At 75.8% G+C, this 57,671-nt stretch carries 46 protein-coding genes and 4 pseudogenes (2 of these 50 cut by a window edge); 13 read left to right on the top strand and 37 right to left on the bottom strand.

What is annotated here, in order from left to right; genetic code table 11:
- The 16 genes and pseudogenes from pyk to GC089_RS08015 form a co-directional block, all read right to left on the bottom strand.
- Positions 1-972 (bottom strand): annotated as a pseudogene (gene pyk / locus GC089_RS08090) (pyruvate kinase); it reaches 464 nt to the left of the window's first position.
- A 131-nt stretch (positions 973-1,103) separates the two neighbouring features.
- The gene (locus GC089_RS08085) at positions 1,104-2,570 is read right to left on the bottom strand and encodes a glutamate synthase subunit beta (RefSeq protein ID WP_155377262.1); all 1,467 of its coding nucleotides are present in this window, start codon (positions 2,568-2,570) and stop codon (positions 1,104-1,106) included.
- Positions 2,563-7,128: a glutamate synthase large subunit gene (gltB, locus tag GC089_RS08080; RefSeq protein WP_155377261.1), complete on the bottom strand. Its 4,566-nt coding sequence runs from the start codon at positions 7,126-7,128 to the stop codon at positions 2,563-2,565. Before gltB ends, GC089_RS08085 begins: the two co-directional genes overlap by 8 nt.
- Before the next feature lie 155 nt (positions 7,129-7,283).
- A complete protein-coding gene (gene lgt, locus GC089_RS08075; protein ID WP_155377260.1) occupies positions 7,284-8,174 on the bottom strand; it encodes a prolipoprotein diacylglyceryl transferase in 891 nt (296 codons plus the stop codon).
- Positions 8,171-9,007 carry a tryptophan synthase subunit alpha gene (gene trpA / locus GC089_RS08070; protein WP_155377259.1) on the bottom strand — a complete coding sequence of 279 codons (837 nt, stop codon included), beginning with the start codon at positions 9,005-9,007 and terminating at the stop codon, positions 8,171-8,173. The genes lgt and trpA overlap by 4 nt, the downstream gene beginning before the upstream one ends.
- Positions 9,004-10,281, bottom strand: a complete 1,278-nt coding sequence (gene trpB, locus GC089_RS08065) for a tryptophan synthase subunit beta (RefSeq protein ID WP_155379040.1) — start codon at positions 10,279-10,281, stop codon at positions 9,004-9,006. The genes trpA and trpB overlap by 4 nt, the downstream gene beginning before the upstream one ends.
- A 32-nt stretch (positions 10,282-10,313) precedes the next feature.
- On the bottom strand, positions 10,314-11,126 hold the full coding sequence (gene trpC, locus GC089_RS08060; protein WP_155377258.1) for an indole-3-glycerol phosphate synthase TrpC: 813 nt from the start codon (positions 11,124-11,126) through the stop codon (positions 10,314-10,316).
- A 141-nt stretch (positions 11,127-11,267) separates the two neighbouring features.
- Positions 11,268-11,993: a DUF4190 domain-containing protein gene (locus GC089_RS08055; protein WP_155377257.1), complete on the bottom strand. Its 726-nt coding sequence runs from the start codon at positions 11,991-11,993 to the stop codon at positions 11,268-11,270.
- A gap of 20 nt (positions 11,994-12,013) precedes the next feature.
- Positions 12,014-12,460, bottom strand: a complete 447-nt coding sequence (locus tag GC089_RS08050; RefSeq protein WP_155377256.1) for a DUF2752 domain-containing protein — start codon at positions 12,458-12,460, stop codon at positions 12,014-12,016.
- Between the two features lie 5 nt (positions 12,461-12,465).
- Positions 12,466-13,143: a DUF4190 domain-containing protein gene (locus GC089_RS19730; RefSeq protein ID WP_155377255.1), complete on the bottom strand. Its 678-nt coding sequence runs from the start codon at positions 13,141-13,143 to the stop codon at positions 12,466-12,468.
- A 76-nt stretch (positions 13,144-13,219) separates the two neighbouring features.
- On the bottom strand, positions 13,220-13,525 hold the full coding sequence (locus tag GC089_RS08040; protein ID WP_155377254.1) for an HGxxPAAW family protein: 306 nt from the start codon (positions 13,523-13,525) through the stop codon (positions 13,220-13,222).
- A 117-nt stretch (positions 13,526-13,642) separates the two neighbouring features.
- On the bottom strand, positions 13,643-14,275 hold the full coding sequence (locus GC089_RS08035) for a Trp biosynthesis-associated membrane protein (RefSeq protein WP_230685144.1): 633 nt from the start codon (positions 14,273-14,275) through the stop codon (positions 13,643-13,645).
- Complete coding sequence (locus GC089_RS08030; RefSeq protein ID WP_155377253.1) at positions 14,272-15,849, bottom strand: anthranilate synthase component I; 1,578 nt, start codon at positions 15,847-15,849, stop codon at positions 14,272-14,274. Before GC089_RS08030 ends, GC089_RS08035 begins: the two co-directional genes overlap by 4 nt.
- On the bottom strand, positions 15,846-16,286 hold the full coding sequence (gene hisI, locus GC089_RS08025; RefSeq protein ID WP_230685143.1) for a phosphoribosyl-AMP cyclohydrolase: 441 nt from the start codon (positions 16,284-16,286) through the stop codon (positions 15,846-15,848). The genes GC089_RS08030 and hisI overlap by 4 nt, the downstream gene beginning before the upstream one ends.
- Positions 16,287-16,338: 52 nt before the next feature.
- Entirely contained in the window at positions 16,339-18,159 is a 1,821-nt protein-coding gene (locus tag GC089_RS08020) for an ABC transporter ATP-binding protein (protein WP_155377252.1), read from the bottom strand.
- A pseudogene (locus tag GC089_RS08015) lies at positions 18,156-20,038 on the bottom strand (ABC transporter ATP-binding protein). Before GC089_RS08015 ends, GC089_RS08020 begins: the two are co-directional and overlap by 4 nt.
- 175 nt (positions 20,039-20,213) lie before the next feature.
- On the opposite strand from GC089_RS08015, the gene GC089_RS08010 reads away from it, so the two are divergent.
- Positions 20,214-20,861, top strand: coding sequence for a TIGR03085 family metal-binding protein (locus GC089_RS08010; protein ID WP_155377251.1), 648 nt, complete (start codon positions 20,214-20,216; stop codon positions 20,859-20,861).
- Positions 20,862-20,885: 24 nt separating this feature from the next.
- On the opposite strand, the gene hisF is transcribed toward GC089_RS08010, so the two are convergent.
- The 6 genes from hisF to GC089_RS07980 form a co-directional block, all read right to left on the bottom strand.
- On the bottom strand, positions 20,886-21,656 hold the full coding sequence (gene hisF, locus GC089_RS08005; protein ID WP_155377250.1) for an imidazole glycerol phosphate synthase subunit HisF: 771 nt from the start codon (positions 21,654-21,656) through the stop codon (positions 20,886-20,888).
- Positions 21,653-22,534 (bottom strand): FKBP-type peptidyl-prolyl cis-trans isomerase, encoded by an 882-nt coding sequence (locus tag GC089_RS08000; protein ID WP_155377249.1) that lies wholly within the window; start codon positions 22,532-22,534, stop codon positions 21,653-21,655. The genes hisF and GC089_RS08000 overlap by 4 nt, the downstream gene beginning before the upstream one ends.
- 128 nt (positions 22,535-22,662) lie before the next feature.
- The gene (gene pafA, locus GC089_RS07995) at positions 22,663-24,024 is read right to left on the bottom strand and encodes a Pup--protein ligase (RefSeq protein ID WP_155377248.1); all 1,362 of its coding nucleotides are present in this window, start codon (positions 24,022-24,024) and stop codon (positions 22,663-22,665) included.
- 58 nt (positions 24,025-24,082) lie between these two features.
- A complete protein-coding gene (gene prcA / locus GC089_RS07990) occupies positions 24,083-24,787 on the bottom strand; it encodes a proteasome subunit alpha (RefSeq protein ID WP_155377247.1) in 705 nt (234 codons plus the stop codon).
- Positions 24,784-25,626 (bottom strand): proteasome subunit beta, encoded by an 843-nt coding sequence (gene prcB / locus GC089_RS07985; protein ID WP_155377246.1) that lies wholly within the window; start codon positions 25,624-25,626, stop codon positions 24,784-24,786. The genes prcA and prcB overlap by 4 nt, the downstream gene beginning before the upstream one ends.
- A 6-nt stretch (positions 25,627-25,632) precedes the next feature.
- On the bottom strand, positions 25,633-25,824 hold the full coding sequence (locus GC089_RS07980) for a ubiquitin-like protein Pup (RefSeq protein ID WP_155377245.1): 192 nt from the start codon (positions 25,822-25,824) through the stop codon (positions 25,633-25,635).
- A gap of 734 nt (positions 25,825-26,558) precedes the next feature.
- On the opposite strand from GC089_RS07980, the gene GC089_RS07975 reads away from it, so the two are divergent.
- Both GC089_RS07975 and GC089_RS18420 read left to right on the top strand, forming a co-directional pair.
- The gene (locus GC089_RS07975) at positions 26,559-30,263 is read left to right on the top strand and encodes a hypothetical protein (RefSeq protein ID WP_155377244.1); all 3,705 of its coding nucleotides are present in this window, start codon (positions 26,559-26,561) and stop codon (positions 30,261-30,263) included.
- Positions 30,260-30,724 (top strand): SCO7613 C-terminal domain-containing membrane protein, encoded by a 465-nt coding sequence (locus GC089_RS18420; protein ID WP_196250867.1) that lies wholly within the window; start codon positions 30,260-30,262, stop codon positions 30,722-30,724. The genes GC089_RS07975 and GC089_RS18420 overlap by 4 nt, the downstream gene beginning before the upstream one ends.
- Before the next feature lie 19 nt (positions 30,725-30,743).
- Here GC089_RS18420 and dop read toward each other — a convergent pair whose 3' ends face one another.
- From dop to GC089_RS20015, 4 genes and pseudogenes are all read right to left on the bottom strand, one after another.
- Positions 30,744-32,351: a depupylase/deamidase Dop gene (dop, locus tag GC089_RS07970; protein WP_155377243.1), complete on the bottom strand. Its 1,608-nt coding sequence runs from the start codon at positions 32,349-32,351 to the stop codon at positions 30,744-30,746.
- A 133-nt stretch (positions 32,352-32,484) separates the two neighbouring features.
- Positions 32,485-34,119 (bottom strand): proteasome ATPase, encoded by a 1,635-nt coding sequence (arc, locus tag GC089_RS07965; protein WP_155377242.1) that lies wholly within the window; start codon positions 34,117-34,119, stop codon positions 32,485-32,487.
- 171 nt (positions 34,120-34,290) lie between these two features.
- Positions 34,291-35,346: a tRNA (adenine-N1)-methyltransferase gene (locus tag GC089_RS07960; protein WP_155379037.1), complete on the bottom strand. Its 1,056-nt coding sequence runs from the start codon at positions 35,344-35,346 to the stop codon at positions 34,291-34,293.
- A 726-nt stretch (positions 35,347-36,072) separates the two neighbouring features.
- Positions 36,073-36,357: pseudogene (locus GC089_RS20015) on the bottom strand (peptidase M50); the annotation flags it as partial.
- 345 nt (positions 36,358-36,702) lie between these two features.
- Between GC089_RS20015 and GC089_RS07955 the strand changes: the two are divergent.
- On the top strand, positions 36,703-37,572 hold the full coding sequence (locus tag GC089_RS07955; protein ID WP_155379035.1) for a PD-(D/E)XK nuclease family protein: 870 nt from the start codon (positions 36,703-36,705) through the stop codon (positions 37,570-37,572).
- A 97-nt stretch (positions 37,573-37,669) separates the two neighbouring features.
- Here the strand turns inward: GC089_RS07955 and GC089_RS07950 are convergent, their stop codons facing one another.
- Complete coding sequence (locus GC089_RS07950) at positions 37,670-38,437, bottom strand: HAD family phosphatase (RefSeq protein ID WP_255449052.1); 768 nt, start codon at positions 38,435-38,437, stop codon at positions 37,670-37,672.
- Between the two features lie 135 nt (positions 38,438-38,572).
- Positions 38,573-39,358 (bottom strand): hypothetical protein, encoded by a 786-nt coding sequence (locus tag GC089_RS07945; RefSeq protein WP_155377241.1) that lies wholly within the window; start codon positions 39,356-39,358, stop codon positions 38,573-38,575.
- A 252-nt stretch (positions 39,359-39,610) separates the two neighbouring features.
- Between GC089_RS07945 and GC089_RS07940 the strand changes: the two genes are divergently transcribed.
- Positions 39,611-40,468 carry a PAC2 family protein gene (locus GC089_RS07940; protein WP_155377240.1) on the top strand — a complete coding sequence of 286 codons (858 nt, stop codon included), beginning with the start codon at positions 39,611-39,613 and terminating at the stop codon, positions 40,466-40,468.
- 52 nt (positions 40,469-40,520) lie between these two features.
- Here GC089_RS07940 and mshC read toward each other — a convergent pair whose 3' ends face one another.
- On the bottom strand, positions 40,521-41,768 hold the full coding sequence (mshC, locus tag GC089_RS07935; RefSeq protein WP_155377239.1) for a cysteine--1-D-myo-inosityl 2-amino-2-deoxy-alpha-D-glucopyranoside ligase: 1,248 nt from the start codon (positions 41,766-41,768) through the stop codon (positions 40,521-40,523).
- 40 nt (positions 41,769-41,808) lie between these two features.
- A complete protein-coding gene (locus GC089_RS07930) occupies positions 41,809-42,711 on the bottom strand; it encodes an undecaprenyl-diphosphate phosphatase (RefSeq protein ID WP_155377238.1) in 903 nt (300 codons plus the stop codon).
- 180 nt (positions 42,712-42,891) lie between these two features.
- Between GC089_RS07930 and GC089_RS07925 the strand changes: the two genes are divergently transcribed.
- Entirely contained in the window at positions 42,892-43,860 is a 969-nt protein-coding gene (locus tag GC089_RS07925; RefSeq protein ID WP_155377237.1) for an aldo/keto reductase, read from the top strand.
- A gap of 28 nt (positions 43,861-43,888) precedes the next feature.
- Here the strand turns inward: GC089_RS07925 and GC089_RS07920 are convergent, their stop codons facing one another.
- Entirely contained in the window at positions 43,889-44,182 is a 294-nt protein-coding gene (locus GC089_RS07920; RefSeq protein ID WP_155377236.1) for a primosomal protein, read from the bottom strand.
- 101 nt (positions 44,183-44,283) lie between these two features.
- On the opposite strand from GC089_RS07920, the gene GC089_RS07915 reads away from it, so the two are divergent.
- Positions 44,284-44,532 carry a DUF5703 family protein gene (locus GC089_RS07915; RefSeq protein ID WP_155377235.1) on the top strand — a complete coding sequence of 83 codons (249 nt, stop codon included), beginning with the start codon at positions 44,284-44,286 and terminating at the stop codon, positions 44,530-44,532.
- 73 nt (positions 44,533-44,605) lie between these two features.
- On the opposite strand, the gene GC089_RS07910 is transcribed toward GC089_RS07915, so the two are convergent.
- Genes GC089_RS07910 through ald form a run of 3 tightly spaced genes read right to left on the bottom strand, consistent with a single transcriptional unit; the run spans position 44,606 to position 49,181 of the window.
- On the bottom strand, positions 44,606-45,940 hold the full coding sequence (locus GC089_RS07910; protein WP_155377234.1) for a M20/M25/M40 family metallo-hydrolase: 1,335 nt from the start codon (positions 45,938-45,940) through the stop codon (positions 44,606-44,608).
- Positions 45,937-48,030 (bottom strand): M3 family metallopeptidase, encoded by a 2,094-nt coding sequence (locus GC089_RS07905; protein WP_155377233.1) that lies wholly within the window; start codon positions 48,028-48,030, stop codon positions 45,937-45,939. The genes GC089_RS07910 and GC089_RS07905 overlap by 4 nt, the downstream gene beginning before the upstream one ends.
- A complete protein-coding gene (ald, locus tag GC089_RS07900; protein WP_155377232.1) occupies positions 48,027-49,181 on the bottom strand; it encodes an alanine dehydrogenase in 1,155 nt (384 codons plus the stop codon). The genes GC089_RS07905 and ald overlap by 4 nt, the downstream gene beginning before the upstream one ends.
- A gap of 137 nt (positions 49,182-49,318) precedes the next feature.
- On the opposite strand from ald, the gene GC089_RS07895 reads away from it, so the two are divergent.
- From GC089_RS07895 to GC089_RS07885, 3 genes and pseudogenes are all read left to right on the top strand, one after another.
- The gene (locus GC089_RS07895; protein WP_155377231.1) at positions 49,319-50,116 is read left to right on the top strand and encodes a fructosamine kinase family protein; all 798 of its coding nucleotides are present in this window, start codon (positions 49,319-49,321) and stop codon (positions 50,114-50,116) included.
- A gap of 122 nt (positions 50,117-50,238) precedes the next feature.
- A pseudogene (locus tag GC089_RS20010) lies at positions 50,239-50,884 on the top strand (alpha/beta fold hydrolase).
- Between the two features lie 60 nt (positions 50,885-50,944).
- Positions 50,945-51,709, top strand: a complete 765-nt coding sequence (locus GC089_RS07885) for a metallophosphoesterase (protein WP_155379031.1) — start codon at positions 50,945-50,947, stop codon at positions 51,707-51,709.
- Between the two features lie 21 nt (positions 51,710-51,730).
- Here the strand turns inward: GC089_RS07885 and GC089_RS07880 are convergent, their stop codons facing one another.
- Entirely contained in the window at positions 51,731-52,537 is an 807-nt protein-coding gene (locus tag GC089_RS07880) for an alpha/beta fold hydrolase (RefSeq protein ID WP_230685141.1), read from the bottom strand.
- A gap of 88 nt (positions 52,538-52,625) precedes the next feature.
- Here GC089_RS07880 and GC089_RS07875 point away from each other — a divergent pair, with 88 nt between their 5' ends.
- Both GC089_RS07875 and GC089_RS07870 read left to right on the top strand, forming a co-directional pair.
- Entirely contained in the window at positions 52,626-53,237 is a 612-nt protein-coding gene (locus GC089_RS07875) for a ClpP family protease (RefSeq protein WP_155377230.1), read from the top strand.
- Complete coding sequence (locus GC089_RS07870; RefSeq protein ID WP_136519809.1) at positions 53,234-53,824, top strand: ClpP family protease; 591 nt, start codon at positions 53,234-53,236, stop codon at positions 53,822-53,824. Before GC089_RS07875 ends, GC089_RS07870 begins: the two co-directional genes overlap by 4 nt.
- 53 nt (positions 53,825-53,877) lie before the next feature.
- Here GC089_RS07870 and GC089_RS07865 read toward each other — a convergent pair whose 3' ends face one another.
- The gene (locus GC089_RS07865) at positions 53,878-54,267 is read right to left on the bottom strand and encodes a helix-turn-helix domain-containing protein (RefSeq protein WP_155377229.1); all 390 of its coding nucleotides are present in this window, start codon (positions 54,265-54,267) and stop codon (positions 53,878-53,880) included.
- A 205-nt stretch (positions 54,268-54,472) separates the two neighbouring features.
- Between GC089_RS07865 and GC089_RS07860 the strand changes: the two genes are divergently transcribed.
- A complete protein-coding gene (locus GC089_RS07860; protein ID WP_196250863.1) occupies positions 54,473-56,293 on the top strand; it encodes a glycoside hydrolase family 6 protein in 1,821 nt (606 codons plus the stop codon).
- A 31-nt stretch (positions 56,294-56,324) separates the two neighbouring features.
- On the opposite strand, the gene GC089_RS07855 is transcribed toward GC089_RS07860, so the two are convergent.
- Positions 56,325-57,671 carry the 3' portion of an ATP-binding protein gene (locus tag GC089_RS07855; RefSeq protein ID WP_155377227.1) on the bottom strand. 2,031 nt of this gene lie beyond the right edge of the window, so the window shows 1,347 of its 3,378 coding nt (coding positions 2,032-3,378); its start codon lies off the right edge, out of view — the gene reads right to left on this strand; the stop codon is at positions 56,325-56,327.

Here is a 57,671-nt window from a genome sequence, read left to right as displayed (position 1 = left end):
TCGTGCGGACCGCCTCGATCGGGTAGTCGCCGACGCTCGTCTCGCCCGAGAGCATGACCGCGTCCGCGCCGTCGAGCACCGCGTTGGCGCAGTCGGACGCCTCCGCACGCGTGGGCGGGGGTTCGTGATCATCGACTCGAGCACCTGGGTCGCGACGATGACCGGCTTGGCGTTGCGGCGGGCGAGCTCGACCGCGCGCTTCTGCACGAGCGGCACCTGCTCGAGCGGCAGCTCCACGCCGAGGTCGCCGCGGGCGACCATGATGCCGTCGAAGGCCTGGACGATCTCGGTGAGGTTCTCGACCGCCTGCGGCTTCTCGATCTTGGCGACGACCGGGACGACCCGGCCCTCCTCCTCCATGATCCGGCGCACGTCGTCGTAGTCGGCCGCGGTGCGGACGAAGGACAGCGCGATGATGTCCGCGCCGACGTTGAGGGCCCAGCGCAGGTCCTCCTCGTCCTTCTCGCTCATCGCCGGCACCGACACCGCCACGCCCGGCAGGTTCAGGCCCTTGTTGTTCGAGACCGGGCCCGGCACCTCGACGCGGGTGATGACGTCGTTGCCCTCGACGGCGGTGACGCGGACGAGCACCTTGCCGTCGTCGATGAGGATCGGGTCGCCCGGCTTCACGTCGCCCGGCAGGCCCTTGAACGTCGTCGAGACGCGCTCCTTGGTGCCCTCGATGTCGTCCGTGGTGATGGTGAAGGTGTCGCCCACGGCGAGGGTGTGCTTGCCCTCGACGAAACGGCCGAGGCGGATCTTGGGGCCCTGCAGGTCCACGAGGACGGCGACGGAGCGGCCCGAGGCCTTCGCCGCGGCGCGCACGTTGTCGTACACGCGCTTGTGCACCTCGGTGTCGCCGTGGCTGCGGTTCAGACGGGCGACGTCCATCCCCGCGTCGACGAGGGCCTGGACCTGCTCGGCCGACTCCGTGGCGGGGCCGATGGTGCAGACGATCTTGGCTCTACGCATGGTTCGAGACTAAGCCTTCCTGGGGGCCGGCCACAGGCCGGACGTCCCGACGCGGGCCGCGCACCAGCAGGTACGCGGCCCGGGTCGGAGCGAGGGGGTGGGATCGAAGGGGACGGACGGGGACGACCCGGTCAGGGGCGCAGCGCCACGGTGCTGGCGGTGACCGGGACCGGGAGCTCGGAGGAGCCGGACAGGTAGGCGTCGACCGCCGCGGCGGCCGCGCGCCCCTCGGCGATGGCCCAGACGACGAGCGACTGGCCACGACCGGCGTCACCCGCCACGAACACGCCGGGGACGTCGGTCGCGAAGTCGTCGCTGCGTGCGACCAGGCCGCGGTCGGTGAGCGCGACGCCGAGCTGGTCGGCGATGCCCTCGGTCTCGGGACCGGTGAAGCCCATCGCGATGAGCACGAGGTCCGCGGGGATCTCGCGCTCGGTGCCGGGCTGCGGCACACGGCGGCCGTCGGGCAGGTACTCGGTCGTGGCGAGGCGCAGTCGCCGGACGCGGCCGCTCTCGTCACCCACGAACGCGACGGTGGAGGCGAGGTACTCGCGCTCCCCGCCCTCCTCGTGCGACGAGGAGACCTCGAAGACGACCGGGTCGGTCGGCCACGGCTGGTGCTCGGGTCGCTCCAGCGGCGGGCGCTTGCCGATGGCCAGCGTCGTCACGGACGCGGCGCCCTGGCGCAGCGCCGTGCCCAGGCAGTCCGAGCCGGTGTCGCCGCCGCCGATGATGACGACGTGCTTGCCCTCGGCCGTGATCTGGCCGGGCACGTCCTTGCCGGCGACGACCGCGTTGGCCTGGTGCAGGTAGTCCATCGCGACGTGGACGCCGTCCAGGTCGAGACCCGCCACCGACGGCTGACGCGGGACCGTGGCGCCCGTCGCGACGACGATCGCGTCGTAGCGCGCCTGCAGCTGCGACCACGTGACGTCGCGGCCGACCTCGACGCCGGCGCGGAAGCGGGTGCCCTCGGCGCGCATCTGCTCGAGGCGGCGGTCGATGTGGACCTTCTCGAGCTTGAAGTCCGGCACGCCGTAGCGCAGCAGGCCGCCGATCTCGTCGTCCCGCTCGTACACCGCGACGGTGTGACCGGCGCGGGTCAGCTGCTGCGCGGCGGCGAGACCCGCGGGTCCCGAGCCGACGACCGCGACCGTGTGCCCGGTGAGGCGCTGCGGCACCTGCGGCGTCACGAGCCCGCGTGCGAACGCCTCGTCGATGATCGAGACCTCGACGTTCTTGATCGTCACCGGCGGCTGGTTGATGCCCAGCACGCAGCTGGACTCGCACGGCGCCGGGCAGATGCGCCCCGTGAACTCCGGGAAGTTGTTCGTCGCGTGCAGGCGGTCGATGGCGTCCGCCCACTGGCCGCGCCACACCAGGTCGTTCCACTCGGGGATGAGGTTCCCGAGGGGGCAGCCGTTGTGGCAGAACGGGATGCCGCAGTCCATGCAGCGGCCGGCCTGCTCCTTGAGGAACGGCTGACCCGCCACGAGGTTCGCGTGCACGTCCTTCCAGTCGCGCAGGCGCACCTCGACGGGGCGGTTGGGCGGGAGCTCGCGCTCGCGCACCTTCAGGAAGCCGCGGGGGTCAGCCACGGGCCACCTCCAGGATCTGGTCCCACACGCCGGGCGCCGCGGGGTCGAGGCCCTCGGCCTCGGCCTTCGCGAGGGCGCTCCGCACGCGGGCGTACTCGGTGGGCAGCAGGCGCGTGAACCGCGCCCGGGTGCCCTGGGGGTCCTCGAGCAGCTGGGCCGCGACCGGCGAGCCCGTCTCCTCGGCGTGGACGCGCAGCAGGTGCTCGACCAGCGCCGCGTCCTCGTCGTCGAGCGGCGCGAGCGACAGCTCACCGGCGCGCACCGCCTCGATGTTCACCAGCTCGGGTCGCAGGTCGAGCACGTACGCCGTGCCCCCGGACATGCCGGCGCCGAAGTTGCGGCCCGTGCTGCCCAGCACGACGACCGTGCCGCCCGTCATGTACTCGCAGGCGTGGTCACCGACGCCCTCGACGACGAGCGTGGCGCCCGAGTTGCGCACGCCGAAGCGCTCGCCGACGAGCCCGCGCAGGAGGATCTGCCCGCTCGTCGCGCCGTAGCCGATCACGTTGCCCGCGATGACGTTGTGCTGGCTCGACAGCACCGAGCGCCGGTCGGGACGGACGATGATGCGCCCGCCGGACAGGCCCTTGCCGACGTAGTCGTTCGCGTCGCCGAACAGGCGCAGCGTGATGCCCCGCGGCACGAACGCGCCGAACGACTGGCCCGCCGACCCGGTCAGGGTGACGTCGATCGTGTCGTCCGGCAGTCCCGCACCGCCGTACCGCTTGGTCACGTGGTGGCCCAGCATCGTGCCGACCGTGCGGTTGACGTTGCGGATCGGCAGGTCGATGCGGACCGGCTCGGCCCGCTCGAGCGCGTCCGCCGCCATCGCGATGAGCTGGTTGTCCAGCGCGCGCGACAGGCCGTGGTCCTGCTCCTTCACGTGGTGCAGCGCCGACCCCGGCTTGGGCTGCGGCACCGCGAGCACCGGCGCGAGGTCCAGACCCGCGGCCTTCCAGTGGTCCACCGCGTCGCGGGTGTCGAGCACCTCGACGTGACCCACCGCCTCCTGGAGCGTGCGGAAGCCGAGCTGCGCGAGCAGCTCGCGCACCTCCTGCGCGATGAACTCGAAGAACGTGACGACGAACTCGGGCTTGCCGGTGAACCGCGCGCGCAGCTCCGGGTTCTGCGTCGCGACGCCCACCGGGCACGTGTCGAGGTGGCAGACCCGCATCATGACGCAGCCCGACACGACCAGCGGAGCGGTCGCGAAGCCGAACTCCTCCGCGCCCAGCAGCGCGCCGACGACCACGTCGCGGCCGGTCTTCAGCTGGCCGTCCACCTGCACGACGACGCGGTCGCGCAGGTCGTTGAGCACGAGCGTCTGCTGCGTCTCGGCGAGGCCGATCTCCCACGGCGTGCCGGCGTGCTTGAGCGACGTCAGCGGCGAGGCGCCCGTGCCGCCGTCGTGGCCCGAGATGAGCACGACGTCCGAGTGCGCCTTCGCCACGCCGGCCGCGATCGTCCCGACGCCGAACTCCGACACGAGCTTCGTGTGGATGCGCGCCGACGGGTTCGCGTTCTTGGCGTCGTGGATGAGCTGCGCCAGGTCCTCGATCGAGTAGATGTCGTGGTGCGGCGGCGGCGAGATGAGGCCCACGCCCGGCGTCGAGTGCCGCGTCCTCGCCACCCACGGGTACACCTTGTGCCCCGGCAGCTGCCCGCCCTCACCGGGCTTGGCGCCCTGGGCGAGCTTGATCTGGATGTCGTCCGCGTGGGTCAGGTACTCGCTCGTCACCCCGAAGCGACCCGACGCGATCTGCTTGATCGCCGAGCGACGCTCGGGGTCGTACAGGCGCTCCGGGTCCTCGCCGCCCTCGCCGGTGTTGGACTTGCCGCCGAGGCGGTTCATCGCGATCGCGAGCGTCTCGTGCGCCTCGGCCGAGATGGAGCCGTAGGACATGGCGCCCGTCTGGAAGCGCTTGACGATCTCGCTGACCGGCTCGACCTCGTCGACCGGCACGGGCGGGCGCACGCCGTCCTTGAACCGCAGCAGGCCGCGCAGCGTCATCAGCCGCTCCGACTGCTCGTCGACGCGCTGCGTGTACTGGCGGAACACGTCCATCTGCCGCGTGCGCGTCGAGTGCTGCAGCCGGAACACCGTCTCCGGGTCGAACAGGTGCTCCTCGCCGCCCCGGCGCCACTGGTACTCGCCGCCCACGGCGAGGCGCTGGTGCGCCTGCCGGTTGCCGCTCGCCGGGTACGCGTCCGCGTGCCGGGCCGCGACCTCGGCCGCGATGACGTCGAGGCCGATGCCGCCCAGGCGGCTCGTCGTGCCCGTGAAGTACTTGTCCACCAGCGCGTGCGACAGGCCGATGGCCTCGAACACCTGCGCCCCGCGGTAGGACGCGATCGTCGAGATGCCCATCTTCGACATGACCTTCAGCACGCCCTTGCCGAGCGCCTTGATGAGGTTCGCGACCGCCTTCTCGGGGGTGACGCCGGGCAGGAAGCCGCTGCGCGCGAGGTCCTCGACGGACTCCATCGCCAGGTACGGGTTCACCGCGGCGGCGCCGTAGCCGACGAGGAGCGCCACGTGGTGCACCTCGCGGACGTCGCCGGCCTCGACGACGAGCGAGATCTGCGTGCGCGTGTGCCGGCGCAGCGTGTGGTGGTGCACCGCCGAGAGCAGCAGCAGCGACGGGATCGGCGCGAGGTCCGCGTCGGAGTTGCGGTCCGACAGGACGAGGAAGCTCACGCCGTCGGCGATGGCGCGGTCGACCTCGGCGAAGATCTCCTCGAGCCGCTTCTCGAGCGCCGCTCCCCCGCCGTCGACCTTGTACAGGCCGCGGATGGTGGTCGAGCGGAACCCGTGCGCGGGCGACTTCGCCACGTGCACGATCTTCGCGAGCTGGTCGTTGTCGATGACCGGGAAGGGCAGCGCGAGCTTGCGCGCGTGCTCCGGCCCGTCCGCGAGCAGGTTCGGCTCGGGGCCGATGGCACCGCCGATCGACGTGACGAGCTCCTCGCGGATCGCGTCGAGCGGCGGGTTCGTCACCTGGGCGAACATCTGCGTGAAGTAGTCGAACAGCAGACGCGGACGCTGCGAGAGCACCGCGACGGGCGTGTCCGACCCCATGGCGCCGAGCGGCTCCGCACCGGCCGCCGCCATCGGGGCGAGGAGGACCTTGAGCTCCTCCTCCGTGTAGCCGAACGCGCGCTGGCGCCGGCGGACGGAGGCGCTCGAGTGCGACACGTGGTCGCGCTCGGGCAGCTGCTCGAGGCGGACGAGGTTCTCCTCGAGCCACTGGGCGTACGGCCGCTGCGCAGCCAGCTGCGCCATGACCTCCGCGTCCGCGACGATCCGGCCCTGGCCGGTGTCGACGAGGAAGAACAGACCGGGCTCGAGCCTGCCCTTGGCGACGACCGACGCCGGGTCGAGGTCGAGGACGCCGGCCTCGGACGCGCAGACCACCAGACCGTCCTCGGTCACCCAGTACCGGCCCGGACGCAGCCCGTTGCGGTCCTGCATGGAGCCGATGACCGTGCCGTCGGTGAACGTCATCGCGGCCGGGCCGTCCCACGGCTCCATGAGCGTGGAGTGGTACTCGAAGAACGCGCGCGTGGCCGGATCCATCTGCGCGTGGTTCTCCCACGGCTCGGGGATCATCATCATCATCGCGTGCGGCAGCGAGCGGCCCGCGAGGTGCAGCAGCTCGAGCACCTCGTCGAAGCTGCCCGAGTCGGACCCGCCGGGGGTGCACACCGGCAGCAGCGGCGCGAGGTCGCCCAGCGCCTCGGAGGCGAGCATGCCCTCGCGCGCCGCCATCCAGTTGCGGTTGCCGCGGACCGTGTTGATCTCGCCGTTGTGCGCGATCATCCGGAACGGCTGCGCGAGGGGCCACGACGGGAACGTGTTGGTCGAGAAGCGCGAGTGCACGAGCGCGATCTCGGACGCGTACCGCGGGTCCGACAGGTCCGCGAAGAACGGCTCCAGCTGGCCGGGCGTCAGCATGCCCTTGTAGACGATGGTGCGCGCCGACAGCGACGCGAAGTAGACGCCGGCCTCACGCTCGGCGCGCTTGCGCAGCCGGTACGTGCGTCGGTCGAGCTCGATGCCCGCGAGCTCCCGCGACGGGTCGGCGACGACGAGCTGGCGGAACGCCGGCATCGAGGCCCGCGCCGTGGGACCCACGAGGTCGGCCGTCACGACGACCTCGCGCCACGCGAGCACGTCGAGCTTCTCCTCCGCGGCGATCGCCTCGACCGCACGCACGGCCCGCTGCAGGTCCGCCTCCTCGACCGGCAGGAACGCCATGCCGATCGCGTAGTGCCCGGGCGGCGGCAGCTCGGCGTCGACGACGTCGCGCAGGAACGCGTCGGGGATCTGCGTGAGGATGCCGGCGCCGTCACCGCTGTCCTCCTCGGCCCCGACCGCACCGCGGTGGTCCAGGTTGAGCAGCGCCGTCAGACCGGCGTCGACGATGTCGCGACCCGGTGTGCCGCGCAGCGTGGCCACCCAGGCGAACCCGCACGCGTCGTGCTCGGCGGCGGGGTCGTAGAGGGTGTGCGCGGAGGGCGCCGCGGCGGCGTCGGGGCTCACGGGCGACGTGGACATCAGCACCGTCCTCACAGTCCCCGGGGCCGGGGCATCGCAACAACAGGGGGGGTACAGGGACGTCGTCGGCCCGGTGTGGAGGCGACTATACGGCCCGCGCGCAGGCATGCGGGGCGCCGCCTCGGATGGTGGCCGGGTCGTTCCGACCGCCCGGGTCACCGGGCGGGTGTGGAGGCCTCCGCCTCGTCGTCCTGCGTGCTGGGGGGTGTGCGCAGGAGGGTCGCGTCACGTCCTGGATGCCGACGGCCGACCACGACGAACGCTACCAGCGCACCGACACCGACGATGACGGACGTCCAGACGTTCAGGCGCAGACCCAGCACCGTCTCCGCGGGGTCGATCCGCAGGAGCTCGATCCACAGCCGTCCCGCGGTGTACAGGGCGACGTAGAGCCAGAACACGCGGCCGTGCCCGAGGCGGTAGCGGCGGTCCAGCCAGAGCAGCAGCGCGGCGGCGGCGAGGTTCCACACCAGCTCGTACAGGAAGGTCGGGTGGAACAGCGTGCCGGGCTCGAAGCCGGTCGGCAGGTGCTGCTCGTCGATCCGCAGCCCCCACGGCAGCGTCGTCGGACCGCCGAACAGCTCCTGGTTGAACCAGTTCCCGAGACGGCCGATGGCCTGCGCGACGAGCAGCCCCGGCGCGAGCGCGTCGGCGAACGGCGCGAGCCGCACGCCGTGGCGCCGGCAGCCGATCCACGCGCCGACCGCGCCGAACGCGACGGCGCCCCAGATGCCGAGCCCGCCCTCCCAGATGTAGAGCGCCCGCACGGGGTCGCCGCCGGGGCCGAAGTAGGCGTCGGGCGAGCTCAGGACGTGGTAGATCCGACCGCCGACGATGCCGAACGGCACCGCCCAGTACGTGATGTCGAGGACCGTCTCCGGGTCGCCGCCGCGCTCGGCCCACCGCCGCCGCGTCATGATCGCGGCGACGACGATGCCGAGCAGGATCGCGAACGCGTACGCGCGCAGCGGGAACGGCCCCAGGTGCCACACACCCTGCGAGGGGCTGGGGATCCCCGCGGCGGCGAGCGTCCCGGTGAACGTCATCGGCCCGACCGGTCGGCGAACCGGACACCCTCGGCGAGCCCCGCGACGACCCGCGTGAGCGCGTCGATCCCGGCGCCCTCGTCCACGGCCTCCACCAGGGGGCGCACGAGCGCCGAGCCGACGATGACGCCGTCGGCGTAGCCCGCCACCTGCGCGGCCTGCTCGGGGCGCGACACGCCCAGCCCGACGCACACGCGCTCGGCACCGGCCGCACGCGTGTCGGCGACGAGCTGCTCGGCCCGGGCGCCGACCGTGGCCCGCTCCCCCGTGACCCCCATGGTCGACGCCGCGTAGACGAACCCACGGCTCGCGGCGCTCGTCGACGCCAGCCGCTCGGGCGTGGACGACGGCGCCACGAGGAACACACGATCCAGACCGTGCGCGTCCGACGCCTGCAGCCACTCCTCGGCCTCGTCCGGGATCAGGTCGGGCGTGATGAGCCCGGCGCCGCCCGCGGCCGCGAGGTCGCGCGCGTACGCGTCCACCCCGTACCGCAGCACGAGGTTCCAGTAGGTCATGACCAGGACGGGCGCCCCGGCGTCCGCGACCTGCTCGACCGCGACGAGGGTGTCCTTGACGCGGGTGCCGTTCGCGAGGGCGGCGTCCGCCGCGCGCTGGATGACCGGCCCGTCCATCACGGGGTCCGTGTACGGCATGCCGAGCTCGACGACGTCGACGCCCGCCTCGACCATCGCCCGCACGGCCCGCACGGACCCGGGCACGGAGGGGAAGCCCACGGGCAGGTAGCCGATCAGCGCCGCACGCGGCGAGGGGCCGGAGGCGAGCGCGTCGAGACGCTCGGCGGTCACCGAGCGGACCTGCGTCGTGCTCACAGCTGCTCCCCCTCGTCCGCCTTGACCACCGGCTCGTCCTCGATCAGGCCGAACCACGCCGCCGCCGTCGCGACGTCCTTGTCGCCGCGCCCCGACAGGTTGACGAGGACCACCGCCTCGCGGCCGTCCCGCCCCCACTGCCGAGCCTCGGCGCCCAGCGCGATCGCCCCGGCGAGGGCGTGCGCCGACTCGATCGCGGGGATGATCCCCTCGGTCCGGCACAGCAACTCGAACGCCTGCATGGCCTCCACGTCCGTCACCGGGCGGTACTGCGCCCGGCCGATGTCGTGCAGCCACGCGTGCTCCGGGCCCACGCTGGGGTAGTCGAGCCCCGCCGAGACCGAGTGGCTCGGCAGCGTCTGCCCGTCCTCGTCCTGGAGGAGGTAGCTGCGGGCGCCGTGCAGCACGCCCGGCACGCCGCCCGAGAACCGCGCGGAGTGGCGGCCGGACGCGACGCCCTCGCCGCCGGCCTCGAAGCCGAACAGCCGCACGTCGGGGTCGTCGAGGAACGCGTTGAAGATCCCCATGGCGTTCGAGCCGCCGCCCACGCACGCCGCCACCGCGTCGGGCAGCCGGCCGATCTCCTCGAGCAGCTGCGCACGGGCCTCGTCGCCGATGACCTTGTGGAAGTCGCGGACCATCTCCGGGAACGGGTGCGGACCCGTGACGGTGCCGAGCAGGTAGTGCGTCGACTCGACGTTGGCCACCCAGTCGCGCAGCGCCTCGTTGATCGCGTCCTTGAGCGTCCGCGACCCGATGGTGACCGGGACGACCTCGGCCCCGAGCAGCCGCATGCGGGCGACGTTGAGCGCCTGGCGCTGCGTGTCCTCCTCGCCCATGTAGACGGTGCACTCGAGGTCGAGCAGCGCGCACGCCGTGGCGGTCGCGACGCCGTGCTGGCCGGCGCCGGTCTCCGCGATCACGCGCGTCTTGCCCATGCGCTTCACCAGCAGCGCCTGGCCGAGCACGTTGTTGATCTTGTGCGAGCCCGTGTGGTTCAGGTCCTCGCGCTTGAGGAACACGCGCACGCCCTCGCCGACGTGCCGCGCGAAGCGGGGCACCTCGGTCAGCGGGCTCGGCCGGCCCGTGTACGTGCGGTGCAGCCGCTCCAGCTCGTCCGCGAACGTCGGGTCGGCCAGGGCCTTGTGGTACTCGGTGTCGAGCTCGTCGAGGGCGGCGATCAGCGCCTCCGGGACGAACCGCCCGCCGAAGTCGCCGAAGTACGGCCCGGCCTGCGTGCCCAGCGCGCCGCCCGAGGCGAGGACGTCGCGCATGCTGCGGCTCACCGAGGACCGGCCCGTCGCGCTCACTGCCGCACCGCCCGCAGCGAGGGGTGGGCACCGGCCGCGACCAGGTCGGCGACGGACTGCCGCGGGGCGTCGTCCGTCACGAGCGCCTCGCCGACGAGCACGACGTCGGCACCGGCCCGTGCGTAGTCCATGACGTCGTGCGGACCGCGCACGCCCGACTCGGCGACCTTGACCACGTCGGAGGGGATCGCGGGGGCGACCCGGGCGAACGTCGTCCGGTCGACGTCGAGGGTCTTGAGGTCGCGGGCGTTGACGCCGATGACCCGAGCGCCCGCGTCGACGGCGCGCGCCACCTCCTCGGTGTCGTGCACCTCGACGAGCGCCGTCATGCCGAGCGAGTGGACGCGCTCCACGAGCGACTCCAGCACGGTCTGCTCGAGCGCCGCGACGATCAGCAGGACGAGGTCCGCCCCGTGCGCGCGCGCCTCCCACACCTGGTACGGCGAGACCACGAAGTCCTTGCGCAGCACCGGGATGTCGACTCGCGCCCGCACGGCGTCCAGGTCGTCCAGCGAGCCGTTGAAGCGTCGCCGCTCGGTCAGCACGGAGATCGCGACGGCGCCTCCCGTCTCGTACTCGGCGGCCAGCGCCGCCGGGTCGCTGATCGTCGCCAGCGCGCCCTTGCTCGGGCTGGAGCGCTTCACCTCGGCGATGACGGTGACGGCGTCGTCCACCTTCAGGCGCCCGAGGCAGTGGATCGCCGACTCACGGCGTGCGGCGCGCTCCTTCAGCTCGGCCAGCGGCGTCGCCGCCTCGCGTGCCGCGAGGTCCTCCCGGACCCCCGCGACGATGTCGTCCAGCACGGTCATCGGCGGCTCATCCCCTTCGCCCCGTCGGTACGGCGGCCCGTCGTTCGCCCGTCCGGCGCGCGGTCTGCCACCCGGTCATGCTAGACGTGCGCTGCACCACAGCCGTCCACGGCCCGGTCCGTGGGACCGCGCCGCCCGCCCTCACCAGCTGCTGCCCGACATCTCGGTCGCCCAGGGCAGCGTCACGCCGAGGAACACGAGCGGCACGAGGAACGACAGCACCAGGGCGGCGACCATGAGCACGCCCAGGCCGATCGCGACCCAGCCGAGGATCACCCCCGCGAGGGCGACGCCGTCGTTGTTCGCCTCGCCGCGTGCGACGGCGCGGCGGGCGTTCTGCCCGACGATGACCGCCGGGATGCCCGTGACGAAGCCGCAGGCGAGCACGATGCCGGCGAGCGCGAGCACCAGGGACCAGACGCCGAGGTCGTTGCGGGGCCAGTAGCCCGGCGCCGGGTAGGGCGCGCCGCCCGCGGGGTACGCGCCGCCGGCCGGGTAGGTCCCGCCCGGCCCCTGGGCGCCGCCCGTGGCGTACGCAGCGCCCTGCTGCCCCGGAGCGCTCTGCTGGTACGGAGCGCTCTGCTGGTACGGAGCGCTCTGCTGGTACGGAGCGCTCTGCTGGTACGGGGCGCCCGGCTGGGCGTCGCCCGGCGTCGTCCACGCCGCACCGCCGGTCGGCGCGGTGCTCTCGGGTGCCCCGGACCCTGCCCGCCCCGCCGGCCCGTCGGGGCCCCCGCCGGGCGCGCCACCACCGGGTGCCCCACCACCGCGCGCGTCCGCGCCGGGCGGACCGTACGGCGCCTCCTGGCCGTAGGGACGCACGTCGTGGGCGCGACGCGCCGGGTCGTCGGCACGGGACTCGGACACGGGGGCCTCCGGGGGCAGGGTCAGGTGAGGGGGGCGGGGCCGAGGAACGGTGCCAGCGCCGGCACGTTCCGCAGCACGCCGAAGAGCACGACGACGACGAGCAGCGTCCAGGCGACCCAGGCCGGGGGCGTCCCGGCGGGCACGCCCCGCCAGCGGCGCCACGTCCACAGCGCCCACGCGGCGACGAGCAGGGGCGCGACGACGACCCACAGCGGGTTCGCGGCCCAGGCGCCGGCGACGTCGCCCGTCAGGAGGTCGTGGGTCGCACGCAGCCCGCCGCAACCGGGGCAGTCCACCCCGAGCAGCAGGACCGAGGGGCAGATGCCGTACGACAGCGGCTCGTACGGCGAGCGGACCATGAGCAGCGCCGCCGCCCCCGCGCCGACCGCCGCCACCGCCAGGGGCAGCAGCACGCCCCGGCGACCCGCGCGGTGGCGGGTCGCCGGGGCGTGCGCGACGGAGCTCATGCGGGTCAGGGCGTCTGCAGCTGCTGCTGACGCTCGATCTCGTCCTGCAGGTACTCGGTGAAGCCGTTCCAGCCGCCGTACTCCGCCATCGTCGCGACGAAGCTGATGAGCCAGTACAGGCCGATGACGAGGCCGATCGCACCGAGGATGATGCCCGCCAGGGCGATGCCGCGGTTCGTCGCCTCACCACGGGACGCCGCGCTGCGGCCCAGGAACCCGAGGATCACGGCGGGGATGCCGGGCAGCCACCCGACGCAGCACAGCACGATCGACAGGATGCCGAGCACGAGCGACCAGATGCCGAGGGCGTTGCGGCGCGTCGACCCCGCGGCCGGCTGGTCCCCCCAGCCCTGCTGCGCGGCGTCCTGCCCCGCCTGCCCGTACGCGGGCGCGTCGCCGTAGCTCGGTGCCTGACCGTAGCCGGGCGCCTGGCCGTACGCGGGTGCCTGCGGGTAGGCCGGGGGCTGACCGCCGGACGCGTCGCCGGGCTGCCCGTACGCGGGGGGCTGTCCCTGCGCGGGGGCCGCCGGTGCGTCCGGGCTCGTGCCCGCCGGGTACCGCGGGGCCTCGCCGCCGGACGGCGTCTCGCCGACGCCGGGGGTGGGCTGGGCGTCACCCGCACCGCTGGCACGGGGCTCGTCGTCCGGGGCGTACGGGTCGCGCGGCTCGTTCGGGCTCGACATGCAGCTCTCCCTGCGTCAGGAGGCGTGCTGGCGCACGCCTGCGTCGGACCGGGCGGGCGCGTGCCCGCCGGTCGGGTCAGTGACCGCCGCGGCGCTGCTCGCGAGCGCGCGTGGCGGCGCCGCCCTGGCCGTGGCCCAGCACCTGCAGGACCTTGCCGAGGACGAGGCCGAGCACGATGACGGCCGCACCCACCCAGAAGAGCCAGCCGAGGGCGAGCGCCACACCGACCGCGGCGACGACCGCACCGAGGACGACCGTCCACGTCGTCGTCCAGGCGGCGAGCGTCTTGCCGTGGTTGGTCGGCGGTGTGCGCGGGGGCAGGTGCACCGTCTCGGTCGTCGTGGGGTGCTGCGCGCGATGGGCCAGGGAGTGGTCGGCCATGGGTACGTCCTTCATGCTCGGTTCGCGTCCACCCTAGCCGAGTCGACGGGGGTGCACGCGCTGGTCACAGGGGGTGGGGAAGGGCGGGGCGGCACGGGCCGCCGTGGGGCGGCGCGATCAGGAGGGGTCGTCCCCGCGGCTCAGCGCGTCCCAGTCGGAGCGCCCGTCGTCCTCGGTGCCCGCCCGGTCGCCGGCCGCACCGGGCGCCTCGTGCCGCCGCGAGGCGGACGACCACGCGCCCGGCGCGCGCGCGAGCCCGAGCCCCAGCAGGACGACGAGCACGCCCAGCGCGGCGGACGCGGCGGGCATCGCGCCGGCCTGTGCGTCGAGCGCGGCGGGCTCGACGCCGGTGCGCGCGGCGACCTCGGCGGCCGCGGCGGCCCCCGGGCCCCGCAGCACCGCCACGCCGGCGGCGGCCACGAGCGCACCGCAGGCGGCGACGACGACGCCGACCACCGTGCGCCCCACCCGGCCGACGAGCGCGAGCGCGGCGGCCGACGCGAGCAGGACGAGCGCGCCGGCGACCACCTGCGGCGCGACCTGCGAGCCCGGCACCGCGACCGCGACGTCGCCCTCGATGGCGGTCCTCACGTGCGCCGTCACCCACGTGGGGGCGGCGACCGCACCCGTCGCGGCGGCCGCGACGAGGACCAGCACGGCCCAGCGACCGCGCCGGGCCCGGCGCGCCGGCGCCCCGTCCCGGCCCGACGGGGCGCCGCGGTCGTCGGGCGGCACGGGACCGGACGTCACGGTGCGACGCGGCGCAGACGCGCGGCGACCTGCACCGCACGCACCGCGGCCGCCGCCTTGTTCCGCGACTCGGCGTACTCGTCGGCGGGGACGGAGTCCGCGACGATCCCGCCGCCGGCCTGGACGCTCGCCCGGCCGTCGCGCAGCAGCGCCGTGCGGATCGCGATCGCCATGTCCATGTCCCCCGCGAAGTCGAAGTAGCCGACCGTGCCGCCGTACACGCCGCGCCGGGCCGGCTCGATCTCGTCGATCAGCGCGATCGCCCGCGGCTTCGGCGCACCGGACAGCGTCCCGGCCGGGAACGTCGCCACGAGCGTCTCCAGGGCGGTGGCACCCTGCCGCAGCCGGCCCACCACGGTCGAGCAGATGTGCATGATGTGCGAGAACCGCTTGACCGCCATGAACTCGACGACCTCGACGCTCGTCGGCTCGCAGACCTTCACGAGGTCGTTGCGCGAGAGGTCGACGAGCATGATGTGCTCGGCGCGCTCCTTGGGGTCGGCGAGGACCTCGTCCTGCAGGGCGCGGTCCTCCTCCGGGGTCGCCCCGCGGGGGCGGGAGCCCGCGATCGGGAACGTCGTCACGTGCCCGTCGCTCACCTTCACGAGCGTCTCCGGGCTCGACCCGACGACGGCGAAGTCCCGCCCGTCGGTGTCCTGGAGCGCCAGCAGGTACATGTAGGGGCTCGGGTTGATCGTGCGCAGGACGCGGTAGACGTCCACCGGCTCGGCCGGGCAGTCCAGGTCGAGCCGCTGCGAGAGGACGACCTGGAACACCTCGCCGTCGCGGATGGCCTCCTGCCCGCGACGCACGGCGTCCTCGAACTCCGCCCGGGTGCTGCGGAACTCCAGCTCCGGTTCGGGCAGCGCGGGGTCCAGCACCGAGGTCGCCGGGGGCGCGGGACGGCGCAGGGCGTCCTGCATCGCGTCCAGGCGCGCGACCGCGTCCGCCCACGCCTCGTCGACGCGCTCGTCCGTCGCGTCGAAGTTGATGGCGTTGGCCACCAGCCACACCGACCCCGAGGCGTGGTCGACCGCCGCCAGGTCCGTGGCCAGCAGGAGCGCGACCTCCGGGACGCCGAGCTCCTCGGGGGCCCGGGCCGGCAGGGTCGGCTCCCACTGCCGCACGACGTCCCAGCCGAGCATCCCCACGAGCCCGCCGGTGAGCGGCGGCAGACCCGGGACCGACGGCGTGCGCAGCACGTCGAGCGTGCGGCTCAGGACGTCCAGCACCGGTCCCTCCGTCGGCACCCCGACCGGCACGTCGCCCGTCCAGGCCGCCCGGCCCTCCCGCACGGACAGTGCGGCACGCGAGGCGACGCCCACGAAGGACCAGCGCCCCCACGTCCCGTCGGACTCGGCGGACTCGAGCACGAACGTCCCGGGCCGGCCACCGGCGAGCGTGCGGTAGAGACCGACCGGCGTGACGTCGTCGGCCAGCAGACGGCGCACGACCGGCACGACGCGCCGCGTCGCGGCCAGCTCGCGGAAGTCCTCGAGCGACGGCCACGTGGCACCCCAGGGCAGGTCCGTGGCGGTCGCACGCGGTGCGGCGGTGACGGACGGCTGGGTCACGGGGCGTCTCCTTCGACGGGCTCTGCCGGTGCCTGCGCACCGGCCTCGGTCGGGACGGTGACGGGCAACGGGCCGCCCGCCTCGAAGCACGTGCGGGTGCCGGTGTGGCACGCGGCGCCGACCTGGTCGACGGTGACGAGCAGGGCGTCGCCGTCGCAGTCGAGCGCGACGGACCGCACGTGCTGCACGTGGCCGGACGTGTCGCCCTTGCGCCAGTACTCCTGGCGGGACCGGCTCCAGAACGTGACACGACCGGTCGTCAGGGTGCGGTGCAGCGCCTCGTCGTCCATCCAGCCGAGCATGAGCACGTCACGGGTGTCGTGCTGCTGCACGATCGCGGCGACCAGGCCGGACGCGTCGCGGCGCAGGCGCGCGGCGATCGCGGGGTCGAGGCCGCTGGGGCGGGGGCTCGGGACGGACGGGGAGGCGTCGGGCACCCGACGATCCTGCCACGAGCCCGCGCGCGGCCCGTGCCGCGTCCGGCGCCGCTCAGCGGGTCTGCGCGACCCACGCCGCGTGCATCGCGGCGTAGTGGCCCCCGGCGTCGACGAGCGTCGCGTGGTCCCCGACCTCGACGACCTCGCCGGCGTGCACCACGACGACGAGGTCGGCCGCCTCGGCCGTCGACAGCCGGTGCGCGATCGTCAGCGTCGTCCGCCCGCGGGCGAGCTCGCGCAGCGCCCGTGCGATGCGCACCTCGGCGACCGGGTCGACGGCCGAGGTCGCCTCGTCCAGCAGCAGCAGGTCGCCGTCCGCGAGCCTGGCGCGCGCGAGCGCCACGAGCTGGCGCTCCCCCGCGGACAGCAGCTCGCCGCGCTGGCCCACCGGGGTGTCCAGCCCGTACGGCAGCTCGTCCACCCACGCGTCGAGGCCGAGCTCGACGACGGCCTCCCGCACGCGCTCGGCGGCGTCCGGCCCCGGGGTCCGCAGCCCGTAGGCGACGTTCTCGGCGATGGTCCCGTCGAAGAGGAACCCCTCCTGCGGGACGAGCACGACACGCCGGCGCAGGTCCGCGCCCCGCACGTCCCGCAGGTCCACGCCGTCCAGGCGCACCGTGCCGGTCGTCGGGTCCATGAACCTGGCCACCAGCTTGGCGAGCGTGGTCTTCCCGGAGCCGGTCGCGCCGACCACGGCCACGCCGGTGCCGGCCGGGACGTCGAGCGTCACGTCCCGCAGCACGGGCGGCCCGTCCGGGTAGGCGTACCCCACGCCCTCGAACGTCAGCGCCGCCGGACCGCGCGGGCTGGGCCGGCCCTCCTCGCCGGGGTCGGCGACGTCCACCGGCGTCTCGAGGACCCCGAGCACGCGCCGCCAGCCGGCGACGGCGTTCTGCAGCTCGTTCAGGATCTCCGTGGCCATCTGCACCGGTCCCGTGAACAGCTGCACGAGGAAGAGGAAGGCCAGGACGCGACCGACGGTGAGCTCGCCGAGCACGCCGAGCCACGTGCCGGCGACCACGACGGCGGCCAGCACGAGGTTCGCCGTGAGCACCCCCGAGGAGAACACCACGGCGACGAGGTTCTGCGCGCGCACCATCGCGTCGCGGGTCCCCCGCACGGCCGCGTCGATGCGGCGCTGGGTCCGCGCCGCCACGCCGTACGCCCGGATGGTCTCGGCGCCGACGACGGCCTCCGACACGGCGCCCAGCATCGCGCCGTACCGCTCGCGCACCCGGCCGTAACGGGCGTTGACGCCCTTCTGCATGCGCGGCAGGAGCACGAGCAGCGGCACGAAGCACAGCCACACCAGCAGCGTGAGCTGCCACGAGTACACGGCCATGAGCACGGTCGCGACGAGGATCTGCAGCAGCGAGACGAGCAGCATGATGCCGCCCCACTGCACGAACATCGAGATCGTGTCGACGTCGGACGTGACGCGGGACACGAGGGAGCCGCGGCGCTCGCTGCCCTGCGTGAGCACCGACAGGTCGTGGACGTGCCGGAACGCCCGCGTGCGCAGCGTGAGCAGGCCGCTCTCGCTCGACCGGAAGAGCCGCACGTTGACCGCGGCCGAGCAGGCGGCGCCGACGAGCAGACCCGCCGCGGCGAGGCCGACCAGGAGGGCGACGCGCCCGACGTCGGGTCCGGCCGCGCCGAGGATGCCGGTGTCGACCGTCTGCTGGACCGTCGCCGGCACGAGCACGCGCGCGAGGGCGGCGAGCAGCGCCAGCCCGAGGGTGCCGACGAGCCCGTGCAGCAGCTCGGGCGAGACCTGGACGCCGCGCCGCAGCGTCGCGAGGACGCCGAGCGTGCTCGCGGGCGCCATGCGCGCGTCCGTGCGGGCCTGGGGCCCGGGTGCCGTCCCGCTCATCGTCGACCTCCCCCGGTCCGCGCGTCGTCGACGCGGTCGGTGCCGGCGGCCTGCTGCGCCGTCCCGGCACCGGGCGCGTCGTCGTCGGTGCCGTCGTCCGCCTCCTCCACCGCGCGGGCGTCGGCCCGCTCCCGCAGGCGCCGCGCGGTCTCCTGCTCGTACGCCGTCGCGAGCGCGGCGTACCCCGGGTCGCGGGCGAGGAGCTCCGCGTGCGTCCCGCGGTCGACGACGCGCCCGCCGTCCAGGTGCAGCACCTCGTCGGCCAGCAGCACCGACGACATCCGGTACGCCACGAGCAGCACGGTCGGCACCTGGCCGTCGCCGTCGCCGCGCAGACCCGTGAGGATCGCGCGCTCGACCCGCGGGTCGACCGCCGACGTGGCGTCGTCCAGCACGAGCACGCGGGGCGGCGCACGAGCGCCCGCGCCAGGGCCAGCCGCTGGCGCTGACCGCCGGACAGGTTGGCACCGCGCTCGCCGAGCGGGGCGTCGAGGCCGCCGGGCAGCGCGCGCACGACGTCGTCGACGTGCGCGGTGCGCAGCGCCGCCCAGACCTCCTCGTCGGAGGGGGCCGCGGGGTCGTCCGCGTCCGCGAGCGTGACGTTGCCGCGCACCGTGTCCTCGAAGACGAACGTCGACTGGCTGACGTACGCGACCTGCGCGGCCAGGTCCGCGGCCGCGAGCGTGCGCACGTCGCGGCCGTCGACCTCGACCGCCCCGGCCGAGGGGTCCGCCAGGCGCGGCACGAGCCCGACCAGCGTCGACTTCCCGGAGCCGGTCGGCCCGACCACCGCGAGCGTCCGGCCGGCCGGCACGTGCAGGTCGACGTCGTGCAGCAGCGCCGCCTCCCCGTCCGCGGTGGGCACGTGCAGCGTCACGCTGCGCAGGCGCACGTCCGCACCGCCGGCCCCGCGCGGCAGGTGCACGCCGTCGTCGGCCGGGGCGCCCCGCGCGTCGAGCACGCGGGCGATCCGGTCGTGGCCGACGAGGCCGCGCGGCAGCTCCCCCAGCACCCAGCCGAACGCGCGCACCGGCACCGCCAGCAGCGTGAGCAGGTAGGCGGCCCCGACGACGTCGCCCGTGCCGATGGCGCCGGAGGCGACACGCTGCGTGCCGACGAGCAGCACGAGCAGCGTGCCGAGGTTCGGCAGCAGGTCGATCACCGGGTCGAAGACCGCACGCACCACGCCGACCCGCACGTTGGCGTCCCGCAGCCGGCGGGCGCGCTCGCCGAAGCGCGCCTCCTCCCGGTCCTCGGTGCCGAGGGACTTGACGAGCGAGGCCGCCTCGAAGCTCTCGTGCGCGATGTCGGCGACCTCCGCGCGCAGCTGCTGCGCGCGGGTGATGGCGGGCGTCATGCGGCGCTGGAAGACGAGGTTCGCGACCACCGCGAGCGGCAGGACCACCAGCGCGGCCAGCGCGAGCCACACGTCGGTGCGCAGCAGGGCCACGGCGGCGACGACGATCATCACGACGACGCCCAGGGCGAACGGCAGCGGGTTGAACACGCCGGTCGCGGCCTCGACGTCCGAGCCCGCGTTGGACAGCAGCTGCCCCGTGGGGTGGCGCCGGTGCCACGACATCGGCAGGCGCAGGTACTGGCGCGTCACGGCGCGACGGTGGTCGGCCTGCAGGTCCGCGACGCCGATGCCGGCGAAGATGCGACGCCCCGCGACCGCGACGGCCAGCGTCAGCGCGACCAGGACCATGACGAGACCGGCGAGACCGATGCGCTCGCGCGCCTGCTCCGAGCCGGCGACGGCGGGGACGACGACGTCGTCGGTGGCCCATGCGAGCACGCGGCTCACGCCGACCGTGGCGGCGCCGAACACCGCCGAGGTCGCCACCGCGAGGACGTACGTGCGCGGCTGGGACCGCATGCCGCGCCACACGAGGGCCGCGGACCGCCGGACGGTCGAGCCCTGGAGCGCCGCGGGTGTCGACTGGGCGCGCGTGGGCACGGGGATCTCACACTCCTGCAGGACGGGGGCCTCGCCATCCTCTCACGGGGTCGCGGGTGCGCCCGGAGCCGGCGCGCGTGGCACGATCCGTGCCATGACCTGGCACGAGACCGAGCGCGCATGGCTGGCCGACACGCTGCGCGCCACCCCCTTCGACGCACCCACCCTGTGCGCGGGGTGGCAGGCCCGCCACCTCGCCGCGCACCTCGTGCTGCGCGAGAGGGCGCCGCGTGCGGGCGTCGGCGCGGTCGGGACCGCCGCCACCCGCGGGCCCGAGGCCGCGGTGCAGCGGCTCGCCGAGGACGTCGACGGCCCCGCGGCGTACGCGGCGCTCGTCGACGCGTTCGCGGCCCCGCCGGCGCGCTGGAGCCCGCTGTCGTGGGCCGGTGACGCGGTCAACGCGTCCGAGTACTTCATCCACACCGAGGACCTGCGCCGCGGCGCGGGCCCGGTGCCCCCGCGCGACCTGCCCGACGGCCTGCGCGACCTGCTCTGGCGTCAGCTGCTGCGCATGGCGCCGGTCCGCCTGCGCCGGCTCGGTCCCGGCCTCGTGCTGGTGCGTCCCGACGACGTCCGCTCGGCGGTGCACCGCGCGCGTGCCGGGCACGGCACCGTCGTCGCGCGCGGCGACGTCGGTGAGCTGGTGCTCGCCGTGTCGGGCCGTCTGCAGGCGGCCGACGTGCGGCTCGAGGGTGCGCCGGCCGACGTCGCGGCGGTGCGCGAGCTGCTCACCGGGCCCTGACGCCCCACCGCCCGACCCGTCGCGTCAGCGGACCTCGACGCCCGCGCCCCGCAACGCGTCCTTGACCTCGCCGACCGTCAGGGTGCCGAAGTGGAAGACGCTGGCCGCGAGGACCGCGTCGACGCCCGTGCGGGCGACCTCGACGAAGTGCTCCACCGTGCCCGCACCGCCCGACGCGATGAGCGGCACCGGCACGACGGCGCGCACGTCCCGGATCATCTCGAGGTCGAACCCGGCGGTGGTCCCGTCCGCGTCCATCGAGTTGAGCAGGACCTCGCCGACGCCGAGCTCGACCGCGCGCCGCGCCCACGCGACCGCGTCGATGCCGGTGCCGCGCCGGCCGCCGTGCGTGGTGACCTCGTAGCCCGAGTCCGTCGCCGTCCCGTCCGTCACGCGACGCGCGTCGACCGACAGCACCAGCACCTGCGAGCCGAACCGTCCTGCGATCTCGGTGATCAGCTCGGGCCGTGCGATGGCGGCGGTGTTCACGCCGACCTTGTCCGCGCCGGCGCGCAGCAGCCGGTCGACGTCGTCCGCCGAGCGGACGCCACCCCCGACCGTGAGCGGGACGAACACCTCCTCCGCCGTCCGGCGCACCACGTCGTACGTCGTCGAGCGGTCCGACGAGGACGCCGACACGTCGAGGAACGTGATCTCGTCCGCGCCCTCCGCGTCGTAGCGCCGTGCGAGCTCGACGGGGTCGCCCGCGTCGCGCAGGTTCGCGAAGTTCACGCCCTTGACGACGCGTCCCGCGTCGACGTCGAGGCACGGGATCACCCGCAGGGCCAGGCTCATCGGGTCACCTCCGCCGGCGCACCCGTCGCCAGGATGTCGATCACGAACACGACCGTCTGCCCCGCCAGCTCCTCGGCGTCGGTCACGCCGAGCGGGTAGGTGGGCGGGACCACGAGCATCACCTGGCTGCCCGCGGGCTGGTCCACGAGCCCCTCCGCCCAGGCCTGCACGTCGGACAGCAGGAACGAGACCGGCAGCACCCGCTCCCACGACGCGTCGAACAGGTCGCCCGTGTCCCACGCGAAGCCGCTGTAGTGCACGGTGATGACGTCGCCCGAGGCGACCTGGGGGCCGGTCCCGCGCACGAGCGGCTGCACGACGAGGTCCGCGGGCGGCGGGGTGCCGGTCGGCGTGATGCTCGGCGAGCCGTCCTCCGCGAGCGTGACCGCGGGCAGCGCCGGGTTCGGCGTCACGGGCTCGCCCACGGCGCGCGTGGGCAGGACGTCGAGGACGGTGACGGTCGGGTAGTCGGCACCCTGCCCCGCCGGGGCGACCTGCAGCAGGCGCGCGCCGACGCGCTGGCCGCGCAGCGTCTCGTACAGGTCCGTGCCGAGGTCCTCCTCGGTGAGGGGCCGCGGCGTCGGGCTCGTCGAGTAGCTCTCCTTGACCAGGCTCGCGTCCGTCGCGTTCTCGAGCCAGAAGTCGATGAGGACCGGCGCACCCTCGACGAGCTCGGCACCCGTGCCCGGCCAGACGGTCTCGCGGTACGTCTCGTCGACCGTCAGGGGCGTCAGGTAGGTGACCGTGGGGGCGGCACCGGGCTGGCCCGTCACCGTCACCTCGGGGTCGGTGGTCGTCGGCGTGCTGCCGCAGGCCGCGAGCAGCAGCGTCAGGACGGCCAGGAGCGCCACCCGGCGGTGTGCCGGCACTCGCGCCACGTCGTGTCCTCTCGGTCCGGTCCTCTCCCCCGGCGCGCAGGCGTCGGGGCGCACACGCCGGGGCGGGTGCGCGGGTCACTGTACGTGCCGGTGGACGTGCGACGAGCGCGCCGGTCACCGGTGCCCGGTCACATCGACTCGATGAGCCGGTCGACGCGCTCGTCGACGCTGCGGAACGGGTCCTTGCAGAGCACTGTCCGCTGCGCCTGGTCGTTGAGCTTGAGGTGGACCCAGTCGACCGTGTAGTCGCGCCGCGCGTCCTGCGCGGCCCGCACGAAGTCGCCGCGCAGCTTGGCACGTGTCGTCTGCGGCGGGACCGCGGTGGCCTCGAAGACGTCGAGGTCCGTGGTCACGCGCTCGACGAGGCCGCGCGCGGCGAGGAGGTTGTACAGCCCCTCGGTGCGGGAGATGTCGTGGTACGCCAGGTCGAGCCGCTGCACGCGCACGTCGCCGAGCGGCAGGTCGTGCTTGGCGCGGTACCGCTCGATCATCGACCACTTGATCGCCCAGTCGAGCTCCCGGTCGACCAGGGACAGGTCACCCGTGCGCAGCGCACGCAGCCCGCGCTCCCACAGGTCGAGGACCTGCTTGGTCTCCGGCGACGGCCCGACCTCCGCGTCGACCAGGTCCGACACGCGGGCCAGGTACTCCTCCTGCAGGTCGATCGCCGTCACGGTGCGACCCGAGGCGAGCGTCACCGGCTGCTGCCCGCTCATGTCGTGGCTGATCTCGCGGATCGCGCGGATCGGGTTCTCGAGCGTCATGTCGCGCAGCGGGACGCCGGACTCGACGAGACGCAGCACGAGGTCGGTGGACGCCACCTTGAGCAGCGTCGTCGTCTCGGCCATGGAGGAGTCGCCGACGATCACGTGCAGCCGGCGGTAGTGCTCGGCGTCGGCGTGCGGCTCGTCGCGGGTGTTGATGATGGGCCGCGACCGCGTGGTCGCGCTCGAGACCGCCTCCCAGATGTGGTCCGCGCGCTGCGACAGGCAGTAGACGGCACCGCGCGGCGTCACGAGCACCTTGCCCGCACCGGTCAGGACCTGGCGCGTGATGAGGAACGGCACGAGCACGTCGGACAGCCGTGAGAAGTCCCCCTGCCGGCGCACGAGGTAGTTCTCGTGGCAGCCGTAGGAGTTGCCGGCCGAGTCCGTGTTGTTCTTGAACAGGTGGATGCGCCCCGGCAGCCCCTCGTGCTCGAGCCGCTGCTGCGCGTCCTCGACCAGCCCCTCGAGGATCCGCTCGCCGGCCCGGTCGTGCGTGACCAGCTGGCGCCAGTCGTCGCACTCCGCGGTCGCGTACTCCGGGTGCGAGCCGACGTCGAGGTAGAGGCGCGAGCCGTTGCGCAGGAACACGTTGGACGAGCGTCCCCACGCGACGACCTTGCGGAAGAGGTAGCGCGCGACCTCGTCCGCCGACAGCCCGCGGCCGTCCTGCGCCGCGCACGTCACGCCGTACTCGGTCTCCAGCCCGAAGATCCGCCTGTCCATGCGTGCCTCCCGTTCCTCGCCGTGCGGCGCCGCGGGCGCGGACGCCGCACGGGCCCGCTCAGACCGCCGTCGCCCCGAGCACGTCCTCGAGCAGGGCCCCCGTGAGCCGCCGGAACGCCCGCCGCGGGCGCGTGCGGTCGAGGACCGCGACCTCCAGCTGCGCCGCCCCGAGCGTCCGCTGCTCGCCGTCGTCCCCGGCCGACCCGAGCACGCGCACCGCGAGCCCGAGCACCTCGGCCAGCGTCATCCCCGGGCGCCACTCGCCGCCCAGCACGCCCGCGAGCCGGTCCGCCTGGCCGCCCATGACCACCCAGCCGTGCTCGTCCGTGACCGAGCCGTCGTAGGAGAGGCGGTAGATCTGGTCACCGGCCGGCTCGCGGCCGACCTCCACCACGACGAGCTCGACCTCGAGAGGCTTGGACTCGGTGGTGAACACCGTGCCGAGCGTCTGGGCGTACGCGTTGGCGAGCCCGCGGGCCGTGACGTCGACGCGGTCGTACGAGTACCCGCGCAGGTCGGCGTAGCGCACGCCGGCGACGCGCAGGTTCTCGAACTCGTTGTACTTGCCGACCGCCGCGAACGCGATGCGGTCGTAGATCTCCGAGATCTTGTGCAGCGCGCGCGACGGGTTCTCGGTCGCGAAGGCGATCCCGTCGTCGTACTGCAGGACCACCACCGAGCGGCCGCGGGCGATGCCCTTGCGCGCGTAGTCCGCCCGGTCCTTCATCAGCTGCTCGGGCGAGACGTAGAACGGCATGCTCATCGGTCGCCCTCCCCGGCACCGACGCCGCCGACGCGGCGCTCCGTCTCGATGGCCTCCGCGACCGCCTCGAGCTCGGCGTCGGGGACCCGCAGGTACCCCGACTGCGTGACCGTGGCGACGACCGGCCAGATCCGGCGCACGCGGTCCGGACCCCCGGTGGCCGAGTCGTCGTCCGCCGCGTCGACGAGCGCCTCCACCGCGACCCGGACCGCTCCGGCCGCGTCCAGGCCGGGACGCCACCGCTTCTTCAGCGAGCCGCGCGCGAAGACCGAGCCCGAGCCGACCGCGTGGTGATCCTGCTCCTCGTAGCGCCCACCCGTGACGTCGTAGGAGAAGAGCCGCCCCACGCCGCGGTCCAGGTCGTAGCCGCCGAACAGCGGGACGACCGCGAGGCCCTGCAGCGCGAGCCCCAGGTTGCTGCGGATCATCGTGGCCAGGCGGTTCGCCTTGCCGTCGAGCGAGAGCAGGCTGCCCTCGATCTTCTCGTAGTGCTCGAGCTCGAGCTGGAACAGCCGGACGAGCTCGATCGCCAGACCCGCCGTGCCCGCGATGCCGACGGCGGAGAACTCGTCGGCGGGGAACACCTTCTCGATGTGCCGGCTCGCGATGGCCGAGCCCATCGTGGCCCGCCGGTCGCCGGCCATGACCATGCCGCCGTCGAACGTCAGCGCGACGATCGTCGTCCCGTGCGGCGCGTTCACCTCACCCGCCGGCAGCGACCGCCGGCCCGGCAGCAGCTCCGGCGCGTAGCCGGCGAGGAACTCGACGAAGGACGACGTACCGGGGGTGGTGAAGGCGTCCGGCAGCCGGCCGGACGTGGACGAGGCGGACGACGTCATCGGCGCTCACTGACCGCCCTTCTGCACGAAGCCGCGCACGAACTGCTCGGCGTTCGACTCCAGCACGTCGTCGATCTCCTCGAGGAGCGCGTCGACCTCGGCGTCGCGGTCCTGAGCGGCGGGAGCCGGAGCGGGCGTACCCGGCTCGTCGACCGGCTCGTCGTCCTCGCGGCGCCTGACGTGTTCCTGACCAGCCATGGTGACCTCCGTCCTCCGGGCCGACGCGTCCCGCGCGCCCGCCTGACCCACCCTAGGCCCATCCTCCGTCACCGGGCAGCGAGCGCCCGCGGACCCGTGGCCGCCCGGCCTGTGGACGGGCGTCCACGGCGCACCGGCGCGGGGTGGGACGATCCGCGCCATGGCACCACCGGCACCGGCCTCCCTCTACGACCGCACGCTGCAGGCGCTGCTCGACACGACGCGCTGCCCCGCGTGCACCGCCGCGCTCACGGGAGCGCGGTGCGGGGCCTGCGGGCTCGACGTGACCGCGCCCGGTGCCGGCGCGCTGTGGCAGGACAGCCTCGCGGCCGCGGAGGCCCTGCGCCGGCGTGCGGCCCGCATCGACGGGATGCGGGCGGCGGGAGCGCACGGGGTGCAGGCGTCCCGCGCACGGGTCGACGCGGTCGACGCGGCGGCGGTCGGCGCCGTCCCCGTCGGGCCGGCTCCCGCACCCCACGCCCCCGTGGCCGCGCCGGCCGCCACCGTCCCGCTCCCGGCCGGGCCGGCCGGCGGACCGACGACCGCCCACGCCCCGGTCCCCCGGCGCTCCCCCGGCCGTCCGCCGGGCCCCTCGTGCCACCGGTCGTCGCGGCGACGCACGCCGCCGGGCACGCCGCGCCCGGCGCTCCCGGCCGCGGTGCGGCCGTCCCCGGGCCGCCCCGCCCGCCGCAGCACCGGCCCCGGCGCCCGGACCCGGCCGCACGCCCTGGCGGGTGCAGACCGTGCTCCAGGTCGTCGGCGCCTCGCTGCTCGTCGCGGCCTGCGTCACCTTCCTCGTCTTCGCCTGGGACGTGCTCACCCTCGGTGCCCGCGCAGCCGCCGTCGGCACGGTGACGCTGGTCGTCTTCGGTCTCGCCGCGCTGCTGCGCGCGCGGGGGCTGCCCCAGGGCGCCGAGGCGGTCGGCGCCCTGGCCGCGGCCCTCCTGCTGCTCGACGCGTGGGCGTTGCGCGCGACCGGCGTGGTCGTCGTCGGCGAGGGCGCCGGCCAGGCGACCACGTCGCTCCTCGTCTGCGCCGCCCTGCTGGCCGGCTGGGGGCTCGCCGCCCGGGTGCGCGCGGGGACCGTCGCGGCCGCCGTGCTGCTGCCGCTCGTCCCGCTCGTGTGGCTCCCGCACGCCGGTCAACCGGAGCCGGCCGCGCTGCTGCTCGTCGCCTCCGCGGCACTCACGCTCGCGCGCGCCGGGACGGCGCGCCGGCTGCGGGCCGAGCGCGCGGTGCTGGGCGTCGCGGCCTGGGTGACCGTCGCGGCCGCGGTGGTCGTGGCGGCCGGCGCCGCCGTCGTCCGGTCCGTCCTCGGCGTCCCCGCGTGGCAGGCCGTCGGCGCGCTCGTCGCGGCGTGCGTCGTGCTGACCCTCCAGGCCGTCGTGGCGACGCGCCAGGCGCAGGTCCCGCCGGCCGGGGCCGAGCCCGCCGGCGCCGACCCCGCACGCGTCGACCCCACCGGCGCCGGTCCCGTCGGAGCTGTCCCCGTGCAGGCCGCCCCCGCGCACCCCGCGCCGCGCACGGCCGGCGCGACGACGGCCTGGTGGTCCGCCTCGGGTGCGACCGCCGCCCTCACCGTCGCCGCCGCGGGCGCGGCGACCTCGCGCGCGACCGGAGCGGACGGGGCCACGACGTGGCACACCGCTGCGCTGGCCGTGCTCGTCACCGCTCTCGTCGCCGTGCTCGCGCTGCCCGCGGTGGTCCGGCCCGGCGTCCGCCGGCCGCTGCTCGACGGCGTGCGGGTCGTGGCGGCGACGACCGCCGGCGGCACGGCGGCGTGGGTGGCACTCGTGCTCCTCCTCCGGCTCGCCGCTCCGACCGCGACCGGTCCGGCGCCCCTCGCCGCAGTGGTCACGGCCGCCCTCGCCCTCGCGGCGGCCGCCCTGCTCACCCCTCGGCTCGCCCGCCCCGCCGTCCCCGGTCGGGGGCACGCCGTGCCGGTCGTGCGCGGCACGGCCGCGGTGCTCGCGGCGGTGGCGACCCCGGTCCTCGTCGTCGCCGACCACGTCGCGGCCGGCGTCGTGCAGCGCGGTGCGGTGGCGGTCGCGGGTCTCGCCGTCGTCGCCGCCGCGTGGGTGGTCGTGCGGTCCTCCACCGCGAGGTGGCGCGGCACCGCGAGCACGGGCACCGCGGCCGCGGCAGTGACCGCCGTGCTCGCCGGCGCCACGTCCGCACCTACGTCCGCGGCCGCGCTCCTCCTCGCCGCCGCCGTCGCGCTCCACGCCCGCACCTGGAGCCGACGGGCGTCGGCCGGCGCGGTGTCCACCGTCACGGCGGCGGTCCTCGTCGCGACCGCCGGGACCGCGGCCGGTGTCGCGCTGCAGCTGGCTCCCGCGGTCGGGGCGTCGGCGACGGTCGCGCTCACCACCCTCGCCCTGCTCGCCCGTGCGGCGCGCGCCTCCGTCGCGGCGCCCGAGCGCCGGTCGGCGGTCGTCGTCGCCGCCGTGCTGGTCCTGCTCGCGTGGGCGGGCGCGGCACCCGTGCGCGGCGGAGCGGACACGCCGGCCCTCGTCGCCGCGCTCGTCGCGGCCGCCGCCGCCCTGCTGCTGGTCGTGGCGCTGCTCCGCGACGTCAGCGGGGCGGGACCCACCTCCGTGGTGGCCGGTGCCGCGGCGGCGGCACCGGTCGCGGCCCTCACGGTCGCGACCGTGCACGGAGCGCTCGGCGGGGCGGCGCCCGGCGGCGCGGTGCTCGCGGTCGTCGCGCTCGGCGCCGCCTCCGTGCTCACCGCCCACCTGGCCGCGGCACGCGCTGGCGGTCCCGCCCGGGTCGCGGCAGAAGCAGCGGGCTGGCTCGTGCTCGCCTGCGGCACGCTCGCCGCCACGGCCGTGGGCGCCGGTGCCACGGTGGCGGCGCTCGCGGCGGGTGCCGCCGCGGCGGCCGGCTGGGCCGTGCAGCGCGACCGGCGGCCGGCCTGGTGGCTGGCGTGGGGACTGGGCACCGCGGCGTGGTGCGCGGCGCTGACGAGCAGCGGTCCGGTCCCCGCCGAGCCGTACGTCGTGCCGCCGGGGCTCGCGCTCGTCGCCGTCGGCGCCGCCCGGCTGCGCCGGTCGGCCCCGGGCGCGGCCCCGCTCGTGGCCGGCGGCACGGCGCTGGTCGGCCTGCCGACGGCGCTGCTGCCCGCCGTGCTCGTGCTCGGCGACCGCTGGGTCGACCGGGCGACGGTGACGGCGGCGCTCGCGGCGACCGTGCTGGTGGCGGGCGCGGTGCTCGCCGGGCGCGCGGACGCTCCCGACGACGAGCGCGGTCGCACCGCCGCTGTCCTCGCCGGGGCCGCCGCCCTGCTGGCGGTGCTCGGACCCGCACGGCGTGCCGTGCTGGTCGCGGCGGGCGCCGCGCCGGCTCCCGACCGACTCGCGGACCTCGTCGAGCCGTGGGCGCTCGCAGCGGGGGCGCTCCTCGCCGGTGCGACAGTCGTGGCGCACCGGACGTGGCCACGGGCGCGCGCCGTCAGCACCGTGGTCGGACCGTGGCTCGTGCTGGCCGTCGTGGCGCTGCCGGTCCTGCTCGCCGTCCGCGTCGGGACGAGCGGCGACGGCGCCGTCGCCGGCGCGCGGCTGGTCGTGCTCGGCCTCCTCGCGGTCGCGGCGGTCTGCGCGGGTGCCGGGACCGGACGCCGCGTCGGGAGCGGCGCGTGGCCGCACGCCCAGGCGCGGTCGCGTGCCCCGCGCCTCGCCGACCTCGGCCTCGCCCTGGCCGCGGCCGTCGCGCTCGTCGCACCGGCCGTGCTGCCCGCCCCGCTGGCGGACGCACCCGCCGTCGGGGTCGCCCTCCTCGCGGGCGCGGCGTCGGCGCAGGCGGTGCGGCGCCGGGGGGCCGCAGCCGTGGCGTGGCCGGTGCTGGCGGTGGTCGCGCTCGTGCCGACGCTCGCGGTCCGGAGCGGGGTGCTGCGCCCGGCGGCGTGGCTGCTCGTCGCCGCCCTCCTGCTCGTCCTCGCGGCCGCGGCCCGCGCGTCCGCCGGCCCCTGCCGGACCGGCCGGCGCCGTCGCTGCCGGCCGGCGCGCCCGCAGCACGCGCGAGCGCCTCCCCCGACACCGTCGCCCGCGTGCTCGCCGGATCGGCCGCCGCGCTCGTGGTGCTCGGGCCGTGGGCGGCGTCGGTGGGGGCAGCCGTGGGCCGCGCGCCGCACGTCCTCGTGGTGGACCTGCCGGCCGTCGCCGCGGGTGCGGCGGTCGCGGCGGCACGGGCCGTGGCCGCGCCGGGCACGGCACGGGGCGCGGGGCTCGAGGACGCGCCGGCGACCGCCCGGTTCCCCGCCCCTGTCGCGCTGGCGCTCGTCGTCGCCGCCGTCCCGGTGCTGCTCGCCGTGGACGGCACGGCGCCCGGGGCGGCGCGTGCGCTGGCCGTCCTGGCCGCCGCCGGGGTGCTGGCGTGGACGGGCGCCCGGCGTGGCGACGAGACGATCGGCACGGCGGTGGCGGTGGTCGCCGCGGTGACCACCGCGCTGCGGGACGGTCCGGAGCCGGCCGAGGTGCCGCTGGTCGCCGTGGCTCTGCTCACCGTGGCGCTCGGCACCCGACGCCTCGCCCGGGTGCCCGGCGCCGGCTCGTGGTCCTCCCTCGGCGTGCCGCTCGCGGTCACGCTCGGGGTGCCCGTCGTCGCGCTGCTCGCCCTGCCGACGCCGGCGCGGGCCGTCACGGCCCTGCTCCTCGCCCTCGCGGCCACGGTCGCCGGCGCGGTGCGACGCCTGCAGGCGCCGCTGCTCCTCGGGGCGGCGGCCGCGCTCACCAGCGCGGCCGTGCTGCTCACGCCCGTTGCGGCCGGCGCGCTCACCCGGGTCGACGGCTGGGTGCTGCTCGGCGTCGGCGGTGCGGCCGTCCTCGGCCTCGGGCTCACCTACGAGCGACGGGTGCGCCAGGCGCGCGAGGCCGTGCGGGTGGTGGCCGCGATGCGCTGACGGCCGGGGCCGGACGGCGTCAGGCGCCGAGCGCGGCGAGCAGGCTGGCGGCGTCCGGGCTGCGCTCCAGGAGCTCGCCGACGTGCGCACGCGTGCCGCGCAGCGGGTCACGCATCGGCACCCGCTGCAGGGTGTCGGCGCCCGCGACGTCGAAGACCACGGAGTCCCAGCTCGCCGCCGAGATCTCCCCGGCGTACCGCGCGACGGCCTCGCCGCGGAAGAACGCACGGGTGTCGTCCGGCGGACGCACGACGGCCTCGGCGACCTCCTCGCGGGTCACCAGCAGCTCGACCGCGCCCGCCGCCGCGAGCCGCTGGTACAGGCCGCGCTCCGGGCGCACGTCCGACCACTGCAGGTCGACGGCCGCCAGGCGGGGGTGGTCCCAGTCGAGGTGGTCACGGCGGCGCATGCCCTCGAGCAGGCGGAGCTTGGCCAGCCACTCCACCTCGCGTGCGCACGAGGCGGGGTCCGTGCCCAGGCGCTCGAGCAGCGAGGACCACCGGCGCAGGACGTCCGCCGTCTGCTCGTCGTCGGTGCCCCCGGTCGCGTCGAGGGCGGCCCGCACGGCCGCGAGGTACTCCGCCTGCACGTCGAGCGCCGTCAGGCGCCGGCCGTCCGCGAGCTCGAGCCGCTCGCGGAGGGTCAGGTCGTGGCTCACGGCGTGCACCGCCGCCACCGGGTCGCGCAGCGCCAGGTGGTCGACCGCACGCACCACGTCGGGCGGCAGGACGCCCGCCTCCGCCTGCTCGACGAGCCACAGGACCAGCGACATCGTGCCCAGCCGCACGTACGTCGCCGGCTCGAGCATGGTCGCGTCGCCGATGATCACGTGCAGCCGGCGCCACCGCGTGGGGTCGGCGTGCGGCTCGTCGCGCGTGTTGACGATGGGCCGGCGCAGCGTCGTCTCCAGACCGACCTCGGCCTCCATGTAGTCCGCGCGCTGCGACAGCTGGAACCCCGGCACCTCCCCGCGCTGGCCGATGCCGACCCGCCCGGCACCGGTGAACACCTGGCGCGTGACGAGGAACGGCGTGATGCGTGCGGCGAGGTCCGCGAACGGCACGGCACGGTCGACGAGGTAGTTCTCGTGCGTGCCGTACGTCGCGCCCTTCCCGTCGACGTTGTTCTTGTACAGGGCGACGTCGGGCAGCGCCGCGCTCGACGCGAGCGCACGCACCGAGTGCAGCATGACGAGCTCGCCCGCCCGGTCCCAGCGCACGGCGTCGAGCGGGTTCGTCACCTCCGGCGTCGAGTACTCCGGGTGCGCGTGGTCGACGTACAGCCGCGCGCCGTTGGTGAGGATGACGTTCGCGGCACCCGGGTCCTCGTACTCCTCGACCGTGGAGCGCGGCATCTCCTGCAGGCCGTCGCCCGAGGGGGCGGGCGACTCGGGGACGTCCGTGAGCATCGAGGGGTGCGCGGCGGCCCGCTGCAGGTGGAACCCGCGCGCGTCGTGCAGCGGGTCCTCGTCGTCGTAGTCCCAGCGCGCCCGCGCGCGTCCCGCCTCGCGCGCCGCGGCGTGCACCGCGACGACGTGGCTCGACAGCAGCATCGGGTTCGCCATCGGCCGTCCCGGCTGCAGGACGCCGTACTCGGTCTCGATGCCCATCACGCGGCGCACGGTCACGCGTCCACCCTAGGCGGCGCACCCGCCGCGACGTCCGGTCCGCCCACGACCGGGCACGGGCGGACCCCGGACCTCGGCGCACGCGGCACGGCGCACCGCCCCCGCAGGGAGCGGTGCGCCGTCGCCGGTCCGGTCAGAGGTACTGACCGGTGCTCGTCACGTTCTCGATCGTGCGGGACGTGTCGACGCCCTTCTTGCCCTGGACGATCGTGCGGATGAACACGATGCGCTCCCCCTTCTTGCCGGAGATGCGCGCCCAGTCGTCGGGGTTCGTCGTGTTCGGCAGGTCCTCGTTCTCCTTGAACTCGTCGACGCACGCCGAGAGCAGGTGGTCGACGCGGATGCCGCGCTGCCCGGTGGACAGCAGGTCCTTGATCGCGGTCTTCTTCGCGCGGTCGACGACGTTCTGGATCATCGCCCCGGAGTTGAAGTCCTTGAAGTAGAGGACCTCCTTGTCCCCGCTGGCGTACGTGACCTCGAGGAAGCGGTTCTCGTCGCTCTCCGAGTACATGCGCTCGACGACGCGCGCGATCATCGCCTCGACGGCGGCCGCCGCCGAGCCGCCGTGCTCCGCGAGGTCGTCCGGGTGGATCGGCAGCTCGGGCGTCAGGTACTTCGCGAAGATCTCGCGCGCCCCCTCGGCGTCGGGCCGCTCGATCTTGATCTTCACGTCGAGCCGCCCCGGCCGCAGGATCGCCGGGTCGATCATGTCCTCGCGGTTGGACGCACCGATGACGATGACGTTGTCGAGCCGCTCGACGCCGTCGATCTCCGAGAGCAGCTGCGGCACGATCGTCGTCTCCACGTCGCTCGACACCCCGGTGCCGCGCGTGCGGAACAGCGACTCCATCTCGTCGAAGAACACCACCACGGGGTGACCCTGCGACGCCTTCTCCCGCGCCCGGGCGAAGATGAGCCGGATGTGCCGCTCGGTCTCGCCCACGTACTTGTTGAGCAGCTCCGGGCCCTTCACGTTGAGGAAGAAGCTGCGGGCGTCCGCGGCGTCCTCCCCACGGGCCGCCGCCGCCGTGGCGGCGAGCGAGTGCGCGACCGCCTTGGCGATGAGCGTCTTGCCGCACCCCGGCGGGCCGTAGAGCAGCACGCCCTTCGGCGGCTTCAGCCCGTGCTCGCGGAACAGGTCGGGGTGCAGGAACGGCAGCTCCACGGCGTCGCGGATCGCCTCGATCTGCGGACCCAGGCCGCCGATGTCGCCGTAGTCGATGTCGGGGACCTCCTCGAGCACGAGGTCCTCGACCTCGGCGCGCGGGATGACCTCGAAGACGAAGCCGCTGCGCGCGTCGATCGTCAGCGCGTCGCCCACGCGGGCGCGCGCGTCACGCACCTGGCCCGCGAAGCGCACGACGCGCTCCTCGTCACCGCGCCCCACGACGAGCGCGCGGTCCTCGCCGATCATCTCCTTGACCGTGACGAGCTCGCCGACCTGCTCGTAGCCGCCGGCCTCGACGACCGTCAGCGCCTCGTTGAGCATGACCTCCTGCCCGGGGCGCAGACGCTGGACGTCGAGCGTCGGGCTCGCGCCGACGTGCATCTTGCGGCCGGCGGAGATGACGTCGACGGTCCCGTCCGCTCGCGCGGCGAGGAACGTCGCGTAGGTGCCGGGGGGCTTGGCCAGGTCGTCCACCTGGCGCTTGAGCTCGAGGATCTGCTCGCGTGCCGCGACGAGGGCCTCGCTGAGGCGCTCGTTCTTCGCGGCGAGCACCGCCAGCTCGCGATGCAGGTCGTGTGCAGGGGCAGCCGGTTCGGTCATGGTGTCGGCCCTCCGTTCCGCGTCGCGCTGCGTCCTTCCGGTCCACCGTGCACGCCGCTGTGCCTGCTGGTCCGACGACCCTAACCGCCGATGTCAACCAGCGCGCCGCCCGCGGCGGGGTGAGTCGCCACCGTCCCGGAGGGTGGGACGAGCGGCGACCGGGACCCCGACCTAGCCGTCGGCGGGCTCGTCCGGGACGACGTCCGTGGCCGCGCCCGACGCGTCCGCCAGGTCCTCCGGGGCCACGTGCAGGTCGCGACGCACGCGCCGCACCTTCTTGTCCGACACCTCGCGCTCGCCGAGCGCCTCCGGCGACCAGAGCGTGGCGTCCGCCGCCGGCGCCCCGTCCTCGGCGACCGGGTAGGAGCCCTTGGCCGGGCGGCGCCTGCGCTGCGGCGGCTCCACCCCGTCCGCCAGGCGCCGCGTCGTCAGCAGGAAGCCGGTGTGCCCGACCATCCGGTGCTGCGGCCGCACGGCCAGGCCCTCCAGGTGCCACCCGCGGACCATCGACTCCCACGCCTCGGGCTCGGTGTACCGACCGTCGGTGCGCACGTCCTCGGCGAGACGCGACAGCTGGGTCGTCGTCGCGACGTAGCAGACGAGGACGCCGCCCGGGGCGAGCGCGCCCGCCACCGCGTCGAGGTTCTCCCACGGGGCGAGCATGTCGAGGACCACGCGGTCCACGGTGCCCGGGGCGACGAGGGTGGGCAGCGTGTCGGCGAGGTCGCCCACGGTGAGGGTCCACGCGGGGTGCGGCCCGCCGAAGAACGCCTCCACGTTGCCGCGCGCGATCGCCGCGAAGTCCTCGCGGCGCTCGACCGACAGCACGCGCCCGCCGTCGCCCACCGCGCGCAGCAGCGAGAGCGTGAGGCCGCCCGAGCCGACGCCGGCCTCGACGACGGTGGCGCCCGGGAAGACGTCGCCCATGGTCACGACCTGACCGGCGTCCTTCGGGTAGACGACGGCCGCCCCGCGCGGCATCGACAGCACGTAGTCGGACAGCAGGGGGCGCAACGCCAGGTACTCGACGCCGGAGGTGTTGCGCACCACCACGCCCTCCGGGGCGCCGATGAGCTCGGCGTGCCGGAAGTAGCCCTTGTGGGTGTGGAACGAGCCGTCGGGCTGCAGGGTGATCGTGTGCAGGCGGCCGCGCGGGTCGGTGAGCTGGACGCGCTCGCCGACGCGGAACGGTCCGCGGCGCTGCTCCGCCCCGGTCGGGGCGGGCACGGGCGCGTCGTGGTGGGTCACGGGGGCGAGTCTAGGCGGCACGGCGGCACGGGCCGCGCGTCGGACCGGGTCGGGACGCCCCGTCCGCCGGGGGCGGGCGCCGGTGCTCGTGGAGGGCTCAGCCGCGCAGGACCGCGAGGACGTCGGCCGTGCGCACGAGCGCCACCACGTGCTCGTCGACGAGCGCCACGACCACCGGTGCGTGGGTGGTGGCCTCCGCGAGCGCCTGGAGCAGCGGCTGGCCGACGAGCGTCCCGTCGACGACGGCGCCGACGGGCAGCGGGGCGCAGACCGCGCCCACGCTCGTCGTGCCCGCGAGGGCCGGGGGACCCGCGCGGCGGCGTCGCGGTCGACGTACGCGGCGGGGCGGCCGTCGGGCGCCACCACGACGACCTCCTCGGCGCCGGCCGCGGCGGCGGCGGCGCGCGCGTCCGCGAGCGTCGCCCGCGCGCCGACGGCGACGGCGGGACGGCCGACCGAGCGCACGCTCAGGCCGTCGACGGCCCGGGCCGTGCGGGCGCCGCGGATGGCGCCGCTCGCGCCGGACCAGACGAAGGCGCCGAGGAGGGCGGCCCAGGCGACCGTGGCGATGCTGGGCGTGCGGCCGGTGAGCAGCGGCTCGGCGAGCGCGGCGAGCGTGATCGCGACCGCGACCACGCGGCCGAGCCACCCCGCGACGACCTGGCCCCGGTGCCGGTCGCCGGTGCGGGCCCAGACCGCGGCGGCGAGCACGTGACCGCCGTCCAGGGGCAGGCCGGGCACGAGGTTGAAGGCGCCCACGGCCGCGTTCGCCGCGGCGCCGGCGAGCAGCACGTCCTCGAGCAGGGTGCCGGGCGCGACGAGGCGTGCGAGGACGACGAGGACGACGGCCAGGACGAGGTTCGCGAGCGGTCCGACCCCGGCGACCAGCGCGGCGGACGCGGGCGTCGCCGCCGCCGTGTCGAACCGGGTGTGGCCGCCCCACAGCGTGAGGACGAACGCCTCCGGCTGCTGCCCGCGCCGGCGCGCCACGAGGCCGTGCGCGAGCTCGTGCACGAGCAGCGAGGCGAACAGGAGCAGGACGAACACGCCCGCGACCAGGTACGCGACGGCGCCCGTCCGTCCCGTCCACCCCTCGGCGAGCGGTGCGGACAGGACGGTGAGGACCACCGCGATGACGAGCCAGCTCGGGGCGAGGACGACGGGGGCGCCGGCCACGTGCCCGAGGACCCAGCCGGTGGGGCGCGCGGGCGGGGGCTGCTCACGGGCCCACCCTACGGTCGGGGGCCTGTCGGCCCTGTCGGTGGCGGCGCCTACCCTCGTCCCGTGGCCGTGGACACCGACCTCTCCCCCGCACCCGACCGCCGGGACGCCGTCGTGGACGACGCGCCGGCGGACGCCGCGGCGCGCCCGTCCGCGCCCGGGCTGTCGCCGTCGCGGGCGAACGACTTCCTGCAGTGCCCGCTGCTGTTCCGCTTCCGCGTCGTCGACCGCCTCCCGGAGCCGCCGTCGCTCGCGGCGGCGCGCGGGACGCTCGTGCACGCGGTGCTCGAGGCGCTGTTCGAGCTGCCCGCGGCGGAGCGCACGCCGCAGGTCGCGCACGCGCTCGTGCCCGTGCACTGGGAGGTCCTGACCGCGCAGTCCGAGGCGTACGCGGCGCTGACGCCGGGCGACGAGGAGCGTGCGGAGCTGGTGGCGTCGGCCGAGCGCCTGCTGACGACGTACTTCACGCTCGAGGACCCGACGCGCCTGGAGCCGCGTGCGCGCGAGCTGCGCGTGGAGGTCGAGCTCGAGGACGGGCCGCGGTTGCGCGGTGTCATCGACCGGGTGGACGTGGCACCGAACGGGTGGGTGCGCGTCGTCGACTACAAGACGGGGCGCTCGCCGCGCGCCGGCTTCGAGAGCAGCGCGCTGTTCCAGATGCGGTTCTACGCGTACGTCGTGTGGCGCACGCGCGGCGTGCTGCCCAAGCGCCTGCAGCTGGCGTACCTGGGCGACGGCGTGGTGGTCGCCCACGAGCCGACGGAGCCCGAGATGCACACGCTCGAGTCGCGGGTGCGCTCGATCTGGTCGGGCATCGAGGAGACGGCACGCTCGGGCGACTGGCGCACGCGTCCCTCCCGGCTGTGCGACTGGTGCGCGTTCCGCGACCGCTGCCCCGAGTTCGGCGGCACGCCGCCGCCCGTCCCTCCGGGTGCGGTGGAGCGGGCGATCGGCGTCGTGCCCGTGGCGCAGGCCGCGGGCTGAGGCGGGGCGCCGGCGCGCGCAGCTGGGCGCACCAGGGCGGGCCAGGGCGCGCCGGGGCTGCGGGCGGCGCGGGCGGCGCGGGTCGCGCGCCGGAGGCTCAGGCGGCGCGCAGGTCGAGGGTCTCCCCGGCGGCGACGCGCACGAGCACCTCGAGGTCGACGTGCGCCAGCGACGCCGTGCGGGTGACGCCCGGCGGCGGGGAGATGGGCGCGACGGCCTGGACGGCGACGACGCGGGCGCCGGACGCGACGGCGGCGGCGATCCCCGACGGCGAGTCCTCGACGGCGACCGCGCGCGCCGGGTCGACGCCGAGCAGGCGCGCCGCCGTGAGGTAGGGCTCCGGGTCCGGCTTGGGCCGACGCACCCGGTCGCCGGCGACGACGACGTCGAACACGCCCACCGCTTCGGCGAACGGCTCCGCGAGCACCCCGAACGACGACGTGACGAGCGCCTGCGGCACGCCCGCCGCACGCAGCGCCTCGACGAGCTCGCGCGCACCCGGCTGCCACGGGATGCCGGCCGCGACGGCCGCACCCACCGCGCTGTTGAGCGCGTGCGCGATCTCCTCGACACCGAGCGCGACGCCCCGCTCCTGCAGCGCCGCGGCGCACACGGCCATGGAGCTGCCGACCATCCCGACGGCGTCCGCGTGGGTCCACACCCCGCCGTGCGCCTCCACGAGCTCGACCTCCGCCGCCATCCAGTGCGGCTCGGTGTCGATGAGGGTGCCGTCCATGTCCCACAGCACGGCTGCGGGCAGGTCCGCGGCCGGCGCGGACGAGGGGACGACCGGGACGTGCTCGGTGCTGGTCAGCATGGCCTCCGGGGCGGGCGCGGCGGCCCGCCACCGGGACGGGGCGGGCACGAGGGACGCGCCCAGGCTAACCGGCGGTCGTGCGACGCCCGTCCGGGCGTCGCACGACCGCACGCGTCGGCGCAGCGCGGGCCGCCGCGCCGGGGGGCCCGTCAGGCGCACTGCGCCTTGCGGGTCCCCCGACCGTCACGGCCTCCTGCACGACCCCCGCGGCCCGGTGTTGCCCCAGCAGCCCAGGTCCCCGGCGACCGTCAGCGTGCCGAGCAGCACGGAGTGCCGGTTGTCCATGAACCACGCGGAGCCACCAACGGTCACGTCGAGCGGGTTGTCGCCGTCGTCGTAGCAGGCGTCGAGCGGGCCCACGGACGCCCCGACGTGCACGACGTCGGTCCGGCTGTTCTTCACCTTCAGGTTGCCGCCGACCTCGCTCGTGCACATCCGCACCTGCTCGGCGAGGTCGGACGTCAGGTGCCCCTGCACCGCGGACTGCACGACGTGCTGCAGACCGCGCCGCATCGTCACCGACCCGGCGACGTAGGACGTGCCGAGGTCGCCGCTGACCCACGACCGCAGGTCCACGTCACCGGCGACGACGCTGCCGGCGAGCGCCCACTCGCGCACCTCGCCCGTCAGCGACCCGCTGAAGGACGAGTCGTGCACGACGAGGCCGCCCCGCTCGGCGAGCGTGACGTCGCCGACGACGACCGAGTCGTCGACCCGCACCTCGGCGCCCCGCCCGGCGATGCCGCCGTAGACCGTCGTGCCGTCGGTCAGCAGGACGCTCGCCGCCGGCCCGGCGGTGACGTCCCCCTCGACGCCGCCCGCGCCCAGCGACAGCCGGCCGCCGTCCTCGACGGTCGCCGTGCCCTCGACGCTCACGCGCCAGAGCACGCAGGCCTCACCGGCCGGCACGAGCAGGTCGCCCGGCACGACCCCGCCCTCGGGGCCGGCGTCCCCCGCCCGCACTCCCACGGCGCGGCTCCCTCGTCCGCCGCGGCGGGCGCGGCGAGCGCGACCCCCGCGACCAGTCCCGACACGATCCCGGCGGCCGTCAGCACGGCACGCAGACCTCGACGCATGGCTCCCCTGCCCTCGTCGGCCCGCCGGCCCCTCGTCGGACCGGCGGCACCGTCGCGCCGAGCATGGCACCCCGGTCCGCCGTGGCGCAGCCCCCCGCTTACGGCTCGACGCACCCCGCCGGGCGGCGCGCCCTAGGCTGGGACGGTGACCGAACCGACCGGAGCCGACCTGCCGGCGCGCGAGACCGTGCTGCTCGCGGCCTTCGAGGGCTGGAACGACGCCGGTGGCGCCGCGACGGCCGCGCTGGAGCACCTGCACGACGCGTGGGGCGCCGACCAGGTGGACGAGCTCGACCCCGAGGAGTACCACGACTTCCAGGTGAACCGTCCGGTCGTCGGGCCGGGGCCCGACGGCACGCGGGAGATCACGTGGCCCACGACGGCCGTGGCCGTCGCGACGACCCCCCGCACGGGTCGCCGGGTCGTCCTCGTGCACGGCATCGAGCCGTCGATGCGCTGGCGCCGCTACTGCGCCGAGCTGCTCGACATCGCCGAGGGGCTCGGGGTGCGCACGATCGTCACGGTCGGCGCGCTCCTGGCGGACGTGCCGCACACGCGCCCCATCCCGGTCAACGCGACGAGCGAGGACCCGGACGTGCGCGAGCTGCTGGGTCTGGAGCCGAACACGTACGAGGGCCCGACCGGGATCGTCGGGGTCCTGCAGCACGAGGCGGCGGCGCGCGGTCTGCAGGCGCTGTCCCTGTGGGCGGCCGTGCCCCACTACGTCGCGGCCCCGCCGTCCCCGAAGGCGACGCTCGCGGTGCTGCACCGCATCGAGTCACTGCTGGGCGAGCCGGTGCCGCTGGGCGACCTGCCCGACGACGCGGTCGCGTGGCAGCACGGCGTCGACGAGCTCGCCGGGGACGACAGCGAGATCGGCGAGTACGTGCGCCAGCTCGAGGAGGCGAAGGACACCGCGGAGCTGCCGGAGGCGAGCGGCGAGGCGATCGCCCAGGAGTTCGAGCGCTACCTGCGCCGCCGGGACAAGGGCACCGGGGGCTGACCCGACCGGGCGCCGCTGCGCGTCCCGGTGCCGACCGGCCGGCCGGCCGGGGTCAGAAGCGGACGCCCAGCAGGGCGTCGACGGTCCGTGCGACCACGCCCGGTGCCCCCTCCTCGACGGGCACCTCCCCCGCCAGGGCGGTGCGCGCCCAGGCGTCGACGGCGGCGAGCGCCGTCGGCGTGTCGAGGTCGTCCGCCACGGCCGCGCGCACCGCCGCCAGCACCGGGGCCGCGTCGGGGCCGCCGTTGCCCGCCAGGGCGCGCCGCCAGGTGGCGAGGCGTTCCTGGGCCGCCGTGAGGTCGGCGGCCGTCCACTCCCAGTCGTCGCGGTACCGGTGCGCGAGCACGGCCAGGCGCACGGCCATCGGGTCGACGCCGTCGGCGACGAGCCGCGAGACGAGCACGAGGTTCCCGAGCGACTTGCTCATCTTCTGCCCGTCGTAGCCCACCATCCCGGCGTGCACGTGCACGCGCGCCGCGGCGCCGCCGTCGAGCACGCGCAGGTGGGAGTCGCTGGACTCGTGGTGCGGGAAGACGAGGTCGGACCCGCCGCCCTGCACGTCGAACGGCACGCCGAGGCCGTCGGCCGCGATGACCGCGCACTCGATGTGCCAGCCCGGACGTCCCCGGCCGAGGCCCGGGGCGTCCCAGGCGGGTTCGCCCGGACGCTCCGCACGCCACAGCAGCGGGTCGAGCGGGGACCGCTTGCCGGGCCGGTCGGGGTCGCCACCCCGCTCGGCGCTCAGGGCGTGCATCGTCGCCTCGTCCAGGCGGGCGACGGTCCCGAAGGCGGGGTCGACCGACACGTCGGCGTAGACGTCGTCGCCCTCGGCGTCCGGTGTGGGCACGCGGTAGGCCGCCCCCGCCTCGAGCATGCGACGGACCGCCTCGGCGATCTGCGGCACGGTCTCGACCACGCCCCGGTAGACGTCGGGGGGAACGACGCCGAGGGCCGTCATGTCGGAGCGGAACAGCGCCCCCTGGTCGTCGGCCAGCGCCTGCCAGTCCACACCCGTGGCGGCCGCGCGCTCGAGCAGCGGGTCGTCGACGTCCGTCACGTTGGACGCGTAGGTGACGCGCTTGCCGGCGTCCCGCCACGCCCGCACCAGGACGTCGAACGCGATGTAGGTGGCGGCGTGGCCGAGGTGCGTGGCGTCGTAGGGGGTGATCCCGCAGACGTAGAGGGTCGCCTCCGGCCCGGGTGCGGCCTCCACGAGGCGGCCGCTCGCGGTGTCGTGGACGAGGACCGGACCGCCCTCCCCGGGCAGCCGCGGGATCTGGGGGGCGGGCCAGGTGCGCACGCCGGAAGCCTAACCGGCGGCGACGGCGGGCCCGCCGGGGTCAGGCGTTCGCGGGCGCACTCACGGGCTCGAGGACCCCGGTGAGCAGGAGCAGCACGACGACCAGGGCCAGGCCGATCCGGTAGTAGACGAACGGCGTGTAGCTGAAGGTCGAGACGATCTTGAGGAACGCGATGATGACGACGTAGCCGACGAGGAACGCGACGAGGGTCGCGACGAACGTCACACCGACGCTCGGCGTCCCGGCCTGGCCGAAGTCCCCGACGCTCTTGGCGAGCTGGTACAGACCGGACCCGAACACCGCCGGGATGGCGAGCAGGAACGAGTACCGGGCGGCGGCCTCGCGGGTGTAGCCCATGAGCAGCCCGCCCGTGATGGTCCCGCCGGAGCGCGAGACGCCGGGCACGAGCGCGAGCGCCTGCCAGAACCCGAACGCCAGCGCGTGCCGGGGCGTCAGCTCCTCGAGGGGCCGCTGCTTCGCACCGCGCCGGTCGGCCCAGCCCAGCAGGAGCGCGAAGACCACGAGCGTGAGCGCGACGAGCCACAGGTTGCGGAAGGGGCGCTCGATGGCGTCCTGGAAGGCCAGGCCCAGGACGACGATCGGCAGCGTGCCGAGCGCGATGAACCACGCCATGAGGGCGTCGTGGTCGGCGGGCCGACCGGCGGGCAGGCCCAGGCGCGCACGCAGGTCGGTGCCGTGGGCACCGCGCACCGCGGCCCACCACGCCAGGACGATGCGGCGGATGTCGCGGCGGAAGTAGAGCAGGACGGCGGCCTCGGTGCCGAGCTGGGTGATCGCGGTGAACGCGGCGCCCGGGTCGCCCGCGCCGAGCAGCTCCCCGACGATGCGCAGGTGCGCGCTGGAGGAGACCGGGAGGAACTCGGTGAGCCCCTGGACCAGACCGAGGAGGATGCCGTCGCCCGTACCGATGCCCGTCGCCACGAGCGGCAACACTAGCGGCGGCCCGCGGCCCCGCCCGTCGTCCCGTGCCGCCCGCCCCACCGCCCACCGGGCGCCGTCACGACGGCAACGGCGCCACCACGGACCCGGCACGGGCCGCTCACACGCCGCGCACGACCGGGCGACGCGGCCCGCGGCACGCCGCGGCTAGGGTGACGCCCCATGGAGCACCGCCGGCTGGGCCGCACCGGGCTGCGCGTCTCCCGGCTCGGGCTGGGGACGATGACGTGGAGCCGTGACACCGACGACCACGAGGCGGCGGAGCAGCTGCGCGACTTCGTCGAGGCCGGCGGCACCCTCGTCGACACCTCGGCCTCCTACGCGGACGGCGGGTCGGAGGAGCTGCTCGGCGCGCTCCTCGGCGACGTCGTCGACCGGGACGACGTCCTCCTGTGCACCAAGGCCGGTGTGCGCCGCACGTCGTCGGGTGCGAGCGTGGACGCCTCGCGCGGCGCGCTGCTGGACTCGCTCGACGCCTCGTTGCGCCGGCTGCGCACGGACCGCGTGGACCTCTGGCTGGTGACGCCGGACCCCCGCACGCCGCTCGAGGAGACGGCGTCCGCGCTGCGGTACGCCGTCGCGACCGGGCGGGCGCGCTACGTGGGCCTGTCCAACCACGCCGGCTGGCAGGTCGCGCGCACGGCGACCCTGCTGGAGCCCGAGCCCGGGCTGGCCGCCGTCGAGGCGGAGTACTCGCTGCTGCAGCGCGGCGTCGAGCGCGAGGTCCTGCCGGCCTGCGAGGCGCTCGGTGCCGGGCTGCTGGCCTGGTCACCGCTCGGCCGCGGGGTGCTGACGGGCAAGTACCGGCGCACGATCCCGTCGGACTCGCGCGCCGCGTCGGCGCACCTCGCGGGGTTCGTGCAGCCCTACCTGACCGCGGACGCGTCCGGCGTCGTCGACGCCGTGGTCACCGCGGCCTCAGGTCTGGAGCGGGCACCTCTCGAGGTGGCGCTCGCGTGGCTCGCGGGCCGCACGGGGGTCGCGAGCGCGATCGTCGGGGCGCGCACCGCCGTGCAGCTGCGGTCCGCGCTGGCGGCCGAGGACCTGGAGCTGCCCGCCGAGATCGTCTCGGCGCTCGACGAGATCACGGCGCCCGTGGTCGGCTACCCGGAGCGGCCGGGGCCGCGCTGAGCCGGCGCGGCGCGCCCGTCGGCCGAGGTCAGGCGTCGGCGTCCGCCAGCTCGTCGTCGTCGTCGAGGTCGACGTCGCTCTCCTCGTCGAGGTCGTCCTCGTCGAGGTCGTCGTCCTCGTCCTCCTCCGCGAGGTAGAACGGGGTCGCCTCGCCGTGCACGGTGCCGAGCGCGTCGTCGTAGACCTCGAACGCGTCGGCCAGGACGTCGTACGCGTCGTCCACCGCCGGGTCGTCGTCCCCGTGCTTGGAGACGACGGCGGTGTAGTGCGCCTCCAGGGCGGCCACCAGACGGTCGAGAGCGGCGCGCGGGTCCACGGTCATGCGACGACCGTAGCGCCGTGCGAGGCACAATGGCAGCGGATCACGGCCGCGCGGGCGGCCGGGTCCCGACCGGGGCGGACGACACGGACGAGGTGAGGCGTATGGCGCACGGGCGCACACCGACGCGGCGCAACGACTGGTCCAGCCAGGGCGGCCAGTGGGAGTACCGGGTCCTGACGATCCCGCGCTCGACGTCGACCGGCGACGCCCGCCGCCTGCTCACCGACGAGGCCGAGTACGGCCGGTGGGAGCTCGCCCGCACGCGCCTGTACGCCGGCGGTGAGCGACGCGTGTGGCTGCGGCGCAAGATCATCCGCGTGCGCTCCACGCTCGCCTCCTCCGCGGGCTGAGCCACCGCACGACGCACGAGCGCCCCGCACCGTCGGTGCGGGGCGCTCCTCGTCCGAGGTGGTGGTGACGCCGTCAGCAGGTGGTGAGCAGCCGGTCCAGCACGCGTGTGCCGAACCGCAGCGCGTCCACCGGCACGCGCTCGTCGACGCCGTGGAACATGCCCGCGAAGTCGAGGTCCGCCGGCAGGCGCAGCGGCGCGAAGCCGTACCCCGTGATGCCCAGGCGCGACAGCGACTTGTTGTCGGTGCCGCCCGAGAGCATGTACGGCAGGACGTGCGCGTCGGGGTCCTCGGCGGTGACGGCCGCGACCATCGCGTCGACGAGCGCACCCTCGAACGGCACCTCCAGGCCCGTGTCCCGCACGATGTCCTCGACCCGCACGTGCGGCCCCGCGAGCGCCGCGACCTGTGCGTCGAACTCCTCGGAGAGCCCGGGCAGGAACCGGCCGTCGACCGCGGCCGTCGCGGCCCCGGGCACCACGTTCTCCTTGTAGCCGGCCGCCAGCCGGGTGGGGTTCGTGCTGTGCCGCAGCGTCGCCCCCACGAACCGGCTCGCGGGGCCGAGCGCGTCGACGAGCGCGTCGAGCGAGGCCGGGTCCTCGGGGTCGAACCGCAGACCCGTCAGCTCGGCGACGCCCTCGAGCAGCGCCCGCACCGTCGGCGTGAGCTGCACGGGCCACGGGTGCCGGCCGATGCGGGCCACGGCCTCGGCGAGGTGCACGACCGCGTTGTCGGTGTGCACTTGGCTGCCGTGACCGGCCCGGCCCGAGGCGACCAGGCGCAGCCAGCCCAGTCCCTTCTCGGCCGTCTGGAGCAGGTACACGCGCTGCCCCGCCACGTCGACCGAGAAGCCGCCGACCTCGCTGATCGCCTCCGTGGCGCCGGCGAACAGCTCCGGCCGGTGCTCCACCGCCCAGCCGGCACCGAGGCGGCCGCCGGCCTCCTCGTCGGCGAACATCGCGACGACGAGGTCGCGTGCGGGGCGCCGTCCCTCGCGGACCATCTGGCGCACGACCGCGAGGATCATCGCGTCCATGTCCTTCATGTCCACCGCGCCACGGCCCCACACGAGGCCGTCGCGGACCTCGGCGGCGAACGGGTCGACGCTCCAGTCCGGGGCGTGGGCGGGGACGACGTCGAGATGACCGTGCAGGACGAGCGCGGGACGGCTGCTGTCGGCCCCCTCGACGCGCACGACGACGCTGGCCCGTCCCGGCTCGCTCTCGAACAGCTCGGGCTCCAGGCCGACGTCCTGCAGCAGGCCGACGACGTACTCGGCGGCGGCGCGCTCCCCCGGTCCGGTGCCGTCGCCGGGGTTCGAGGTGTCGAACCGGATGAGGTCGCGGCAGAGGTCGACGACCTCGTCCTCGGCGGTGGGCACGGCGGACGCGCCGGTCGCGGCGCTCATCGGGCGTCCGCCCGGTCCAGGCCGCGGCGCGCCAGCAGCGGCGCGATCTCGGGGTCGCGGCCGCGCAGGTCGCGGAACGCCTGCAGCGGGTCGATCGAGCCCCCGCGCCCGAGCAGGCGGGCGCGGAAGGTGTCGCCGTTCTCGCGGCGCAGGCCGCCGTTCTCCGCGAACCACTCGACGGTGTCGGCGTCGAGCACCTCCGACCAGATGTAGGCGTAGTACCCGGCCGAGTAGCCGCTGCCGAAGACGTGGTTGAAGTACGACGTGCGGTACCGGGGCGGCACCGGCGCGAACGCGACCCCCGCGGCCTCGAGCGCGGCGGCCTCGAAGGCCTCGACCTGCGCCGGGTCGGTGGGGACGTCCTCGGGGGCCAGGCGGTACCAGGCCTGGTCGAGCAGCGCTGCGGCGAGGTACTCGGTCGTCGCGAAGCCCTCGCCGTCCTGGCGGGCGTCGAGCAGCGTGCGGACCCACGCGGCGGGCATGGGCTCACCCGTCTCGTGGTGCACGGCGTAGCGCGCGAGGACCTCCGGGTCCCAGGCCCACATCTCGTTGACCTGGGACGGGTACTCGACGAAGTCGCGCGGCACGTTCGTGCCGGCCTGCGACGGGTAGCGGACCCGGGCGAGCAGGCCGTGCAGCGCGTGGCCGAACTCGTGGAAGAGCGTGATGACCTCGTCCCACGTCAGCAGCGTGGGCTGGCCCGCCGGCGGCTTGGGCACGTTGAGGTTGTTCACGACCACCGGGAGCTCGCCGCGCAGGTCGGACTGGTCGACGAGGGTGTTCATCCACGCGCCGCCGCGCTTGGACGCCCGCGTCCAGAAGTCGCCGAGGAACAGGCCCATGCCGGAGCCGTCCGCGTCGAACACCTCGAACACGCGCACGTCCGGGTGGTAGCCGACGAGGTCGTGGCGCTCGGCGAACGTGAGCCCGTACAGGCGGTTCGCGGCGTGGAAGACGCCCTCGGTGAGCACGCGGTCGAGCTCGAGGTACGGGCGCAGGGCCGACTCGTCGAGCTGGCGCTTGTCCTGGCGCACGCGCTCGGCGTAGTAGGACCAGTCCCAGGGCTCGAGCGTCGCGCCCGGGTGGTCGGCCTGCAGCGCCACCTCGAGCTCGGCCGCCTCGGCGCGGGCGTTCGCGACGGCGGCCGGGGCGAGGCGGGCGAGCATCTCGGCGACGGCCTGCGCCGACCCGGCGGTGGCGTCCTCGGCGACGTAGGCCGCGTGGTGCTCGTAGCCGAGCAGGCGCGCACGCTCGGCGCGCAGGCGCACGAGCGCGAGCAGGGTCTCGCGCGTGTCGTTCTCGTCGCCGGTCGCACCGCGGGTCACCGACGCGCGGTGGATGCGCTCGCGCAGGCCGCGGTCGCGCAGCGTCGCCAGGACGGACTGCTGGGTGGGCAGCTGGAGCTCGATCAGCCACGCGCCCTCGTGCCCGCGCTCCGCCGCGGCCTGCGCGGCCGCGTCGCGGGCGTCCTGCGGCATGCCGTCGAGCTCCGCCTCGTCGGTGACGAGGACGGCCGCGGCGTTGGCGCCGGCGAGCAGCTTGCGCCCGAAGGCGGCGTCGAGGCTCGTGATCTCCGCGTTGATCGCCCGCAGCCGCTCCTGGTCCGCCTCGGGCAGGCCCACGCCGGCGCGGGCGAAGGCGCGCCGGGTGCGGTGCAGGAGCCAGGCGGTGTCGGGGGCGAGCTCGGTGCCCTCCAGCGACACCGCGAGCGCCTCGACGCGGGCGTGCAGGCGGGCGTCCAGCCAGATCGCGTCCTGGTGCGCCGCGTACAGCGGCGCGAGCTCCTCCTCGATCGCCTGCAGGCCCGGGGTCGAGTCCGAGCCGGCCTGGTTCCAGAAGGCCGAGGCGACGCGGTGCAGCAGGTGGCCGGAGCGCTCGAGCGGCACGAGCGTGTTCTCGACGGTGGGCTCGGCGGGGTCGGTGGCGACCGCCTCGACCTCGCGCCGCTGCTCGGCCATGCCGGCCAGGAGCGCGGGCAGGTAGTGCTCCTCGCGCACCTCGCGGAAGTCCGGCAGGCCGTACGGGAGCCGGGAGGGACGGGCGAACGGGTTGGTCGGGTCGAGGGCGGTCGCCTCGGGTGCGGAGGTCATGCGCCCATCGTCACAGATGCCTGCGGTCCGGCGTGCGACCCGAGGACCGCGCCGAGCGGCGCGGCGTGCAGGCCGTGGGCGTCCGCCACCGCGGTGCTCAGCAGCCGCCCCGCGTGCGTCGTCAGGCCCGCGGCGAGGGCGGGGTCGTCGGCGACGGCGTCCCGCCAGCCGCGGTCCGCGAGCGCGGCCAGGTAGGGCAGCGTGACGGCGGTGAGCGCGCGCGTGGAGGTGACCGGCACGGCGCCCGGCATGTTCGCCACGCAGTAGAAGACCGAGCCGTGCACCCGGTAGGTCGGTGCGTCGTGCGTGGTCGGGTGGGTGCCCTCGAAGCACCCGCCCTGGTCGACGGCGACGTCGACCAGCACCGAGCCGGGGCGCATCGCCGCCACCAGCGCGTCGCTCACCAGGCGCGGGGCGCGCGCGCCCGGCCGCAGGACCGCACCGACGACGAGGTCGGCGTCGAGCAGCTCCTGCTCGACGGCCCACGCCGAGGACGCGAGCGTGCGGACGCGGCCGGCGAACCGGGCGTCCAGCTCACGCAGGCGCGGGACCGACACGTCGAGGACGGTGACGTCCGCCCGCATGCCGACCGCGATCTCCGCGGCGTGCGTGCCGACCACCCCACCCCCGAGCACGACGACCTTCGCCGGTGCCGTGCCGGGGACGCCGCCGAGGAGGACGCCGCGGCCGCCGCCCTCCCCCGCCATCAGGTGGTACGCGCCCACCTGGGTCGCGAGCCGCCCGGCCACCTCGCTCATGGGCGCCAGCAGCGGCAGGCTCCCGTCGGCTGCCCGCACGGTCTCGTAGGCGATGGCGGTCGTGCCGGCGGCCAGCAGCGCGTCGGTGGCGGGGCGGTCGGCCGCGAGGTGCAGGTACGTGAACAGGACGAGGTCGGGACGCAGGTACCCGTACTCGGCGGGCACCGGCTCCTTGACCTTGCACACCAGGGGGGCCGCCCACGCCTCGGCGGGCGTCGCGACGACCCGGGCGCCGGCGCGCACGTAGTCCGCGTCGGCCAGGTGCGAGCCGGCACCGGCGCCGGTCTCGACGAGGACCTCGTGGCCCGCGCGGACCAGCCGGTCGACGCCGGCGGGTGTGACCGCCACCCGGTGCTCGCGGTTCTTGGTCTCGCGGGGGACGCCGATCTGCATGGCCGGTCTCCTGTCGGGCGGGCGCGGGTCGCGCGGCGGTGAGGCGGCGTCGGGGTGTGACGCCGCTCACGGTCCAGTCTGCCCGTCCCGTGTCACGCGCGGGTGTCGGGACGGCGTGGCCTCGTTACCGTGACGTCATGCCGGCGACGCCCGGGCACGCCGCCCGTCCCGTCCACCGCAAGGCGCGACCCGACGCCCCGCCCGGGTTCTTCGCGTGCGAGGCCGCGGGGCTGCGGTGGCTGGCGGCCGCGGGCGGCGCGCGCGTGGTCGAGGTGCTGGACGTGGCGGACGACCACCTGGACCTCGTGCGGCTGCCGACCGTCCGGCCCGGCCCGGAGGCGGCACGGGCGTTCGGCGCCGCCCTCGCACGCACGCACGACGCGGGTGCCGCCGCCTTCGGCGCACCGCCGGACGACTGGTCCGGTGACGGCTTCTTCGGTCCCCTCGACGCACCGCTGCCGATGCGCTCCGGCGCGCACGCGTCGTGGGGCGCGTTCCTCGCGGAGTGCCGCGTCGAGCCCGTCGCGACGGCGCTGCGGGCCGCCGGGCTCACGGGGCCGGCGGACGACGACGCGTTCGCGCGGCTCGCCGCGCGGCTGCGGGCCGGCACCTGGGACGACGCCGACCCGCCCGCCCGCCTGCACGGCGACCTGTGGTCGGGGAACGTGCTGTGGACGCCGGACGGGGTGACGCTCGTGGACCCCGCGGCGCACGGCGGCCACCGCGAGACCGACCTGGCGATGCTCGCGCTCTTCGGCCTGCCGCACCTCGAGGACGTGCTCGACGCGTACCAGCGGGTGCACCCCCTCGCCCGCGGGTGGCGGCACCGCGTGACGCTGCACCAGCTGTACCCGCTGGCGGTGCACGCGCTGCTGTTCCGCGGCGGGTACACCGCGCAGACGCTCGCGGTCGCGCACCGCTGGGCCGGGGCCTGAGCGGTCCGCGCGCCCCGCACTCAGGCGGCCCTCAGGCACGCGGACTACCCTGACGAGGTCCCGGACGGCGCCCCCGGCCGTCCGGGGCGCACCCGCAGGAGGCCCCCATCCACCGTCCCATCGTGCTCGTCCACGGCACACGCACGTCCTCGGCCATCTGGCACGCCCAGGTCGCCGTGCTGCGCCACCGCGGCCACCCCACGCACGCGATCGACCTGCCCGGCCACGGCGCGCGCAGCGCCGAGCGGTTCACCCTCGAGGGCGCCCTCGCGGCGATCGACGACGCGGTGAGCGCGTGCCCCGTGCCGCCGCTGCTCGTCGGGCTGTCGCTCGGGGCTACGCGTCGCTCGCGTACGCCGGCCGGAACGAGGGCAAGCTCGCGGGGTCGTCCTCGCGGGCTGCTCCACGGAGATCAAGGGCAAGCCGCTGCACCTGTACCGGCACGCGTCGCACCACGTGACGCGCTGGCTCGGCCGCGGTCAGGGCACGTGGCACGTCGTGACGGACATGCTCGCGGCCCTCGCCGGGTACTCCCCGCTGCGCGACCTGCGTCGGCTGCTGGTGCCGGTGTGGGTCGTCAACGGCCGTCGTGACCCGCTGCGCCTGGACGAGCGGCGGTACCTGCGCGCGCTGCCCGGCGCCCGGCTCACGGTCGTGCCGCGCGCGGGTCACGACGTCAACAGCCACGCCCCGGCGGCGTTCAACCGCGTCCTGCTCGACGCGCTGCACGAGCTCGCGTCCCGCGTGCCCACCCCGGTCCGCGCCTGACCGCCACGGCCTCCCCCGCGGCGGCTAGGGTCGCGGCGGGGCGAGGAGAGGAGCGTGCCGGTGGAGCGGATCGCGGTGCTGTCGGACGTGCACGGCAACATGACGGCGTTCGACACGGTGCTGCGCGACATCGACGCGCGCGGCATCGGCACCGTGCTCAACCTGGGTGACGTCGTCGGCAAGGGACCGCGGGGCTCCGCCGCCGTCGCCCGCAGCCGCGAGCGCTGCGCGGTGACGGTGCGGGGCAACTGGGACGACTTCCTGCCGCACCCCGACACGGTCCGCGACGAGGCGCTCACGTGGTGGCACGACGAGCTGACGCCCGAGGACCGGGACTGGCTGCGCGGGCTGCCGCTCGTGCACCAGCTGGAGCTCAGCGGGCGGCGCATCCGGCTCCTGCACGCCTCCGCGCGGTCCGTGCACGTGCGGGTGCGGTTCCACCACACGGCCGAGGAGTTCGACGGCATGTTCGCCACGACCGAGCTGACCGGCGACGGCCCGGCGCCGCACATGGTCGGGTACGGCGACGTGCACGACACGTACGTCGAGACGCAGGACGGGCGCACCCTGTTCAACGTGGGCAGCGTCGGCAACCCGCTCGACGAGCCGACGGCGTCGTACGTGGTGCTCGAGGGCGAGCCGGGTGGGGACCGGTCGGCGCCGTTCGCGCTGCAGGTCGTGCGCGTGCCCTACGACGTGGAGGCGGAGATCGCCGTGGCGCGCGAGGTGCGCATGCCGCAGCGCGAGGCGTACGCCGTGGAGCTGCGCACCGCCGTGTACCGGGGCCTGCACGCGGAGCGGGGACTGCGCGCGGAGGACGTCTGAGGGACCGGGCACCCCGGGCCGTCAGCGGTCGGCGGCGCCCAGGAACGTGCGCAGCGCCGAGACGAAGGCCTCGGGCTGCTCGGAGTGCACCCAGTGCCCCGCGCCCTTGAGCGTGACGAGGGTCGTGCGCGGGAACAGCCGCCGCATCGCGGGACCGTGCTCGGGCCGCACGTAGTCGGACCGGTCCCCCGCGACCCACAGCACGGGGTGGTCGAAGACGGCGTCGCCGGTGTCGGGGAAGCCGCCGATCGTCGGCAGCTCGCGGCGCAGCAGGTCGAGGTTCGCCTGCCACCGGAAGCCCTCGCCGTCGGCGCGCAGGTTCTGCAGCAGGAAGCCCCGCACGCGCGGGTCGTCCACGCGCTCCGCGAGCCGCTCGTCCGCCTCGGCGCGACGGGTCAGCGTGGCGAGGTCGAGGGCCGCGAGGCTGTCGAGCAGGTGGGCGAACTCCCCCAGCGAGCCGCCCGAGGCGGGGGCGATGTCCGCGACGACGAGCCGGTCCACCAGGTCCGGGTGGCGCAGCGCGAGCAGCATCGCGACCTTGCCGCCCATCGAGTGGCCGACGACGTGCACGGGGCCGTCGGCGGCGAACCCCGCACGCAGCTGCGCCGCGACCAGGTCGGCGGTCTCGCCGTAGTCGAACCGGTCGGTCCAGGCCGAGCGCCCGTGGTTCGGCAGGTCGACCAGCAGCGACCGGTACGCCGGCACGAGCGCCTTGGCGATCTGCGTGAAGTTGCGCCCCTGCCCGAACAGCCCGTGCAGGAACACGACCGGCGCCCCGTCGTCCCCGACGGTGGTCGTGCTGACGGCGCCGGGCGCGGTGCTGCTCACGGGCACCGAGCCTAGGCGCTGCCGACGGCGGATCCGCCGTCGGCAGCGCGGTCGCCGCACCCGTCCCCGCCGGACGCAGGGTGGGGGCATGAGCACCTCCACCGCCACCCGTCCCTACGACGACGAGCTGCTCGCGCGGCTCGCGTACGAGCGCATCGTCGTGCTGAGCACCGCGCTCGACGAGCACAACGGCCACCGCATCGCGGCCCAGCTGCTCCTGCTGTCCGCCGAGGACCCCCGCACCGACGTCACGCTGTGGATCAGCTCGCCCGGGGGCTCCGTGCCGGCGATGCTCGCGATCCACGACGTCATGCGCCTGATCCCGAACGACGTGCGCACGGTCGCCGCCGGCATGGCTGCCAGCGCCGGCCAGTTCCTGCTGTCGGCCGGCACGCCGGGCAAGCGGTTCGCGCTGCCGCACGCCCGCGTCCTGCTGCACCAGGGGTCGGCCGGCATCGGCGGGTCCGCCGTCGACGTCGAGCTGCAGGCCGACGACCTGCGGCACACCCGCGACACGGTGCTCGGCCTCGTCGCGCAGCACACCGGCCAGCCCGTCGAGCGGATCCGCGAGGACTCGCTGCGGGACCGCTGGTTCAGCGCGCAGGAGGCCCTGGACTACGGGTTCGTCGACGCCGTCGTCGACTCGCTCGCCGACGTCCGTCCTGCCACCGTCGCGCCGCGCGTGGGGGTGCGGCCGTGAGCACCTACACGATCCCCTACGTGACCGAGCGCCGTGCCGGCGTCGAGCGGACGTCCGACGTGTTCAGCCGGCTGCTGTCCGAGCGCATCGTCTACCTCGGCACGGAGATCGACGACGGCGTCGCGAACGTCCTCGTCGCGCAGCTGCTGCACCTGGAGTCGGAGAGCGAGCTGCCGATCCAGCTGTACGTCAACTCCCCCGGCGGGTCGCCGTCGGCGATGCTCGCGGTCTACGACGCGATGCAGTACGTCCGGGCGCCGGTCGCCACCACGTGCGTCGGGCAGGCGGCCGGTCCGGCGGCGGTGCTGCTCGCCGGGGGCGCCCCGGGGCGGCGCGCGATCCTCGCGCACGGGCGCGTGGTGCTGCACCAGCCCTCGACCCGCGGGCAGGGCACCATCCCGGACCTCATCCTCGCGGCGGACGAGGTCGTGCGGGTGCGCGGCCAGCTCGAGGAGGTGCTGTCGCGGCACACCGGCAGGGACGTCGCGACGCTGCGCCGCGACACCGACCGGGACCGGGTCCTCACCGCGGAGCAGGCGGTGGCGTACGGGTTGGTGGACGAGGTGCTGGCGACCCGCCCGCGCTGACCGGCACCGTCGGCGCCCCGTCCCGCCCACGCGACGGGGCGCCGGGCGCGACCTCAGGCGGCCAGCAGGCGCGTCCCACGCGGGGCACCGCCCGGGCGCGGGACCGTCACCGCGGGCTGCGGCGACGACGTCAGGGTCAGCACCGTCCGCCCGGCGCCCGAGCGGGCCGCGGGCGCGGCCAGCGCGTCCACGATGCCCTGCGCCAGGTCGACCAGCGTCAGGCCGAGCGCGTCGGTCAGCGCGGCGAGCACCTCCGACGACGGCTCCTTCAGCCCGCGCTCGACCTCGGACAGGTACTGCGGGGACAGCCGTGCCCGCTCGGCCACGTCCGCCAGGCGCAGACCCTGGCGCTCACGCTCCGCGCGCAGCAGGGCGCCGATGGTGCGACGCCAGGCCGTGGGGCGCCGACGGTGCGGGACGAGGGCGACGACGTCGTGCGGCATGGACCGACGCTAGCGGCGCCGACCCCGGCCGGACCGACCGCTCCGCTCAGGGCAGAACGCGCGCCGCACGGCGCAGACCGGGCGGACCGGCACGCTCCGGACCACGCTGGTGGTGATGCGGCTCTCCTCACCCGGACAGCCGCTCAGGTCGCCCGTCCAGGTGACGATGGGACGGCGAGTGATCGACCCACCCGAGGACGAACCCATGCACCGCGTACTGCCCCGCACCACCCGCCTCCTGACCCTCGCCACGACGGTCGCGGCCACCCTGCTCGCCTCGGTCGCGCTCGCCGCGCCCGCGCACGCCCTCACCGCGCCGGCGGACCGGTTGACCTCCGGCCAGCAGCTCGCCCCCGGCGGCGTGCTGCGGGCGGTCGGCAGCGCGCACGAGCTCGCCGTCCAGGCCGACGGCGACGTGACGCTGCGCCTGGCCGGGCGCGTGCTGTGGCACACCGGCACCACCGGCCACGCCGGCGCCCGCCTCGTCCAGCAGCCGTCGGGGGCGCTCGAGGTCGTCACCCGCACCGGGGCCGTCGTGTGGAGCACCGGCACCGCCGCGCCGGGCGCGCGGTCGGTCCTGAAGCCGGAGGGCGTCCTCTACACGATCGACACCGCGCACCGCGTCGCGTGGAAGAGCACCGTCGACGGTCCGGCGCTGCGGACGACCGGCACGGACCGGGTCCTCAGCGGCGGGCTGCTGCTGCCCGGGGAGTCGATCACCAGCCCCGACGGCACCGCGCGCCTGGTGATGGGCACCGACGGGACGCTCGCCGTCACCACCGGCGGACGCACCGCCTGGCAGGTCGTCACCGGCAGGCCGGGCGCGTCGGCCACCGTCACGACGGGCGGCGAGCTGCGCGTCACCGCGCCCGACGGCACGCGCGCGTGGTCGTCCGGGACCGCGTCCGCCGGCGCCCGCCTGGTCCTCAAGGACCACGCGCGGGCCTACCTCGTCGCGACGACGGGCGAGGCGGTCTGGTCCACCCCGACCCCGGCGCCCGCGCCCACGACCGAGCGCGTCCCGGCCGTCGTGCACCTGCCGCTGCCCGAGCCGCTGCCGCGCCCGTCCCTGCCCGGCTCCGGCAGCACCCTGAACGGGGGCAGCACGCTCGACGGCGGCACCGCCGAGCGGGTCCACCGCACCGTGCTGTCGTCCGCACCGCCGTACGTCGCCCCGTCCTCCCCCGTCGCCGCGGCCGCCCAGGCTGCCCGCGCGGCCGGTCGGACGGCGGACGCGGACCTGCTCGACAAGGCCGCGGCGCACGTCTCGACCCGCTGGCTCGGCACCGCCGACACCACGGCGACCGTCCGTGCGTACGCCGACGCGGCCCGCGCCGCACGGCGCACCCCGGTCTTCGTCACCTACGCCATCCCCGACCGCGACTGCGGCAACCACTCGGCGGGCGGCTTCGCCACCGCCGCCGAGTACTCCGCGTGGGTCGACGCCGTCGCGGCGGGGCTCGCCGGCGCACGCGCGGTCGTCGTCGTCGAGCCGGACGCGCTGCTGCACCTCGATCGCTGCGGCGACCGCGCCGAGCGGCTCGCGCTGCTCAAGCGGTCGGTGCGGGCCTACGCGGCCGCGGGCGCGGAGGTCTACCTCGACGCCGGCAGCAGCAACAGCTTCGGCTGGGGCACCGCCTCGCTGCAGGACATGGCGCTGCGCCTGCGGGCCGCCGGCGTGGACAGCGGCGCCGGCTTCGCCGTCAACACGTCGAACTTCCAGCGCAGCGACCACGAGGTCGCCTACGGCACCTACCTGTCCGCGCTGCTCGGCGGTGCGGCGTTCGTGGTCGACACGTCCCGCAACGGCAACGGTCCGCTCGCCGGGCCGGAGGGCACCGTGTGGTGCAACCCGGCCGGCCGTGCGCTCGGCACGCCGCCGGGTGCGACCGGAACGGGACCGCACGTGGCGAACCTGTGGATCAAGACGGTCGGGCTGTCCGACGGCACGTGCAACGGCGGTCCGGCCGCCGGGCAGGTGTGGGAGGAGTACCTGCTGGGGCTGGCGTCCGCCGCCGCGTGGTGAGGCCGTCGGCAGGCGGGTGACGGGACGGCCGTCACCCGCCCGCGGCGTCCTGCGCCACGCCCGCCACCGGCGTCGTGCGCGACCGCCCCGACGCGTCCTTGAGCACGACGTACGCGACGTCGACGTGCGGCTCCAGCGCGCTGAACTTGTCGTTCGGGGCACCGATGACGAGCTGGAAGCCCAGGCCGCGCCAGGCGCCGATCGCGCGGCCCGTGAACCGGGCGTCCGCCTTGATGAGCGCCTCGTCGAGGAACACGGGCGCGTAGCGGGGACGCTCCGCACCGGCGTCACCGAGCTGGTAGCGCAGCGCCGCGCCGACGATGAACGCGACCAGCTCCTGCGACTCACCGCCGGACTTCTCGCCGATGTGGTCGTACAGCGCGACGTGGTTGCCGTCGAGGTCGACCTTCTCCGCCGACAGGCGCACGTGCCGGCGCACGTCGACCAGGTCCGCGAAGTCCGGCGACGTGCGCCGGATGCGGTCGACGACCTTCGCCATGCGCGCGTAGCGGCGCTCCCGCTCGGCGTCAGTGGCCTCCGTGGCGAGCAGCTCGCGCAGGTCGCGCAGCTCCTTGCGGAAGCGGGCGACGACCGCGGACTGGGTGTCGCGGGCGTCGATGCGCAGCCGGTGGTCGTCGTCCGCGAACGGCAGGTCCGCGAGGATCTCGTTGACCGGGCCGATGCGCTCCTTGATCTCGCGCACGGACCGGGCGAGCGCGTTGTGCAGGTCCGTGAGGTCGTTGCCGGACAGGCGCAGCAGGCTCTTGCGCCACTCCGCCTCGAGCTCGTGCAGCCCGTTCGTCTCGAGCTCGGTGAGGATGCGCTCGAAGTCGGCGTACGAGGTGTCGGGGTCCGTGCCGAGGTTGGGGTCGTGCCAGCGCTCGACGAACGTCTCGAAGGTCCGCCGCAGGGCGTCGCGTGCGGTCGCGACCGCCTGCTGCGCCGCCTGGCGGTCCGCCCGCAGCACGTCGGCGGCGCGCGCGACGACCGCGTCGAACGCGGCGAGGACGGCGACCGGGTCGCCCTGCTCGGCCCCCGCCCGGGTGTCCGGCGCGTCGTCGAGCAGCCCGTCGAGGTAGGCGCGGTGCGCGGGGTCGAGGGTGGTGCCCGCCTCCTGCGCGGCGTCCAGCGCGAGCTGGGCGGCGTCGACCTCGTCGGTCGTGGCGGACCAGCGCCGCTCCAGGTCCTCGGCGTCGCCCTTGGTCCGCCCGAGCCGCTCGGTCAGGTCCTGCACGAGGACGTCGAGCTCCGCGGCGCGCCCCTGCAGGCGCACCACCTCCGGGTTGCCGGCCGTGACCTCGGTGACGACGCGGTCCCAGCGGGCCCGCTCGGCCTCCACGGCGTCCACGTCGACCTGCTCCCAGGTCACCTCGAGCAC

This window comes from Cellulomonas sp. JZ18 (assembly GCF_009720485.1).
Taxonomy (GTDB): Bacteria; Actinomycetota; Actinomycetes; order Actinomycetales; family Cellulomonadaceae; genus Cellulomonas.
Note: the sequence above shows the minus strand (reverse complement) of the source record. Positions and strands in the feature narration are given on the sequence as shown.

Coding starts and splice junctions, on each gene's coding strand:
- hisF (WP_155377250.1), bottom strand. CDS start 21,656: ATGAGCCTGGCCCTGCGGGTGATCCCGTGCCTCGACGTCGACGCGGGA.
- GC089_RS08050 (WP_155377256.1), bottom strand. CDS start 12,460: ATGAGCTCCGTCGCGCACGCCCCGGCGACCCGCCACCGCGCGGGTCGC.
- GC089_RS07925 (WP_155377237.1), top strand. CDS start 42,892: ATGGAGCACCGCCGGCTGGGCCGCACCGGGCTGCGCGTCTCCCGGCTC.
- pafA (WP_155377248.1), bottom strand. CDS start 24,024: ATGGACAGGCGGATCTTCGGGCTGGAGACCGAGTACGGCGTGACGTGC.
- GC089_RS08010 (WP_155377251.1), top strand. CDS start 20,214: ATGACCTGGCACGAGACCGAGCGCGCATGGCTGGCCGACACGCTGCGC.
- trpC (WP_155377258.1), bottom strand. CDS start 11,126: ATGACCGTGCTGGACGACATCGTCGCGGGGGTCCGGGAGGACCTCGCG.
- lgt (WP_155377260.1), bottom strand. CDS start 8,174: ATGACGTTCACCGGGACGCTCGCCGCCGCGGGGATCCCCAGCCCCTCG.
- ald (WP_155377232.1), bottom strand. CDS start 49,181: ATGCAGATCGGCGTCCCCCGCGAGACCAAGAACCGCGAGCACCGGGTG.
- GC089_RS07915 (WP_155377235.1), top strand. CDS start 44,284: ATGGCGCACGGGCGCACACCGACGCGGCGCAACGACTGGTCCAGCCAG.
- GC089_RS07865 (WP_155377229.1), bottom strand. CDS start 54,267: ATGCCGCACGACGTCGTCGCCCTCGTCCCGCACCGTCGGCGCCCCACG.
- prcA (WP_155377247.1), bottom strand. CDS start 24,787: ATGAGCATGCCGTTCTACGTCTCGCCCGAGCAGCTGATGAAGGACCGG.
- GC089_RS07920 (WP_155377236.1), bottom strand. CDS start 44,182: ATGACCGTGGACCCGCGCGCCGCTCTCGACCGTCTGGTGGCCGCCCTG.
- gltB (WP_155377261.1), bottom strand. CDS start 7,128: ATGTCCACGTCGCCCGTGAGCCCCGACGCCGCCGCGGCGCCCTCCGCG.
- GC089_RS07910 (WP_155377234.1), bottom strand. CDS start 45,940: ATGAGCGCCGCGACCGGCGCGTCCGCCGTGCCCACCGCCGAGGACGAG.
- GC089_RS07905 (WP_155377233.1), bottom strand. CDS start 48,030: ATGACCTCCGCACCCGAGGCGACCGCCCTCGACCCGACCAACCCGTTC.
- GC089_RS07875 (WP_155377230.1), top strand. CDS start 52,626: ATGAGCACCTCCACCGCCACCCGTCCCTACGACGACGAGCTGCTCGCG.
- GC089_RS08040 (WP_155377254.1), bottom strand. CDS start 13,525: ATGGCCGACCACTCCCTGGCCCATCGCGCGCAGCACCCCACGACGACC.
- GC089_RS07895 (WP_155377231.1), top strand. CDS start 49,319: ATGCCGGCGACGCCCGGGCACGCCGCCCGTCCCGTCCACCGCAAGGCG.
- GC089_RS08020 (WP_155377252.1), bottom strand. CDS start 18,159: ATGAGCGGGACGGCACCCGGGCCCCAGGCCCGCACGGACGCGCGCATG.
- prcB (WP_155377246.1), bottom strand. CDS start 25,626: ATGACGTCGTCCGCCTCGTCCACGTCCGGCCGGCTGCCGGACGCCTTC.
- GC089_RS07980 (WP_155377245.1), bottom strand. CDS start 25,824: ATGGCTGGTCAGGAACACGTCAGGCGCCGCGAGGACGACGAGCCGGTC.
- trpB (WP_155379040.1), bottom strand. CDS start 10,281: ATGCGCGACGTCCTCGCCTCGGGCGGCGCGCTGGGCACGCAGGCCGGG.
- arc (WP_155377242.1), bottom strand. CDS start 34,119: ATGACCGAACCGGCTGCCCCTGCACACGACCTGCATCGCGAGCTGGCG.
- GC089_RS19730 (WP_155377255.1), bottom strand. CDS start 13,143: ATGTCGAGCCCGAACGAGCCGCGCGACCCGTACGCCCCGGACGACGAG.
- GC089_RS07860 (WP_196250863.1), top strand. CDS start 54,473: ATGCACCGCGTACTGCCCCGCACCACCCGCCTCCTGACCCTCGCCACG.